This window comes from Lentzea sp. NPDC058450 (assembly GCF_042721395.1).
GTDB lineage: Bacteria > Actinomycetota > Actinomycetes > Mycobacteriales > Pseudonocardiaceae > Lentzea.
In genome coordinates, this window is sequence record NZ_JBHXLO010000017.1 from 1 (window position 1) to 55,970 (window position 55,970).

At 68.4% G+C, this 55,970-nt stretch carries 58 protein-coding genes and 1 tRNA gene; 21 read left to right on the top strand and 38 right to left on the bottom strand.

What is annotated here, in order from left to right; genetic code table 11:
* Positions 1-329 precede the first annotated feature (329 nt).
* From ACFWNN_RS25175 to metG, 3 genes are all read right to left on the bottom strand, one after another.
* Positions 330-1,739 carry a transglycosylase family protein gene (locus ACFWNN_RS25175; RefSeq protein WP_382442379.1) on the bottom strand — a complete coding sequence of 470 codons (1,410 nt, stop codon included), beginning with the start codon at positions 1,737-1,739 and terminating at the stop codon, positions 330-332.
* A gap of 304 nt (positions 1,740-2,043) precedes the next feature.
* The gene (locus ACFWNN_RS25180) at positions 2,044-2,865 is read right to left on the bottom strand and encodes a TatD family hydrolase (protein ID WP_382442380.1); all 822 of its coding nucleotides are present in this window, start codon (positions 2,863-2,865) and stop codon (positions 2,044-2,046) included.
* Positions 2,865-4,658: a methionine--tRNA ligase gene (metG, locus tag ACFWNN_RS25185; RefSeq protein ID WP_382442381.1), complete on the bottom strand. Its 1,794-nt coding sequence runs from the start codon at positions 4,656-4,658 to the stop codon at positions 2,865-2,867. Before metG ends, ACFWNN_RS25180 begins: the two co-directional genes overlap by 1 nt.
* Before the next feature lie 54 nt (positions 4,659-4,712).
* Here metG and ACFWNN_RS25190 point away from each other — a divergent pair, with 54 nt between their 5' ends.
* The 3 genes from ACFWNN_RS25190 to ACFWNN_RS25200 are packed head-to-tail and all read left to right on the top strand — an operon-like array spanning position 4,713 to position 6,958.
* Positions 4,713-5,264 (top strand): PadR family transcriptional regulator, encoded by a 552-nt coding sequence (locus tag ACFWNN_RS25190; RefSeq protein WP_382442382.1) that lies wholly within the window; start codon positions 4,713-4,715, stop codon positions 5,262-5,264.
* Positions 5,265-5,322: 58 nt separating this feature from the next.
* Positions 5,323-6,255, top strand: coding sequence for an ATP-binding cassette domain-containing protein (locus ACFWNN_RS25195; RefSeq protein WP_382442383.1), 933 nt, complete (start codon positions 5,323-5,325; stop codon positions 6,253-6,255).
* Positions 6,245-6,958, top strand: coding sequence for an ABC transporter permease (locus tag ACFWNN_RS25200; protein WP_382442384.1), 714 nt, complete (start codon positions 6,245-6,247; stop codon positions 6,956-6,958). Before ACFWNN_RS25195 ends, ACFWNN_RS25200 begins: the two co-directional genes overlap by 11 nt.
* Here the strand turns inward: ACFWNN_RS25200 and rsmI are convergent.
* A complete protein-coding gene (rsmI, locus tag ACFWNN_RS25205) occupies positions 6,950-7,795 on the bottom strand; it encodes a 16S rRNA (cytidine(1402)-2'-O)-methyltransferase (RefSeq protein ID WP_382442385.1) in 846 nt (281 codons plus the stop codon). The genes ACFWNN_RS25200 and rsmI overlap by 9 nt on opposite strands.
* 24 nt (positions 7,796-7,819) lie before the next feature.
* Here rsmI and ACFWNN_RS25210 point away from each other — a divergent pair, with 24 nt between their 5' ends.
* Positions 7,820-9,358, top strand: coding sequence for a dolichyl-phosphate-mannose--protein mannosyltransferase (locus ACFWNN_RS25210; protein WP_382442386.1), 1,539 nt, complete (start codon positions 7,820-7,822; stop codon positions 9,356-9,358).
* A 10-nt stretch (positions 9,359-9,368) separates the two neighbouring features.
* On the opposite strand, the gene ACFWNN_RS25215 is transcribed toward ACFWNN_RS25210, so the two are convergent.
* Positions 9,369-9,968: an SMI1/KNR4 family protein gene (locus ACFWNN_RS25215; RefSeq protein ID WP_382442387.1), complete on the bottom strand. Its 600-nt coding sequence runs from the start codon at positions 9,966-9,968 to the stop codon at positions 9,369-9,371.
* A 210-nt stretch (positions 9,969-10,178) separates the two neighbouring features.
* Between ACFWNN_RS25215 and ACFWNN_RS25220 the strand changes: the two genes are divergently transcribed.
* Complete coding sequence (locus ACFWNN_RS25220; RefSeq protein ID WP_382442388.1) at positions 10,179-12,296, top strand: acyltransferase family protein; 2,118 nt, start codon at positions 10,179-10,181, stop codon at positions 12,294-12,296.
* On the opposite strand, the gene ACFWNN_RS25225 is transcribed toward ACFWNN_RS25220, so the two are convergent.
* Positions 12,283-12,936 carry a hypothetical protein gene (locus ACFWNN_RS25225; RefSeq protein ID WP_382442389.1) on the bottom strand — a complete coding sequence of 218 codons (654 nt, stop codon included), beginning with the start codon at positions 12,934-12,936 and terminating at the stop codon, positions 12,283-12,285. The genes ACFWNN_RS25220 and ACFWNN_RS25225 overlap by 14 nt on opposite strands.
* The gene (locus ACFWNN_RS25230; protein WP_382442390.1) at positions 12,926-13,447 is read right to left on the bottom strand and encodes an RNA polymerase sigma factor; all 522 of its coding nucleotides are present in this window, start codon (positions 13,445-13,447) and stop codon (positions 12,926-12,928) included. Before ACFWNN_RS25230 ends, ACFWNN_RS25225 begins: the two co-directional genes overlap by 11 nt.
* 64 nt (positions 13,448-13,511) lie before the next feature.
* Between ACFWNN_RS25230 and ACFWNN_RS25235 the strand changes: the two genes are divergently transcribed.
* On the top strand, positions 13,512-14,105 hold the full coding sequence (locus tag ACFWNN_RS25235) for a hypothetical protein (protein WP_382442391.1): 594 nt from the start codon (positions 13,512-13,514) through the stop codon (positions 14,103-14,105).
* A gap of 142 nt (positions 14,106-14,247) precedes the next feature.
* On the opposite strand, the gene ACFWNN_RS25240 is transcribed toward ACFWNN_RS25235, so the two are convergent.
* The 10 genes from ACFWNN_RS25240 to ACFWNN_RS25285 form a co-directional block, all read right to left on the bottom strand.
* Positions 14,248-15,537 carry a hypothetical protein gene (locus tag ACFWNN_RS25240; RefSeq protein WP_382442392.1) on the bottom strand — a complete coding sequence of 430 codons (1,290 nt, stop codon included), beginning with the start codon at positions 15,535-15,537 and terminating at the stop codon, positions 14,248-14,250.
* 203 nt (positions 15,538-15,740) lie between these two features.
* Positions 15,741-17,726, bottom strand: coding sequence for a protein kinase (locus ACFWNN_RS25245; RefSeq protein WP_382442393.1), 1,986 nt, complete (start codon positions 17,724-17,726; stop codon positions 15,741-15,743).
* Positions 17,727-17,971: 245 nt separating this feature from the next.
* Positions 17,972-18,514: a hypothetical protein gene (locus tag ACFWNN_RS25250; protein ID WP_382442394.1), complete on the bottom strand. Its 543-nt coding sequence runs from the start codon at positions 18,512-18,514 to the stop codon at positions 17,972-17,974.
* Positions 18,515-18,649: 135 nt separating this feature from the next.
* Positions 18,650-19,024: a cupin domain-containing protein gene (locus tag ACFWNN_RS25255; protein ID WP_382442395.1), complete on the bottom strand. Its 375-nt coding sequence runs from the start codon at positions 19,022-19,024 to the stop codon at positions 18,650-18,652.
* Between the two features lie 92 nt (positions 19,025-19,116).
* Positions 19,117-19,833: a hypothetical protein gene (locus ACFWNN_RS25260; RefSeq protein ID WP_382442396.1), complete on the bottom strand. Its 717-nt coding sequence runs from the start codon at positions 19,831-19,833 to the stop codon at positions 19,117-19,119.
* A 183-nt stretch (positions 19,834-20,016) separates the two neighbouring features.
* A tRNA-Ala gene (locus tag ACFWNN_RS25265) sits at positions 20,017-20,089 on the bottom strand.
* Between the two features lie 59 nt (positions 20,090-20,148).
* Positions 20,149-20,871 (bottom strand): gephyrin-like molybdotransferase receptor GlpR, encoded by a 723-nt coding sequence (glpR, locus tag ACFWNN_RS25270; protein WP_382442397.1) that lies wholly within the window; start codon positions 20,869-20,871, stop codon positions 20,149-20,151.
* A gap of 156 nt (positions 20,872-21,027) precedes the next feature.
* The gene (locus tag ACFWNN_RS25275) at positions 21,028-21,681 is read right to left on the bottom strand and encodes a GNAT family N-acetyltransferase (RefSeq protein WP_382442398.1); all 654 of its coding nucleotides are present in this window, start codon (positions 21,679-21,681) and stop codon (positions 21,028-21,030) included.
* A complete protein-coding gene (gene glp / locus ACFWNN_RS25280; RefSeq protein ID WP_382442399.1) occupies positions 21,678-22,901 on the bottom strand; it encodes a gephyrin-like molybdotransferase Glp in 1,224 nt (407 codons plus the stop codon). Before glp ends, ACFWNN_RS25275 begins: the two co-directional genes overlap by 4 nt.
* A gap of 17 nt (positions 22,902-22,918) precedes the next feature.
* The gene (locus tag ACFWNN_RS25285) at positions 22,919-23,806 is read right to left on the bottom strand and encodes a UTP--glucose-1-phosphate uridylyltransferase (protein WP_382442400.1); all 888 of its coding nucleotides are present in this window, start codon (positions 23,804-23,806) and stop codon (positions 22,919-22,921) included.
* A 38-nt stretch (positions 23,807-23,844) separates the two neighbouring features.
* Here ACFWNN_RS25285 and ACFWNN_RS25290 point away from each other — a divergent pair, with 38 nt between their 5' ends.
* From ACFWNN_RS25290 to mscL, 4 genes are all read left to right on the top strand, one after another.
* Positions 23,845-24,411, top strand: a complete 567-nt coding sequence (locus tag ACFWNN_RS25290; RefSeq protein ID WP_382442401.1) for a 5-formyltetrahydrofolate cyclo-ligase — start codon at positions 23,845-23,847, stop codon at positions 24,409-24,411.
* Between the two features lie 94 nt (positions 24,412-24,505).
* Entirely contained in the window at positions 24,506-24,835 is a 330-nt protein-coding gene (locus ACFWNN_RS25295) for an FmdB family zinc ribbon protein (protein WP_382442402.1), read from the top strand.
* A gap of 72 nt (positions 24,836-24,907) precedes the next feature.
* Positions 24,908-25,462 carry an SAF domain-containing protein gene (locus tag ACFWNN_RS25300; RefSeq protein WP_382442403.1) on the top strand — a complete coding sequence of 185 codons (555 nt, stop codon included), beginning with the start codon at positions 24,908-24,910 and terminating at the stop codon, positions 25,460-25,462.
* Positions 25,462-25,905, top strand: a complete 444-nt coding sequence (gene mscL, locus ACFWNN_RS25305) for a large-conductance mechanosensitive channel protein MscL (RefSeq protein WP_382442404.1) — start codon at positions 25,462-25,464, stop codon at positions 25,903-25,905. Before ACFWNN_RS25300 ends, mscL begins: the two co-directional genes overlap by 1 nt.
* Positions 25,906-26,776: 871 nt before the next feature.
* On the opposite strand, the gene ACFWNN_RS25310 is transcribed toward mscL, so the two are convergent.
* From ACFWNN_RS25310 to ACFWNN_RS25340, 7 genes are all read right to left on the bottom strand, one after another.
* A complete protein-coding gene (locus ACFWNN_RS25310) occupies positions 26,777-27,277 on the bottom strand; it encodes a molybdenum cofactor biosynthesis protein B (protein ID WP_045311897.1) in 501 nt (166 codons plus the stop codon).
* 5 nt (positions 27,278-27,282) lie between these two features.
* Entirely contained in the window at positions 27,283-28,143 is an 861-nt protein-coding gene (locus ACFWNN_RS25315) for a sensor histidine kinase (protein ID WP_382442552.1), read from the bottom strand.
* Between the two features lie 23 nt (positions 28,144-28,166).
* The gene (locus ACFWNN_RS25320) at positions 28,167-28,853 is read right to left on the bottom strand and encodes a response regulator transcription factor (RefSeq protein ID WP_382442405.1); all 687 of its coding nucleotides are present in this window, start codon (positions 28,851-28,853) and stop codon (positions 28,167-28,169) included.
* Positions 28,854-29,025: 172 nt separating this feature from the next.
* Entirely contained in the window at positions 29,026-30,381 is a 1,356-nt protein-coding gene (locus ACFWNN_RS25325; protein WP_382442406.1) for a trypsin-like peptidase domain-containing protein, read from the bottom strand.
* A 303-nt stretch (positions 30,382-30,684) separates the two neighbouring features.
* Positions 30,685-31,773, bottom strand: a complete 1,089-nt coding sequence (galT, locus tag ACFWNN_RS25330; protein WP_382442407.1) for a galactose-1-phosphate uridylyltransferase — start codon at positions 31,771-31,773, stop codon at positions 30,685-30,687.
* Positions 31,770-32,567: a DeoR/GlpR family DNA-binding transcription regulator gene (locus ACFWNN_RS25335; protein WP_065914902.1), complete on the bottom strand. Its 798-nt coding sequence runs from the start codon at positions 32,565-32,567 to the stop codon at positions 31,770-31,772. Before ACFWNN_RS25335 ends, galT begins: the two co-directional genes overlap by 4 nt.
* Before the next feature lies 1 nt (position 32,568).
* Positions 32,569-34,551 (bottom strand): beta-galactosidase, encoded by a 1,983-nt coding sequence (locus tag ACFWNN_RS25340; protein WP_382442408.1) that lies wholly within the window; start codon positions 34,549-34,551, stop codon positions 32,569-32,571.
* Between the two features lie 293 nt (positions 34,552-34,844).
* Between ACFWNN_RS25340 and ACFWNN_RS25345 the strand changes: the two genes are divergently transcribed.
* From ACFWNN_RS25345 to ACFWNN_RS25355, 3 genes are read left to right on the top strand one after another with little or no spacing between them, the layout of a single operon-like run.
* Positions 34,845-36,101 (top strand): ABC transporter substrate-binding protein, encoded by a 1,257-nt coding sequence (locus tag ACFWNN_RS25345; RefSeq protein WP_382442409.1) that lies wholly within the window; start codon positions 34,845-34,847, stop codon positions 36,099-36,101.
* The gene (locus ACFWNN_RS25350) at positions 36,098-37,054 is read left to right on the top strand and encodes a carbohydrate ABC transporter permease (protein ID WP_382442410.1); all 957 of its coding nucleotides are present in this window, start codon (positions 36,098-36,100) and stop codon (positions 37,052-37,054) included. The genes ACFWNN_RS25345 and ACFWNN_RS25350 overlap by 4 nt, the downstream gene beginning before the upstream one ends.
* Positions 37,051-37,950, top strand: a complete 900-nt coding sequence (locus tag ACFWNN_RS25355) for a carbohydrate ABC transporter permease (RefSeq protein WP_382442411.1) — start codon at positions 37,051-37,053, stop codon at positions 37,948-37,950. Before ACFWNN_RS25350 ends, ACFWNN_RS25355 begins: the two co-directional genes overlap by 4 nt.
* A 372-nt stretch (positions 37,951-38,322) precedes the next feature.
* On the opposite strand, the gene lepB is transcribed toward ACFWNN_RS25355, so the two are convergent.
* The 9 genes from lepB to ACFWNN_RS25400 all read right to left on the bottom strand — a co-directional run bounded on the left by lepB (position 38,323) and on the right by ACFWNN_RS25400 (position 46,086).
* A complete protein-coding gene (gene lepB, locus ACFWNN_RS25360; protein WP_382442412.1) occupies positions 38,323-39,177 on the bottom strand; it encodes a signal peptidase I in 855 nt (284 codons plus the stop codon).
* Positions 39,178-39,187: 10 nt separating this feature from the next.
* Complete coding sequence (locus ACFWNN_RS25365) at positions 39,188-40,573, bottom strand: sensor histidine kinase (protein ID WP_382442413.1); 1,386 nt, start codon at positions 40,571-40,573, stop codon at positions 39,188-39,190.
* Entirely contained in the window at positions 40,570-41,265 is a 696-nt protein-coding gene (locus ACFWNN_RS25370) for a response regulator transcription factor (RefSeq protein WP_285642478.1), read from the bottom strand. Before ACFWNN_RS25370 ends, ACFWNN_RS25365 begins: the two co-directional genes overlap by 4 nt.
* Positions 41,266-41,334: 69 nt before the next feature.
* Complete coding sequence (locus ACFWNN_RS25375; protein WP_382442414.1) at positions 41,335-41,946, bottom strand: trimeric intracellular cation channel family protein; 612 nt, start codon at positions 41,944-41,946, stop codon at positions 41,335-41,337.
* A 53-nt stretch (positions 41,947-41,999) separates the two neighbouring features.
* Entirely contained in the window at positions 42,000-42,983 is a 984-nt protein-coding gene (locus ACFWNN_RS25380) for a nucleotidyltransferase domain-containing protein (RefSeq protein WP_382442415.1), read from the bottom strand.
* An 11-nt stretch (positions 42,984-42,994) separates the two neighbouring features.
* Positions 42,995-43,780: a class I SAM-dependent methyltransferase gene (locus ACFWNN_RS25385; protein WP_382442416.1), complete on the bottom strand. Its 786-nt coding sequence runs from the start codon at positions 43,778-43,780 to the stop codon at positions 42,995-42,997.
* Positions 43,780-44,937, bottom strand: coding sequence for an enhanced intracellular survival protein Eis (eis, locus tag ACFWNN_RS25390; RefSeq protein ID WP_382442417.1), 1,158 nt, complete (start codon positions 44,935-44,937; stop codon positions 43,780-43,782). The genes ACFWNN_RS25385 and eis overlap by 1 nt, the downstream gene beginning before the upstream one ends.
* A 10-nt stretch (positions 44,938-44,947) precedes the next feature.
* On the bottom strand, positions 44,948-45,769 hold the full coding sequence (locus ACFWNN_RS25395; RefSeq protein WP_382442418.1) for a 3-hydroxyacyl-CoA dehydrogenase family protein: 822 nt from the start codon (positions 45,767-45,769) through the stop codon (positions 44,948-44,950).
* Complete coding sequence (locus ACFWNN_RS25400; RefSeq protein ID WP_382442419.1) at positions 45,766-46,086, bottom strand: EthD family reductase; 321 nt, start codon at positions 46,084-46,086, stop codon at positions 45,766-45,768. Before ACFWNN_RS25400 ends, ACFWNN_RS25395 begins: the two co-directional genes overlap by 4 nt.
* Positions 46,087-46,160: 74 nt before the next feature.
* On the opposite strand from ACFWNN_RS25400, the gene ACFWNN_RS25405 reads away from it, so the two are divergent.
* Positions 46,161-46,808 (top strand): histidine phosphatase family protein, encoded by a 648-nt coding sequence (locus tag ACFWNN_RS25405; RefSeq protein WP_382442420.1) that lies wholly within the window; start codon positions 46,161-46,163, stop codon positions 46,806-46,808.
* On the opposite strand, the gene rpmF is transcribed toward ACFWNN_RS25405, so the two are convergent.
* From rpmF to ACFWNN_RS25420, 3 genes are read right to left on the bottom strand one after another with little or no spacing between them, the layout of a single operon-like run.
* A complete protein-coding gene (rpmF, locus tag ACFWNN_RS25410; RefSeq protein WP_086666238.1) occupies positions 46,805-46,966 on the bottom strand; it encodes a 50S ribosomal protein L32 in 162 nt (53 codons plus the stop codon). The genes ACFWNN_RS25405 and rpmF overlap by 4 nt on opposite strands.
* Positions 46,966-47,217 (bottom strand): type B 50S ribosomal protein L31, encoded by a 252-nt coding sequence (locus ACFWNN_RS25415; protein WP_089909110.1) that lies wholly within the window; start codon positions 47,215-47,217, stop codon positions 46,966-46,968. The genes rpmF and ACFWNN_RS25415 overlap by 1 nt, the downstream gene beginning before the upstream one ends.
* Positions 47,214-48,098, bottom strand: a complete 885-nt coding sequence (locus ACFWNN_RS25420) for a GTP-binding protein (RefSeq protein ID WP_382442421.1) — start codon at positions 48,096-48,098, stop codon at positions 47,214-47,216. Before ACFWNN_RS25420 ends, ACFWNN_RS25415 begins: the two co-directional genes overlap by 4 nt.
* Before the next feature lie 49 nt (positions 48,099-48,147).
* Between ACFWNN_RS25420 and rpmB the strand changes: the two genes are divergently transcribed.
* From rpmB to rpsR, 4 genes are read left to right on the top strand one after another with little or no spacing between them, the layout of a single operon-like run.
* On the top strand, positions 48,148-48,378 hold the full coding sequence (rpmB, locus tag ACFWNN_RS25425) for a 50S ribosomal protein L28 (protein WP_382442422.1): 231 nt from the start codon (positions 48,148-48,150) through the stop codon (positions 48,376-48,378).
* Complete coding sequence (gene rpmG, locus ACFWNN_RS25430; protein WP_191303664.1) at positions 48,378-48,545, top strand: 50S ribosomal protein L33; 168 nt, start codon at positions 48,378-48,380, stop codon at positions 48,543-48,545. Before rpmB ends, rpmG begins: the two co-directional genes overlap by 1 nt.
* Positions 48,545-48,838 carry a 30S ribosomal protein S14 gene (gene rpsN / locus ACFWNN_RS25435; protein WP_285642515.1) on the top strand — a complete coding sequence of 98 codons (294 nt, stop codon included), beginning with the start codon at positions 48,545-48,547 and terminating at the stop codon, positions 48,836-48,838. The genes rpmG and rpsN overlap by 1 nt, the downstream gene beginning before the upstream one ends.
* Positions 48,838-49,068 (top strand): 30S ribosomal protein S18, encoded by a 231-nt coding sequence (rpsR, locus tag ACFWNN_RS25440; RefSeq protein ID WP_360046925.1) that lies wholly within the window; start codon positions 48,838-48,840, stop codon positions 49,066-49,068. The genes rpsN and rpsR overlap by 1 nt, the downstream gene beginning before the upstream one ends.
* On the opposite strand, the gene ACFWNN_RS25445 is transcribed toward rpsR, so the two are convergent.
* Entirely contained in the window at positions 49,016-49,315 is a 300-nt protein-coding gene (locus ACFWNN_RS25445; protein ID WP_382442423.1) for a hypothetical protein, read from the bottom strand. The genes rpsR and ACFWNN_RS25445 overlap by 53 nt on opposite strands.
* Before the next feature lie 141 nt (positions 49,316-49,456).
* Here ACFWNN_RS25445 and bluB point away from each other — a divergent pair, with 141 nt between their 5' ends.
* Together bluB and ACFWNN_RS25455 are read left to right on the top strand one after the other, a co-directional pair.
* The gene (gene bluB / locus ACFWNN_RS25450) at positions 49,457-50,089 is read left to right on the top strand and encodes a 5,6-dimethylbenzimidazole synthase (RefSeq protein WP_382442424.1); all 633 of its coding nucleotides are present in this window, start codon (positions 49,457-49,459) and stop codon (positions 50,087-50,089) included.
* Positions 50,090-50,125: 36 nt separating this feature from the next.
* Positions 50,126-51,625: a diguanylate cyclase gene (locus ACFWNN_RS25455; RefSeq protein ID WP_382442425.1), complete on the top strand. Its 1,500-nt coding sequence runs from the start codon at positions 50,126-50,128 to the stop codon at positions 51,623-51,625.
* A 34-nt stretch (positions 51,626-51,659) separates the two neighbouring features.
* Here ACFWNN_RS25455 and ACFWNN_RS25460 read toward each other — a convergent pair whose 3' ends face one another.
* The gene (locus ACFWNN_RS25460) at positions 51,660-52,307 is read right to left on the bottom strand and encodes a response regulator transcription factor (RefSeq protein WP_030481367.1); all 648 of its coding nucleotides are present in this window, start codon (positions 52,305-52,307) and stop codon (positions 51,660-51,662) included.
* A 451-nt stretch (positions 52,308-52,758) separates the two neighbouring features.
* Between ACFWNN_RS25460 and ACFWNN_RS25465 the strand changes: the two genes are divergently transcribed.
* A complete protein-coding gene (locus ACFWNN_RS25465) occupies positions 52,759-55,959 on the top strand; it encodes a penicillin acylase family protein (protein WP_382442426.1) in 3,201 nt (1,066 codons plus the stop codon).
* Positions 55,960-55,970: the final 11 nt, after the last annotated feature.

The following is a 55,970-nucleotide window of genomic DNA, read 5'->3' on the forward strand; positions in this document are numbered from 1 at the left end:
CCACGCTCGGCAACCTCAGTCCAGCCGACTACCGAGCCCGCGCCCTCACTACCTAACCTTCACACCCCAGTCCAACTTTCGGACAGCAGTTCAATCCGAGGGGACCCTTGCGCGAGCCTGCACCGCCGCCCGCCTCGCCCCTGCCGTGCCCCGCCCTCGCCTTGCCCCGGCCCTTCCCCCCTCCGCGCGCCTCCCCACCGCCGTCAACCACCTCCCCAAGGCCCGGCACACCCCGCCTGCGGCCCGTCCCTGCGTGCCAGCCTGACCCGGACACGGCGAAGGCCGCCCAGGCGAGCCTGGGCGGCCTTCTGCGGGGGACGGAGAGGGGTTTACGGCAGGCCGAGCTTCGCGCGGCAGCCCGGCCATGCGCCGTACGTGCCGCCTGCGCGGTCGCGCAGCTTGGTGGCGATGGCGATCTGCTGCTCGCGGGTGGCCTGGTGCGGGAGCTGGGCGTAGGCGGTGCCGCCGTTGGAGGCCCAGGTGCTGGCCGAGAACTGGAGGCCGCCGTAGTAGCCGTTGCCGGTGTTGATGGCCCAGTTGCCGCCTGCCTCGCACTTGGCGAGCTTGTCCCAGACGTCGCTGTCGGGGAGGGGCTTGGTGCCTACGGTGATCTTCTTCGGCTTCGGTTCCTTGGTGACCTTGGAGCTCAGCTTTTCCTTGCTGACCTCCTTGCCGTTCTTGATGGTCACCTTGTACTGCGAGATCTGCTCGCCGGCCTCGCCCGGGTCGGTGACCTTCTGCTCGCCCGCGTTCATGTTCGGGTCGTTGGTCTTCTCGACCGGCGGGGCGACCGGCTCGTTCACGTTGATGACCGTGACGCCGGTGCGGGAGATGTAGACCTCGGCGCCGGTGGCCAGCTTCACGTCCGCGCCGGACGTGATGGCGTCTTCCGCGCCCAGGGTGATGTTCTCGCCCTTGAGGAGTTCCTCGACGGACAGGGCGGTGGTCTGGATCTCGCGGACCGGGTTGGCGCCGTCGAACAGCTTGATGTTCTTGCGGGTCTTGACCTCGAGGTTCATGCCTTCGAGGGGGATGTCGTGGTTGCCCTGGGCGGACATCCACGCGCCTTCGAGGTTCACGCCGAGCTGCTTGGCGGCTTCCTCGACGGTGATGGAGCGGACCCAGTCCTCGCGGGCCTGGCCGTCGACGCTCATCTTCAGCAGGCGGCCGCGGTCGAGGCTGATCTTGCCGCCGTCGGAGATCGGGGCGTTCAGCGACGGGGACAGGGCGTCGTGCTCACCGACGACGATGCCTTCCTCCGCCAGGACGTCGCCGACCGTGCCCTCGTACGAGTGGACGGTCTGCATCGCGCCGTCGATCTCGACGGTCAGCGACTTGTCCATCGCCATGGCGGTCACGCCGCCGCCGGAGATCGACACGAGGATCGCGGCGACCGTGCCCTTGAGGAAGCGGCGCTTCCAGTTGGTGACGGTCTTGACCAGGAGCTGCGGGTCCTGCTTCTCCTCTTCCTCCGACGGGAGGACGAGGGGCGGCATGATCGTCGTCTCGGCGTTGATGAGACGGATCAGCTCGTCGACGTCGACGTTCGCCGAGGCGAGGAGGTCGTCCGCGTCCGGGCCGAGCACCTCGAGCACGTCCGCGGGCGTGATGGTCAACGCGCCGGGCGGGAAGCTCGGGTGGGGGTCAGCGACGCTCACCGACGTCTGGCCGACCGGCGTGAACCAGTCGGTGTCGTCGTTGAAGTCGTAAGGCGCGGCAGTTCTGTCGCTACCGGACATCAGGGTCGATACCTCCATTGCGGAAGCTTTGAGGCCACCGCACAGTTGGCGTTGACAAGATCATTCGAGTTGGAGCTCGAAGGTTCCCGGCAACTCCTCCTACGTGGTCTCGCTTCTTCGCGCTTCTGGCTTCGGTCCCGCCCCGACTGCGGGCGTGCACCGAACCGACAACGTCGGCTCTGGTGGCACGGTCACGGGACAGTAACGGGGCAACCGACGTTGCGCAAACACCCCCACCGATGTTGTGACGTCAGTCACCTCGTGGGGGTAGGAACCGCCTACTCCGTTCGCTCTAAGTCGCATTTCAGTCCCCGAGTCCGAACACTCGTTGAGCAGTACGGGTGACGGCGGAGCAAAGTTCAGAGAGATCTTCGCCACGGAGAGTAGCGAGATCCCGAATTGTGTAATTCACACAATAGGGTTCGTTTGGGCGTCCGCGGAACGGATGCGGCGTCAGGAACGGCGCATCGGTCTCGACGAGAAGCTGATCCTGCGGTACGAGCTGGGCCGCCTCCCGCAGCGCGCGGGCGTTCTTGAACGTCACCGGGCCCGCGAACGACAGCACGTACCCCGCGTCGACGCACCGCCGGGCGAAGTCCGCGTCGCCCGAGAAGCAGTGGAACACCACAGTGGACGGTGCACCTTCCGAGGACAAGATCTTGAGGATGTCCTCGTGCGCGTCCCGGTCGTGGATCATCAACGGCTTCCCGACGCGCTTGGAAAGGTCGATGTGCCAACGGAAAGCCTCGTGCTGGGCGGCCGGCGGCGAGTAGTCCCAGTAGTAGTCGAGACCCGTCTCGCCGATCGCCACGACCCGCGGCAGCACCGCGAGCCTCTCCAGCTCGGCCTTCTCGACCTCACCGAAGGTGGAGGTTCGCGTCGGGTGCACGGCCACCGCCGCGTAGACCCGCGGGTCCCAAGTGGACGCTTCGGCGGCCCAGGTGGCGGCGGCCAGGTCGTCCGCCACGGTGATCACGTGCGAGACCCCGGCGGCCTCCGCGCGATCGAGCAGAAGAGCCACGCCGGCCGCATCAGTGGCACCACACGCGTCCAGATGCGTGTGGGCGTCGATCACCGGTGCCGGAAGAGCTTCCGGCACCGGCGGTCGTTCGCGCTTGTCCGTCACTACGAGGTGACGATCGGGGCCCACTCGGGCCCGGTGTCGCCCAGTTCCTTCTCCAGCCGCGCGAACAGCGGGGTCGGCTTCTGCAACGGCCGGCCCACCTCCAGCGGCGTGGACTCCCACTTCGCCTGTTCCGAGGCGTAGTCACCGGTCAGCACCGGGTACGAGCGCTCCGGGATGTCGAGGTCGGTGACCTCGTTCATCTGCGGCTGTGCGGCCCACACGCCCGTGCCGCCCAACGCCTCGTGCACCTTCTGCGCCGAGTGCGGCAGGAACGGAGTCATCAGCGTGTTCGCGTCCTGCACGACCTGCAACGCCGTGTGCAGCACCGAGTCACGCCGCTCCAGGTCGTCCTTGAGCTTCCACGGCTCCTGGTCCGACAGGTACTTGTTCGCGGCCGAGATGACGCGCATGGCCTCGCCCGTGGCCTGCTTGAACCGCGAGCGGCGCAGGTGCGCGCCGACCGTCTCGAACGCCGCCTTCGACTGAGCCAGCAGCTCGTGGTCGGCAGGCGTCAGCGCGACGGCCTTCGGGATCGCGCCCACGTTCTTGTGCGCCATCGAGATCGAGCGGTTGACCAGGTTGCCCCACTCGTTCGCCAGCTCGAAGTTCGTCCGCCGGACGAACTCCTCCCAGGTGAAGTCCGTGTCCTGGTTCTCCGGACCGGCGACGGAGATGAAGTACCGCAGCGCGTCCGGGCCGAACTCCTTCAGGAAGTCGCCGACGTAGATCACGGTGCCGCGCGACGTCGAGAACTTGGAGCCGCTCATCGTCAGGTACTCCGACGACACGACCTCGGTCGGCAGGTTCAGCGTGCCGAACCGGCCGGGCTCGCCGCCCTTGTCGCCCGCGCCGTTCTGCCCGAGCAGCAGCGACGGCCAGATCAGCGAGTGGAAGACGATGTTGTCCTTGCCCATGAAGTAGTAGCCCTGGGCGTCACCCGTCCAGAACTCCTTCCAGGCGTCGGGGTCGCCCGTGCGGCGCGCCCACTCGACGGACGCCGAGAGGTACCCGATGACCGCGTCGAACCACACGTAGAACCGCTTCATCGGCTGGTCGCTCCACCCGTCGAGCGGGATCGGCACACCCCAGTCGAGGTCGCGGGTGATGGCGCGCGGCCGCAGGTCCTTGATCAGGTTCTGCGAGAACTTGAGCACGTTCGGGCGCCAGTCGGCCCGCGTGCCCATCCAGCCCGACAGCGAGTTGATGAACGCCGACAGGTCGAGGAACAGGTGCTCGGTCTCGACGAACTTCGGCGTCTCGCCGTTGATCTTCGAACGCGGGTTGATCAGTTCCGACGGGTCGAGCTGGTTGCCGCAGTTGTCGCACTGGTCGCCACGCGCGCCCTCGTACCCGCAGATCGGGCAGGTGCCCTCGATGTAGCGGTCGGGCAGCGTGCGGCCGGTCGACGGGCTGATGGCGCCCATCTCCGTCTTGGGGACGACGTAGCCGTTCTTCCACAGCGCGGAGAACAGGTCCTGCACCACCTGGTAGTGGTTGCCGGTGGTGGTGCGGGTGAAGAGGTCGTAGGAGAGGCCGAGGCCCTGCAGGTCACCGGCGATGACGCGGTTGTACTTGTCGGCGAGCTCGCGGGCCGTCAGGCCCTCCTTCTCGGCCTGCACCTGGATGGGTGTGCCGTGCTCGTCCGTGCCGCTGACCATGAGCACCCGGTGTCCGGACATTCGCATGTAGCGGGAGAAGACGTCGGACGGGACACCGAAACCGGAGACGTGACCGATGTGCCTGGGGCCGTTGGCATAAGGCCAGGCCACCGCGGTCAGTACGGAGGCACTCATGCACATAGCCTACGGAGGCGGTGCCAGGCGGTTTTCACCGAGTGGGAGGTCTGATTGTCCGCGACCAGAATGCTGGTGCTCGGGATCGTCAAGCTGGTCGGCGAGGCCCACGGCTACGTGGTGCGCCGCGAGCTCAAGTCGTGGTCCGCCGACTCGTGGGCGAACGTGCAGCCGGGGTCGATCTACCACGCGCTGAAGTCGCTGGCCAAGGACGGACTGCTGGAGCCGGTCGGCGTCGAGTCCGGAGAGGGACCCGCGCGCACCACGTACAAGATCACGCCGTCCGGTGAGCACGAGCTGACCGACCGCCTCGCGCACGCGCTGGCGAACCCGGCGGCGGGCAACGACGAGGTCTCCGCGGCCGTGGCGATGCTCAACCTCGTCCCCCGCAAGCAGGCCCTCGTGCTGCTCAAGCAACGGCTCGCGGGCCTCGAAGGCCAGCTCACCCCCACCCGGCACGGCATCGGCTCGATGCCGGAGATGGGCAAGCCCGCGCACGTCAGCGAGCTCTTTCGACTGTGGCTCGTCCATCTCGAAGGCCAGGTCCGGTGGACTCAGGAGCTGATCGCACGCCTAGAGGCCGGCGAGTACGAACTTGAGGACTAGTCAAACTTGATTAGTCGGAGCTAGCCTCTAGTCAAAGTTGACTAGAGGGGGTTTCGTCATGATCGAGGCACGCGGTCTCGCGCGCCGGTTCACGACCAAGACCGGTCCGGTGGACGCGGTGCGGGGCGTGGACATCGACGTCGCGGAGGGCGAGCTCGTCGGGTTCCTCGGCCCGAACGGCGCCGGCAAGTCCACGACGTTGCGCATGCTCACGACGCTGCTGCAGCCCACGGCGGGCGAGGCGACGATCGCCGGGCACGACCTGCTGAAGGACCCGGCGGGCGTGCGCCGCAACATCGGCTACGTCGGCCAGAAGGGCGGCGGTGGCCTCGACCAGCGCGTCGCCGACGAGCTGGAGTTCCAGGCCCGCTTCTACGGGCTGTCCAAGCACGACGCGCGCCGGAAGGTCGCCGGCCTGCTCGAACGGTTCGACCTGACCGGCCTGGAGAAGCGCGGCGTCGTGACGTTGTCAGGCGGCCAGCAGCGCCGGCTCGACATCGCGATGGGGATGCTGCACGAACCGCGGTTGCTGTTCCTGGACGAGCCGTCGACCGCGCTCGACCCGCAGAGCCGCCGCAACCTGTGGGACCACATCCGCCGGCTCAAGGCCGACGGCACCACGATCTTCCTGACCACGCACTACCTGGACGAGGCCGACTTCCTGAGCGACCGGCTGCTGGTCATCGACCACGGCGCGATCGTCGGCGAGGGCTCGCCGGACGACCTCAAGCACCGCGTCTCCGGCGACCTGGTCGAGCTGGGCACGCCCCAGGCGTCGCTGGTCGCCTCGAAGTTCGAGGACGCCGTGGTCGACGGCGAGAAGGTCAGCTTCCGGATCCCGAACGGCGACCGCGCGCTGCCGGGCCTGGTGCGCGACCTCGACAACATCGGCGTCGAGCTGCACTCCGTCCAGGTGCACCGGCCGACGCTCGACGACGTGTTCCTGACCATGACCGGTCGTTCCCTGAGGGAGGACGCCAATGCTGCGTGACACCTGGCTCGTGTTCTCCCGCGTGATGCTGCCGGTGCTGCGCAACCCGGTCGCGGTCGTGTTCGGCATCGCCCAGCCGTTGCTCTACCTGGGGCTCTTCGGGCCGTTGCTGGGCGACACCGGCTGGCAGTGGTTCGTGCCGGGCCTGCTGGTGCAGATGGCGTTGTTCGGCACGGCCTACGCGGGCTTCTCGCTGCTGCCGGAGGTCCGCACGGGCGTGATGGAACGGCTGCGGGTCACCCCGGTCAGCCGGGTCGCGCTGCTGGTCGGGCGGGTCGGCAAGGACGTGGTGCTGCTGGTCGTGCAGAGCCTGCTGATCATGCTGGCCGCGATGCTGTTCGGCTTCCGCGCCTCGGCCGGGCAGATGGTGCTCGGGCTCGGGCTGGTGGCGTTGCTGGGCATCGCGATCGGCTCGGTCTCGTACGCGATCGCGTTGAAGGTGAAGCTGGAGTACGTCTTCGCGTCGGTGCTGTCGGCGTCCATCGTGCCGTTGATGCTGTTGAGCGGCGTGCTGCTGCCGATGACCAACGGCCCGCAGTGGCTCTACTGGCTGTCGCGGATCAACCCGCTGGCGCACGTCGTGGACGCCGAACGCTCGATCTTCAACCCCGGCACGATCACGTACGGGCTGATCTCGGTCGCGGTGCTCGTGCTGGTCGGCGTCTTCTACGGCGTGCGCACGTTCAACAAGGAGTCAGCTTGACTTGATGGCCGCGTCGTAGAGGGTCTTCTTGCTGATCCCGGCCGCCTCCGCGACCTCGGCGGCGGCCGACTTCATCCGCTCCCCGTCCGCGACGCGCTGCTTGACCTCGGCAACGAGCGTGTCGAGGTCCGGCGTGTCCCGCACGGGCGCCGGACCGAGCACCACGGTGATCTCGCCGCGTGCGCCTTCCACGGCCCATGCGGCGAGTTCTCCGAGGGTTCCGCGCACGACCTCTTCGTACTTCTTCGTCAGTTCGCGGCACACGGCGACACGGCGGTCCGGTCCGAGCACCTCGACGGCGTCCTGCAGGGTGTCCGCGAGCCGATGGGGCGCCTCGAAGAACACGACCGTGCGTTGCTCGGTGGCCAAGGGCGCGAACCAGCGCTTGCGCTCACCGGACTTGCGCGGCGGGAAGCCGTCGAACGCGAACCTGTCGCTCGGCAGGCCGGACAACGCGAGCGCCGTCGTCACCGCGGACGGCCCCGGCAGGCACGTGACGGTGATGTCCTGCTCGACGCACGCGGCGACCAGCCGGTAACCCGGATCCGACACGGACGGCATTCCGGCGTCCGTCACGAGCAGCACGGTCTCGCCGTTGTGCAGCGCCTCGAGCAACTGCGGTACGCGCCCGACCTCGTTCTGGTCGTAGAAGCTGAGCACCCGGCCGGACGGCTTGACCTGCAACGCGGCCGCGAGGCTGTGCGTTCTCCTGGTGTCCTCGGCGGCGATGACGTCGGCGGTCTCGAGCGCCTCGATCAGGCGCGCGGAGGCGTCGCGGATGTCGCCGAGAGGGGTGGCTGCCAGGACCAGACGGCCTGAACCGGATACAGGACTCACAAGCTTCACCCTACGATCGGCGGCGTGACAGTCCTCGTGCAGCCAGGAGTGGCGCCCGTAGTCGTCGAGGAGCCGCGCTCGGATCGTGCGGCCGCACTCGACCCGCCTCCTTTCGGAGACCGGATGCGCGGGTGGCTCATGACGGCCGTCGTGACGCTGATCGGTGCCGTCGTGCGCTTCTGGAACGTCGGTTATCCGACGGACAAGGGCACGCCGATCTTCGACGAGAAGCACTACGTGCCGCAGACCGCGCAGGTGCTGCGCAACGGCGGCTACGAGGACAACCCCGGCTACGAGCTGATCGTCCACCCGCCGCTCGCCAAGCAGCTCATGGCGATCGGCCAGGACCTCTTCGGCTACGACGGCCTCGGCTGGCGCTTCGCCTCCGCACTGGCCGGCGCGATCACGATCCTGCTGATCGTCCGCATCGCGCGTCGCCTGACCCGTTCCGACCTGCTCGGGGCTCTCGCGGGCGTGTTGCTCATCGCGGACGGCGTCTCGCACGTCCAGTCGCGAATGGGCATGCTCGACATCTTCCTGGCGTTGTTCGTCGTCGCCGCGTTCGGCTGCCTGGTGGTCGACCGCGAGCAAGTGCGCGAACGACTGGCCGTCGCCGTGCGCGAGGGGTTCATCAACAACTCGGCCTTCGGCCCGTGGCTGGGCTTCCGCTGGTGGCGCTTCGGCGCGGGCGTGATGCTCGGCGCCGCGTGCGGCATCAAGTGGTCGGGCATCTGGTACATCGCCGCGTTCGGCCTCTTGTCGGTCGTGTGGAGCGCTTTGGCCCGTCGTGCGGCCGGCGTCGAGGAGCCGTGGCTGGGCTCGCTGGTGAAGGACGTCCTGCCGTCGCTGGGCGGCCTGGTCGCCATCCCGGTGCTCGTCTACATCGTCACCTGGTTCCCGTGGATGGCCAGCGAGACCGGCATCGACCGGCACGTGGTCGGCGGCAAGGTCAAGGACGTCTCGTACATCCCCGACGTGCTGCAATCGCTCTGGTACAACGCCCAGAACGTCTACAAGTTCCACGTAGGCCTGGTCACCTCGGCGACCAACACGCACCCGTGGGAGTCGAAGCCGTGGACGTGGCCGATGGGCCTGCGTCCGATGCTCTACTACTACGACAACACCGTCACGGGCTGCGGCGCGGCGTCGTGCCTCGGCGCGATCATGCTCATCGGCACGCCCGCGATGTGGTGGCTCGCGTTCCCGGTGATCGGCTGGGCCCTGTACCGCACGATCGGCCGGATGGACTGGCGCTACGCCGCCGTCCTGGTCGCGTACGCCGCCGGGCTGCTGCCGTGGTTCCTGAACCTCGACCGGCAGATGTACTTCTTCTACGTCACCCCGATGGCGCCGTTCCTGGTGTTGCTGATCGTGCTGGCTTTGGGCGAGATCCTGGGGCGGTCTTCGGCGGGCTCCGAGCGGCGCGGCACCGGAATGCTCGTGGTGGCGTTGTACGTAGGGATCGTGGTGGCGAACTTCGTGTGGCTGTGGCCGATCTTGAACGGCGTGCCGATCACGCCTGAGCTGTGGCAGCAGCAACTGTGGCTGCCCAGCTGGCGCTGACCGAGCCGGCTCACTGACGGGTCGCGGGAACGAACCGCGACCCGACCCCGGCATCAGCGGACAGCAGTTCGATGCCGTCCAGCTCCCCTGTCGGCGACCTGAGGTGGTCTGCGACGAAGGTGCTGGCTGATCGGCACGGCTGGTACCAGGCGAGCCAGCTCGGATCCGACACCACCACGGGCCTCGCGTCGGTGTCCTTCGTCGGCTTCCAGAAGAACGTGAAGCCGCCGTCCATCTCGCCCCACGGCACCAGGCCGCCCTCCTGTGGGTGGAACGGAGCGTTGAACGGCGGTTCTGTCGTCGGCCGGAACTCCTCGGCCTGCGCCTGGATGCGGTCGACGAGCGCGAACAGGTCGTACTCGGCAGCGAGAGCGTCGGGAGCGAAGACCCGGATCGAACCGAACTGGCCGGCGCCGAACCGGTCCACCAACCGCCGGTAGTCGCGGGGCAGGGTGGTGCCCAGACGCGCTTCGACCGCCTCCCAGTCCTGCAACGGTGGCGCCACCGCAGGTTCACCGACCATCTCCGCGAGCAGGTCGACGGAGTCCAGCGGGTAGTCCTTCATGAAGAAGGCCATGTGCGCCCGCACCCAGTAATCGGGATTGATCATCGCTGCGGTCTCCTGGTTCGGGCAGGCCGATCTTGAACGGCACATCCGATCACACCGCAGGTGTGGCACCGGCAACTGCGCAGCTCAGCAAGGCGTGAAAACCGTTCGCGTTGAGTTAGTATCCCCCGTCCTCAGCACGATCGGGTGACCCCTGATCAGGGCATAAATCACTGAAAGTGGTCGTGCTGATCAATCCTGGGGGATTCAGCCATGAGCACGACCGCGCAACTGAGCGAGAAGCAGGACACAGAGAGACCCGCCAGCGGCAAACCGGCCGGTGCCGGGTTCCGCACCGACATCCAGGCACTGCGGGCGATCGCGGTGCTGGCCGTGGTGGTCAACCACTTCTGGCCGAACGGTCTGACCGGCGGTTACGTCGGCGTCGACGTCTTCTTCGTGATCTCCGGCTTCCTGATCACGTCGCACCTCGACAAGGAGATCGTCCACACCAGCCGGGTGCGGCTCGGCAGGTTCTACGCGCGGCGCGTCCGGCGGCTGCTGCCCGCCGCGTTCCTGGTGCTCGGCTTCAGCATCGTCGCCGCCTACTTCCTGCTGCCGTACCCGCGCTGGACGGCCAACGCCTGGGAGTCGTTCGCCGCCGCCTCCTACTGGGAGAACTGGCTGCTCGCGGGCAAGTCGGTGAACTACTCGGCGCAGAACGAGGCCGCGAGCCTCGTGCAGCACTACTGGTCGCTGTCGGTGGAGGAGCAGTTCTACCTGTTCTGGCCGCTGCTGCTGATCGGGTTCTTCAAGATCGGCAGGCGCCGCTGGGTGGTGCTCGGCGTCGCGATCCTCGGCGCCGTGTCGTTCGCGCTGAGCGTCTACTACACGATCGTCTCGCCCAGCCAGGCGTACTTCATCACGCCGGTGCGGGTGTGGGAGTTCGCGATCGGCGCCGGGGTGGCGCTGGCCGCCGTGAAGCTGGTGCTGCCGCGGGTGGCGGCCGAGGTCGCGGCGCTGGCCGGGTTCGCGATGATCATCGCGTCCGCCTTCCTCTACGACCACCACACGGCGTTCCCCGGCTACCTGGCCCTGGTGCCGTCGGTCGGCACCGGCCTGGTGATCATGTCCGGCCTGCGGTCCGGCAAGCAGTGGCACACGGTGGTGACCGCGTCGAGGCCTGTGCAGTTCGTCGGCAACGTCAGCTACTCGCTCTATTTGTGGCACTGGCCGTTCCTGCTGCTCGCGCCGTTCGCGCTGAGCGGCCTGCTGGACCAGGGCAAGCTCGGCACGCCGTGGCTGCTGGGGCTGCTCGCGCTGTCGATCGTCGTCGCGTGGGTGTCGAAGGTGGTCGTCGAGGACCACGGCATGTCGTGGGGTCCCGTCACGCGCAGCAGGGGCCTGACGTTCTCCAGCATGATCCTCGGCATCGCCGTCGTGGCGATCATGGCGGGCGGGCTCCAGTGGACCTACCACCGGCACGTCGCCCAGGCGGACCGGGACATCGCGGCGGGCCTCAACGGTCCGTGCCACGGCGCGAACGCCATGATCGGCGTCAACGGCTGCCCCACCCCGTTCGGCCCGGCCCGCGTGCCCGCGATGGGTCCGGCCAACGAGTACTGGCCGATCGCGCCCGAGTGCCGTCGCGTGCCGGACCACAGGGCGGAGGACCGGGACACCACGTCCGTCTGCGACTTCTCCGGTGGCAAGGGCGGCGAGAAGGTCTGGCTCGTGGGCGACTCGCACGCCCAGCAGTGGCAGCCGCCGATCTTCGACATCGCCCGCGAACGCAAGTGGAACCTCACGGTCAGCTTCCTCGGCGCGTGCCCGTTCGCGGACGTGCGCAACACCGAGTTCCGCGGTGAGAAGCACCCGGAGCAGCAGGTCAAGCGCTGCGCGGACTGGACGAGGCAGATGACCGACGTGATCGCCGCCGACAAGCCGTCGATGGTCCTGACGTCGTTCTACGCCCGCGAGGAACCGGCGGAGCCCAAGAGCGGCAACCAGACCGAGCAGTACCGCAACGGCCTGGAACCGCGGTGGCGCAAGTGGACGGACGCGGGCGCCCGTGTCGTCGTGCTCGCCGACCCGCCGTACAACGGCAAGGTCCGCTCGCCCGACTGCGTGACGCTGAACGCGTCGAAGCCCGAGGCCTGCGTGGTGCCGCGGCCCGTCGCGCTGCCCGCCGACCCGTTGACCGAGGTCGCGAAGACCACCGGGAACCCCGGGGTGTCGACGGTCGACCTGAGCGAGTACTTCTGCGACGACAAGCAGTGCTACGCCGTCGTCGGGAACGTGGCCGTGTACTACGACTCCGACCACCTCAACAGCCAGTACTCCCGCAGCCTCAAGCCGATGATCGAGAAGGCGCTGGCTAGCTCTCGCTGATCTGGAGAGCCCGCTCCCTGGTCAGGTCGCCCTCGAGCCTGAGGGTGACCTGATCTCGTTGCCAGAGCAGGGTTTGGCCCGCCAGCTGCGGTTCCTCGGTGTGCCACTGGCCGGCGCGGTCGATGTAGAAGAACACGTGCGGGTAAGGGATCCAGATCCGGTCGTTGATCTGCTCGACGCCGTCCTGGTGGACGAGCTTGCCGACGGTCGAGCTTATGGTGCCGTCGAACTGGTCCAGCCTCAGCTCCCCGTAGTGCAGGGTGACGAACCGTCCTTCGTGGACGGTGACCTGGTCCGGGGTGCCGAGTTCCGCCGGCAGGTGGATCTCGAACGGCATCTGCTTCCTGGCTTCCTCCAGCGACACGTCCTGGCTCGGCAGCGGTGGAGCGACGCTCTGCGGAGCCTCCGTGCGGAACTCGACACCGGCGAACTCCAGCAGTTGCTGGACGCCCGCCCTCACCGCCGGCGACACCGCGAACGCGATGGCGAACGCCGTCACCGCCGCGGCCAGCGCCTGCAGCCAGCGGTTTCTCTTCGGCTTGTCGATCCTGGCGAGCACCTGTTGCGTGACGTCCGGCGGTTCGGGCACGTGGAGGTGGCGGCCGAGGTCGCGCAGGGCTTCCTCCTGGTCATCGATCACGGGCCACCTCCTCCAGCATCGGGCGCAGTTTGTGCAGCGCTCGGGACAGCCGCGACTTCACGGTTCCCCTGGCGAGGCCGAGGGTCTGCGCGGTCTCGGCCTCGCTCAGGTCGAGCAGGTACCGGCACGTGACGACCTGCCGGTCCGCGTCGTTCAGGCTCTGCACGGCTTTCAGCAGCTTGGCGCGCGAGTCGTCCACCAGCGTGCCGGGGTCGTCGTGGTCGACGGTCTCGGTGATGGTGGCGAGCCGGAGCTCCATCAGGTTGCGCCGCCTTCTGCCGCGGTGCAGGTTCTTCGTCTCGTTGGCGACGATCTTGAGCAGCCACGGCTTGAAGTCGGCGTCGGTCCTGAACGTGTGGAGCTTCCGGTACGCCTTCACGAACGCCTCCTGCACCACGTCACCGGCGTCCGCACCAGCCCCGAGCAGGTACGCCGTCCGGTGCGCGAGCACGGTGTACCGGACGACCAGCTCGCCGTAGGCCGCCTGGTCGCCTGCGATCGCCCGTGCCACCGCTTCGTCCGTGATGCCTCCTCTACACCGGGAACCGCTCGGTGGTTCCCGGTGTAGTCGCGTCATGAGGATTCTGGCCTTGATTTGCGCTTTTCTGCTTCTCGGCGCACCTGCAGCGCACGCGGGCGGCTGGGCGGTCACGTACGTCGACCCGGTGCCGTCGATCCAGCCGTCCACGACCCACACGGTCGGCTACTGGGTGCTCCAGCACGGCACCCACCCGTTCTCCGGCGACCTGGGCAAGACCGGACTGCGCTTCCAGTCCGGCACCGACTCGCGCTCGTTCACCGGCGTGGCGCTGGCCGAACCCGCGCACTACGCCGTGACGTTCGCGCTGCCCGCCGGCACCTACGAGGTGTTTGGCCTGCAAGGGATGTTCGCCGAGCACCCGCTCGGGACGTTGACGGTGCCGGGCACGTTGCTGGTGAAACCCGTGGACCCGCAGATGGTCCAGGGCGCGGGCAACACCTGGCCGTGGCAGGAGATCGCGCCACCGCTGAAGAAGGCGGCGGACGTCTCGGCCTCGCCGGCGCCCGCGGCCGCCGTGGAGCCGACCGGAAAGCCCTTGCCCGTGTGGGTCGTGGGGTTGGTGGTGCTCGGCGCGGCCGGGCTGTTCTTGCTGCTGCGCAAGAGGTTGCGGCCGTCCGGCCGAAGGTGAGTGGTGAGGCGATCGGCGGAAACCGCCTCACCACTCTTCGCGTGGCATCCCGTGAGATGCCGAGGCTTCCGGGTGAACCACGACCTAGGTCGTTGAAGGCTGAACCACTGTTACGGACCGGTCCAACGTTCACCCGGTTCGCCTAAGCGTCGACCGTGACGTCGGACGATTCGGGCACCGCGAGCGGCGGGTGGAGTTCAGGCCCGTCCTGCGACGACGGCGCCGTCGACACGAGCGCCACCGGTACCTCCGCGGGCGGCACGAACGCGGCCTCCGCCCGGATCTTCGGTGGTGTGGCGGACCACGGCTTGAGGTTCTGCACGATGTCCTCGTAGAACGACGAGACCGCGGTCAGCACCGAGTCGATGAACGAGTTGCGCCCGGTGCCGCGCTTCGAGCCCATCGGCACCGAGATCTCCACCCGGAATCCTCGGATCTCCTTCTGCGGGTCCGCGATGAGCAGCGCGGGGTTCGCCCGGACCGCCCCGAGCAGTTCCGACGCACCGGCTCCCCTGCCGTGCGCGACGAACGCCTCCAGCCGCACCGAGTCGGGTGCGTTCTTCAGCTGCCGCAGGAGCCAGTTGATCCGCGTCGCCGGACGCCCTTCCCTCGGGCCTTCCACGTCGACGCCACAGATCACCCGGCCGGCCCGCAGATCGGCGGTGACGTGCAACGTCCCGACCGTGTCGGGAATGCGGATCCCGCCGGAGAGCCTGCCGTCCGCCACCAACTGCGCGAGCTGCCGGGTCAGGCGGACCTGGGGCTCGGCGAGATCCTTGCGGGACAACGCGGGCGTGACGTCCGTGCCGAGGCGGCGGCCGAGCTGGAGTCCGGCGAACCGCAGCAGGGCCTCGAACCGGAGCACCACGTCGGGCGCGATCTTGTCGTTCGCCCGCAACGTGCGCGCCTCGACCGCGTCGCGCAGCGGCACCCACGACTGCCCCATGTCCTCGAACGCCATCGCGCCGGACCGCGGGTGTTCGAGGTACCTGATCAGCTCACCGAGCACCCACGCCTGGTCGGGGTCGGCCACCCCGCGGTGTTCCTTCTGCATCACGGCTTCGCAGAGCACCTCGCTCCACGACCAGTGGTGCAGCGCGACCTTCTTGAGCTTCTTCCTGTCCACGGGCGTGGGGTGCTGGCCGGGCAACGGCGAGATCTCGTTCGAGATCGTGATGACCGCGTCGAACCCGAACCTCTGCGCGACGTCGAGGTAGTTCTCCAACTGCTGCACCTGGAGCTCGTTGGAGCCGGTCTTCACCTCGACCAGCGCGGTCCACGACTTCTGCCCTCGGGTCACCCGGATCAGGCCGTCCGGGATGAGCTTGCGCTCGTCGAGCTCGAACGGGACCTCGATGAACGTCTGCACGGCGGCGGCAGGCGCTCCCAGCGGCTGGGTCAGCGCCCGCCCGAACTCACGCACCGCTGACATGACGGCCAGCAATGCCGAAGTCGCTCGTCTTTCTTGTTCCTCAGCACCGTTGATGCCCGAAGTCGGAATCAGACGTGCGGCATGCCAACTCTCTTCAGCGGTCATGGTTCCCTCGCATGGCGGCTTTGCGGTCAGGAAACAACGCGGTTGTCGTTATGCCCTTTATGACCGTTACCGCCGTGCGAGGTGTTCACCCGGTTCGCCTACATCGGCATGTGCCTCGTCGGCGGCGGACCCGGCTTGGTGATCATCTTGGTCACCGGGCCCTCCTTGCTCATCCCCTGCTGGTCGAGGAACTGCGACAGCTGCCCCCGCACCTGCGCGAGCGACGGACGACGGCCCGGTTCCGGGTCCATCGCCGCCAGCAGCAGCCGCGCGTGCGCGCTCTTCTGCGGCAGCTTGGTGATCGGTTCGCCCTGGGCGGCGGCCATCAGCGAGGAGATCGGGTTCTCGCGGGAGCCGCGCGGCGGGTGGCCGGTCAGCGCGTACGACACGGTCGCGGCCAGCTGCCACGAGTCCGAGGCGGGCGACGCCGTCTCGCCCCGCGCCGTCTCGGGCGCGAGGAAGTCCGGGGTGCCGACCATCATGCCCGTGGCGGTGAGGGTGCTGTCGCCCTTGGAGCGGGCGATGCCGAAGTCGATCAGGTGCGCGGTGCCCTGGCCGTCGACGATCACGTTGGACGGCTTCACGTCGCGGTGCAGGACGCCCCGGTCGTGCGCCGCCGCCAGGGCGTCGGCCATGTTCAGCCAGAGGCGGGCGGCGAGCTTGTCGTCGATCAGGCCGTTCTTCAGGACCGTCTCGGACAGCGAGGCGCCCTCGATGTACTCCATCACCAGGGCGAGGCCGTCCGGGTCCTGGACGATGTCGAACACGCGCACGCAGTTCGGGTGGCGGACGGCGGCCAGCGCACGCGCCTCGCGGAGCATGCGGGCCTCGGTGTCGTTGTCCGGGGCGTGCGCGAGCTTCACGGCGACGGTGCGGTCGAGCTGCTCGTCGACGGCGAGCCAGACCGTGCCGAAGCCGCCGGAGCCGAGCTGGCGGACGCGGCGGAACCGGCCGTTGCCCGGGTTCCAGACCTTGCCCGACTTCTGCACGGGTGCGGGCGACTCGGCGTTCGCCGCGCCCGGACCGAACGGCAGAGGCCCCGGCGTGTCCGCGAGCACCGCCGGGTTCGACGGCTGGGGCGGGCCCGGTTGCGGCATGACCTCGGCGACGCGGGTCGGCGGGTACTGGCGCGGCGGCTGGTTCTGCGGCGGCTGCTGCTGGGACGGCTGCGGCTGCGGCTGCGTGACCGGGCGCATCGGGCGGTTCATCGGTGCCGGCTGGTACTTCGGCACCTGCGCCGGCTGGTACGGCGGCGGGTTCTGGCCGGGCGGCGGCTGGTGCTGCGCGGCCGTGATCGGCTTGGTGGGCGCCTTCTGCTTCGGCTGACCCTGCGGCAGCTGGTTGTTCTGGGGCTGCGGCGTGCGCGCCACCGGCTGCGGTGGCTGGTTCTGCGAGTTCCGGTCCTGGGACCGGTCGCGGCCGGGGCGGTTGAGCATGGCGGTAGTCAACCCGAAAATCCGCACGACGATTGACCCGATTACAGCAATTGGCAGAAACCCGAGCAGCACATGGCCCACCAGCGTCACGGGAAACGCAGAGGTGGTCACCAGCAGTACCAGGAACATCGGCCAGAACACGCGGCGCGGCCAGTTCGGCCCGAGCCGGAACGCCGACCCCGACTGCAGCATGACGAACAGCAGGCAGAGCAGCGCGAGCACGATCGTGATGCCCGCGGCGACCAGGAACACGACCGACTGGCCGGGCCGCTGGATCACGCCGATGATCGACGGAGCCCCGTCGACCAGGTAGTTGCCCTGCGAGAACTGGCCGAAGCAGGTGGCCTCGTCGAGCGAGTCGGCGCCGGTGATGCTGCGCCCCGCGAGCCCCTGGACGGTTCCGCGCATGATCAGCCACGGCAGCACCAGACAGCTGGCGACGCCGAGCACGGTGAAGATGGCACCGGTCACGGGTCCGTAGGAGTTGCCGACGACCCGGCGCACCGCGATGGACAGCAACGCACCTATGGTCGGGAACAACCCGAGCACCGCACCGAGCGCCGTGGTGGTCCACACCCAGTCACCGGGGCAGACACTCGCACCCACGAAGCCGTGCAGCCACGTGAGCAAGGACTCAGCGAGCCCCACGACTCACACCACCCCTTCCGAGATCACCCCCAGCCTAGGCGCCCTGTCAGCTTACTGTGCGTAATTGGTCTGCGGTTGACGCCACAGCAACCCTTTCCTTGATCACCGCGTTGCACCTCCGCCCATCGCACGTTCGGCCTGTTGGCTCTTACACGTTGCGATGGACGGCTCCGTTGACAGGAGTCGCCCTTTTTGCGCGATTCGTTATCGAAGACACGCCGGAGGACGGGGTGGCGAACGGGTGATCAGGAACGGGCCTGGTGATCGATCCTGGTGAGGGAGCTCCCCTGCCCCGCCGACGCGCTGGAGGTCCGCACAGCCGGGTCGGGTGGCGCGGGCAGGTCGCTGAGGCCGGCGACGAACTCGACGGTCCACAGGTGGGAGGCGGCCTTCTCCGCGTAGGAGTCGGAGAGGACGTAGGAGGCGACGCGGGTGTTCCGCTGGTCGTACATCTCGACCGTGGCCTGGGAGCCTGCGTGGCCCTTCTCGCCCGGGGCGCAGCTCAGTTCCAGGCGGGCGCGGATCCACTGCGGCTCGGTGGCCGGGTCCGCTTCGAGCTCCTGGGAGATCGCGGTGCAGGCGGTGCCGTGGGCGCGGAAGGTCAGGGCGGCCCGGAAGACGACGAGCTCACCGGCCGTGCAGCCGGTGAGAACGCGTGCTTCTACAGCTGTCTCCGTGCTGGAGACGACAGGACGGGCGGCCGCGCACCTGGCGGCAGGGGCCTCGGAGGCCGCTGCACCGCTGGAGGTGACGGCCACGAGTAATAACGCGGCGACGACGGATCTCATGAGAGAAAACTATTTGCCGACGCCGCGTTGTTCATCCAACTTCACCCCATAGATGGGTGGCGCGCGCGAAAGCCGTTCCAGGTCAGGTCGATGCGGCGAAACGCCGCAACCGCCCCGGTTTCTGGTGGGGACCTGTCAGTGGTCGTGATCGTGGTCGTGCTCGGCGGTCGGTTGGTAGATGTAGAACATCGTCACCGGCTCGTCGCCCGCGACCGTCTCGTGGTCCACGCCCGGCGGCACGAACGCGTACGAACCCGCGGTCGCCTCCACACCGCCGATGCTCACCGTGCCGTCGACGACCCACGTGTGCTGCGTGGCCGACGGGTGGTTGTGGCCGACGTCGCGCGCGCCCGGAGCCATCTGGAGCAGGCCGACGATCGTGTCGCCGTTGGGGGACTTCCACAGCAGCTTGTTCCGCAGTCGTTCGTCGCCGTGCAGCGGGAACGCCTTCATCTGCGCAAGGGCATCGGCGGACAGGACCGTGACTTTGTCCTGCGGCGCGTCGCTCATGGGTACAGCCTTTCGCGGGAGCGGAGCTTACGGCTCTTATATAGACGAAAGGGCCGCTCACATTACGGTGAGCGGCCCTTTCACAGGTCAGTTCAGCTGCACTTCGCCTCGCTGTTGAACAGCAGGAACGTCGTGAGCTTCCCGTCGGCGAAGTGGAAGCTCAGCACGACGTCGTTCTGGTCGGGCACCGACACCTCGAAGGTCTTGCCGGCCTCCTTCTCCACCGCGTTCGGGTAGGCGGCCTTGAGCTGCTCGACCGTCGCACCCTTGGCGATGTCCTTCGCGGCCGTGACACCCGGCGGCGGCACGATCATGCGGATCTCGTCGCCCGCGAACAGCACCCCGCCGTTGGCCTCACGCGCCTCCGCCCGCGCCACGATCCGCTTCGTGGACTCCGAGATGAGCTCGGTCGCCTTGGCGCTGGCCTCGGCCGACGCGGCGGCCTTCTCGGCGTAGGCGGCGTACTCGGCGGCACCCGCGTTCGCACCCGGCGCCGGGCCGATCGCCGCCTCCGCGTCGTCGGCGGCCTTCTGCGCGGCCTCGTACTTCTTCTCGAACTCGGCCTCTTCTTCGAGCTGCTTCGCGTCGGGTGCCGGCGCGCCCGTGTACCGGTGGTCCTCGCACTTGCCGGTCCGGCCCGCGACGGCCGGGGCGAGCTCACCGGTCGCGAGAGCGTCCTGCTTGGACATTCCGGGCTTGAGCTTCCCGAACCCGCTGACGTCCAGCACCTTCTTCTCCGGTGCGGCCGGAGCCTGGTCCCCCGACCCCGTACCCGCGCTCGGCGAACAACTGACGACGGTGATGGCCACCGCCGCAACGCACACTGCTTTGAATCCCCCAAGGATGTTCACGCGCCAGAAGATATCCGGCGCGACGCAATGAGCCGAACGGATTCACGAGGTCTCCACAACCCCTGCACCACTCGTCCACAGTGGACGTACGCGCAAAAGAAGCAGGGCCGGTGGTCGTGACCACCGGCCCTGCTTCTTAAGTGGAGCTGAGGGGAATCGAACCCCTGACCTTCTCGATGCGAACGAGACGCGCTACCAACTGTGCTACAGCCCCTTGCTTCCTTACGAAGAGAACTATAGCAGTCCCTGGAGGGGTGTTTTCACCACCCCTCGTTAAGCCCCGACAGCACCTCGGTACCGCAGCGACTCCAGTCCCTCTAACTCGACGAAGACCGGGTCCTCGTCGTCGGAGTCGACCGGGATCGTGCCGGGACGGACGTGGTGTTCGAAGCGCGGCAACGGCGGCAGCGCCGGACGTTCCTCGACGACCTCGACCTGCGTGGTCTCCTGCTCGTCGGGACCGGCCTGCTTCGGCAGGTCCGCGACGACCGGGGCCGGCGCCTCCTGCTGCTGCGGACCCGTCGCACGACGGCGGCGGACCTGCTGCAGCCGGGCGAGCCGGCGGCCGCGGATCTCCTCCTCGATCCGCACCTGCCGGCGCAGGTACGTCAGGTACCCGACGAGCAGCAGGTCGATCGCGGCGTGGCCGTACCAGAGCTTCGTGAAGAACACTCCGGCGACGATGGCCGATGCCACCGCGGCGACGAACAGCAGAGCCACCACTCTGCGGCGGAACGCGTACTTGGCCTGGGCGACCAGCGCTGCGGTCTCCGGGTCGTAGCCACCACGGCCACGCCGGAACGGGCGCTCGACGTACTCCTCCTCGTCGAAGTAGTCGTCGTCGATGTCGTGGATGTCGTCGTACTCGGCGTCTGGCATGGCGTCGTACTCCTCCCCCACGCTGCGCGCACTCTCCTGGCGCTTGCGGGCCATCATGGGGACGAGGACCACGAGCCAGGCGACGACCAGTGCAACGATGATCAGCGAACTCGGCATTCCCCGTTCACCTCCCCCGGCCCACGCGTGGTGCTGCCAACCACGTTAGTCACAACAGTCACACCTGTGTCGGAGGCACGCCGACCCCAGTGCGTACCAAAGTGTGGTGTATCACCCACTTTTGGGTGAAGTGATTACGACGAACGGAAGCGAAGATCAGGGAAGACGGGCCTCTCCGCGTGCGACCAAACGGCGCACTAGGCCATCCGGGACCTCTTCGGACGTGAGCGCGAAGCAGAGGTGGTCGCGCCACTGCCCGGCAACATCCAGATAACGCTTGAAGAGGCCTTCCTCGCGGAAGCCGGACTTCGTGAGCACCCGAATCGAGGGACCGTTCTCGGGTCGCACGGTCGCTTCGAGCCGGTGCAGACCAGCGTCGCGGAAAGCGTGGTCCGCGAGCAACGCGACGGCCGCCGTTGCGACGCCGCCTCCCGCCCGATCAGCGGCTACCCAATAGCCGATCCACGCGGACAGCAGCGAGCCGCGCACGATGTTGCCGACGGTGATCTGACCGGCCACCTCGCCGTCCACGAGGATCATGAACGGCAGCGTGGATCCGCGCCGGGCCATGCCGCGCAGCGACGACCACTGCGCGGGCCAGGAGAGCGTCGCGTTGCGCTCGTCCCAGCCCTCCTGCGCCGTGGGCTCCCACTGTTCGAGGTAGGCGCGGTCACGCAGGCGCAGCCTCGACCACTTCGAGCCGTCGAAGAACCTCGGCCCGCGCAGCTCGACGACGCCCGCGCGCACCTGGAGAGGCCCCAGCCGGGCGGGCCAGCCGGGGTGTCTGCCCAGATCGGCGAAAGCGCTCATCCACGCTGCGCTAGGAAGCTGACCAGCACCTCTTCACCGACGGAGATCTCGGTGACGTCCTCGTCGACCATGATCAGGCAGTTGGCCTCCGCCAGTGACGCGAGCAGGTGCGACCCGGACGTGCCGAGCGGCTGCACCAGGTACTCGCCGTTGTCCGCGTCGCGCAGCAGCTGGCCGCGCAGGAAGCCCCGGCGGCCCTTCGCGGACTGCAACGGCGACAGCAGCCTCGCGCTGACGGCCCGGCGGTACGGGTTCTTCTTGCCCAGCGCGGCCCTGATCAGGGGCCTGACCAGCACCTCGAACACGACGAGCGCGCTCATCGGGTTCGCGGGCAGCAGGAACGTCGGCACGGCGTCGGGGCCGAGCCTGCCGAAGCCCTGCGCGGAGCCGGGGTGCATGGCGACGCGGTTGACGTCCATGTCGCCGAGGTCCGTGAGCGCGGCCTTGACCTCGTCACCGACCGTGCCGCCGACGCCGCCCGCGATCACGACGATCTCCGAGAGCAGCAGCCTGCCCTCGACGACCTCGCGCAGGCGGCGCGGGTCGGCGGACATGATGCCGACCCTGCTGACCTCGGCGCCCGCGTCGCGTGCGGCGGCGGCCAGCGCGTACGAGTTCACGTCGTAGACCTGGCCCTGACCGGGCGTGCGGTCCACGTCGACGAGCTCCTCGCCGAGAGAGATGACGGACACGCGCGGGCGTGGGTGCACGAGCACCTTGTTGCGTCCGACGGCGGCCAGCAGACCCACCTGGGCGGCGCCGATGGACGCGCCACGGCGGACCGCGACGTCACCGGTCTGCACGTCCTCGCCGGTGCGGCGGACGAACCCGGCGGACGGCACGCTGCGGTTGACGGTCACCTTGGCCTGGTGGCCGTCGGTGTAGCCGAGCGGCACGACGGCGTCCGCGAGCGTCGGCAGTGGCGCGCCCGTGGCGATCCGCACCGCCTGGCCGGGCTGCAGCCGGCGCGGCTGCCGGGAGCCGGCCGGGATCTCGCCCACGACCGGCAGCTGCACCGGGCTCGCGTTCGCGCCGGACACGTCGACGCTGCGCACCGCGTAGCCGTCCACGGCGGCCTGGTCGAAGCCGGGCAACGCGCGTTCCGCGACGACCTCTTCGGCGCAGAGCAGACCCTGCGACTCCGAGATCGCCACGCGTACGGGTGCGGGCCGCACGGCGGCCGCGATCACCCGAGCGAGCTGCTCGTCCACTGACCTCATGTGATTGGTCCTCGCGCTCAGGAGTTGTCGTCGAGGCGTTCCCGCAACCACTCGCGCAGATCGGGTCCGTACTCCGGGGTGTTGAGTGCGAAGTCAACCGCAGCCCGCAGGAATCCTGCGGGATTGCCGAGGTCGTGTCGCCCGCCGCGGTGCACGACGACGTGCACGGGGTGACCCTCGTTGATCAGCAGCGCGATGGCGTCGGTGAGCTGCAGCTCGCCGCCCGCGCCGGGGGTGATGCGCTTGAGCGCGTCGAAGATCGCCCGGTCGAGGAGGTAGCGGCCGGCCGCGGCGAACGTCGAGGGCGCGTCCTCGGGCTTCGGCTTCTCGACCATGCCGACGACCTGCTTGACGTCGTCGTTGCCGGTGTCGCGGACGTCGAACACGCCGTACGCGGAGATCTGCTCGCGCGGGATGTCGAACGCCAGCAGGACGCTGCCGCCCTTCTCCTCGCGGACCTTCGCCATCTTCTGGAGGGCGTCGTTCGGCAGGATGATGTCGTCCGGCAGCAGCACCGCGACGGCCTCGTCCTCACCGGTCAGGTTGCCCTCGGCGCACCCGACGGCGTGCCCGAGCCCGAGCGCCTGCTCCTGGATCGCGGTCTCGGCCTTGATCAGCTTCGGGGCGCGCTGGATCTTCTCGACCAGGTCGGTCTTGCCCTTGGCGGTCAGCGACTCCTCGAGGTCGGGGTTCTCGTCGAAGTAGTTCGCGACCGACGCCTTGGTCGGCGACGTGACGATGACCAGCTTCTTCGCACCGGCCTCGGCCGCCTCGCGCGCCACGTACTCGATGGCGGGGGTGTCGACCAGGGGCAGCAGTTCCTTCGGCACGGCTTTGGTCGTGGGGAGGAAACGGGTGCCCAGACCGGCCGCGGGCACGATAGCGGTGTGGAAGGCGCTGCTCATGGGCTGCGATGCTAACGACATACCGAGGGGTACCCGACATGACGTCCGATCTTCGTGACCGGAAGGCCACGTTGCGTTCACAGTTGCTGGCCGCCCGGCGTTCTCTTTCTCCCGAGGTTCGCTCATCTGAATCCCGCGCTTTGGCCGCGCACGTCGCTTCGCTGGACGTTTCCGCTGATCAGACGCTCTGCGCGTTCATCCCGGTCGGCTCGGAGCCCGGTGACGCCTCCTGGCTGGACGGGCTGCGGTGCCGCGTGTTGCTACCGATCGTGACGGGTGACGCCCCGCTGGACTGGGCGGTGTACTCCGGGCCCTCGTCGCTGGCGCCCGCCGGGTTCAAGCTGCTGGAGCCGACCGGTGAGCGGCTCGGCGCCTCGGCGATCGCTGGAGCCTCGCTGGTGCTCGTGCCCGCCCTCGCCGTGTCGGTGACCGGGGTGCGGCTGGGCAAGGGTCAAGGTCACTACGACCGGTCGTTGCCGCTGGTCAACGCGCCGCTGGTGGGCGTCGTGCGGGATTCCGAGGTGCTCGCCGACGTGCCCGGCGAGCCTCACGACGTGCTGATGAACGGCGTGGTGACGCCCTCGGTGGGCCTGCGATGGCTGTGACATTGACCTGGTGTGTTTGCGCTCCGGGAAGGTCCTGAGCGAAAATCGTGTTGGCACTCACAACGGTCGAGTGCCAGAGCTAGGAGCAGACCCAGTGCCTACGTACCAGTACGCCTGCACCGCGTGTGAGCACCGGTTCGAGGCTGTGCAGTCGTTCAGCGACGCCTCCCTCACCGAGTGCCCGGAGTGCTCGGGCAAGCTGCGCAAGCTCTTCGGCGCCGTCGGCGTCGTGTTCAAGGGCAGCGGTTTCTACCGCACGGACAGCCGTTCGGGCTCGTCCAAGAGCACGTCTTCGTCGTCCTCCACTTCGGACTCGAAGTCGTCGACGACGACCTCCACGTCGTCTTCGTCCTCTTCGTCCTCTTCGGACAAGAAGTCGTCTTCGTCCTCTTCTTCGAGCGCGCCGGCGGCCGCCGCGTCCTGAAGATCGCGAGTTGTCCACAACTTGCGGCTCAACCCGACTTGACCTGCCTCCGACCGCCCTACGGTCGGAGGCATGACCTTTTCCACGACGCTGCCCGACCGAGTCCGCTCGCTCCTCCGCCGCCCGCTTTCCGTTGCGTGGCGCCGATTCCTGGCTTTGGGCCTCACCTTGTCGGCGTTGGTGACCTTCTTCTGGCCCGACGTAGGCCACCCGACCCTGGTCGCGTCGCGCGACCTCCCGGCAGGCGCCTCGCTGACGGCCGCCGACCTCCGCCTGGTGTCCCTGCCCTCACCCGTACCGGGGACCTTCCGGAATTCCACCGATCTGGTGGGCAGACCGCTCGCGTCCCCGACGCGCGCAGGAATCCCGCTGACCGACGTGGACCTGGCGACCACCGCACCCGACCAAGCCTCCACAGCCGTACAACTGGCTGACCAGGCCTTGGCCGCCGTGGTCCGCCCAGGCGCCCGCGTGGACGTGATCTCCTCGTCCGGCGAGGTACTCGCCGAGAACGCCACAGTGCGCGAAACCCAGGGCCAGGTGGTCGTCCTGACGTTGCCGAGACTTAATGCAACTCGTGTGGCCGCGATGTCACTGGATCAAGCATTAGCCGTTACTCTCCGCTGATGCTGAAGGGATTCAAAGACTTTCTGATGCGCGGAAACGTCGTCGACCTGGCCGTGGCCGTGGTCATCGGCGCCGCGTTCGGTGCGATCGTCACCGCGTTCACCACGAACATCATCAACCCGCTGGTGGCGCTGTTCGGCGGCAACAACGTCGAAGGTCTCGCGTTCAGGCTCATCGAGGCGAACGAGAAGACGAAGATCGACCTCGGCGCCCTGATCACGGCGATCATCAACTTCGCGATCGTCGCGGCAGTCGTCTACTTCATCTTCGTGCTGCCGATGAACAAGATCAAGGAACGCCGCGAGAAGGGCGTGGAGCCGGGCCCGTCCGAGCCCACCGACGTCGAACTCCTGAAGGAGATCCGCGACCTCCTCCAGGCCCAGGCAGCGTCAACGCAGCAGACGACGCCCCAGCCCCCGGACCGCCGCGGCCCGGCAATCTAAACCACCCACCCCCTCCCCGCCGAGACGAAGCGCGCAGCCCCCAGCCCGCGCGCTCCGTCAAGGCACGCCTGCACGCCAAAGCGGCGAGCCAGGCCAAGAACGAGGCACGCGAGGCAGCCGAGTTGCGGAGCGGCGCGAGGTGCGAGCGAGGCACAGGCGCACAGGGTGGCTGCGGAATGCAGCGAACTGCGCTGAGACGAGGGGCACGGCGACAGCCGAGTACGCGATGAAGCCAAAGGCGAAACCGCAGTCGTCAACGCAAGGCGACCACCGTCTCAGCCCGGCGCACGCACCCAACCGCAGTCGTCAAAGCAAAACGACCACGCACGCAAGCCCGGCGCGCGGTGCCAGCCGGACAGCCGTCGACGCAAGCCGCCCACCTACGAGGCCTGGCACGCGATGCCGAAGGCGAGCCCGAACGGGCCAATGCCCGCCACAGAGCCGGTTCCACCCGCGCATGGCGATTGGGGCTTGACTTTGGGTGCGAGGTGCTAGCTTCTCGAGCTCGGCCGGGCGCTTTTCAGCCCGGCCTTTTCCGGCCGATGAGCGCCTCGCAAGGGCCCCGAAGTCAAGCCCCAATCGCACACCCCAGGTCTTTCGTCGAGACCTGCGCGACCAACTCTCGCAACCGCAGCCCAACCAACAAACCGCGACCAACCCGCTGGAACAGGAACCGGCCTACGAACCGGCACCCGCACCTCAACCACCGTGATGCGGCGGCCGATTCTCCCGGTACCAAGCCTCACGATCGTCAGAACCGGCACCAGGCGCCCGCTCATCCGACGAGGTCTCCGGCAGCACCTCACCGAAAACCTCAGCCAACCGGCGACGCCGCGCAACCGCGTCAGCGTCGCCGGCCGGCCCAGGCGAATCACTCTTCGTCAAGACCGCTCAACTGCTCGATCACATAAGGCACCAATGCCGACAACGTGGCCATCCCGTCCCGCACCGCGGAACGAGACCCGGCCAGGTTCACGACCAAGGTGCTACCGGACACGCCGACCAGCCCACGCGAGATCCCGGCGTCCACCGCCCCCGCGGCCAACCCGGACGCCCGCAGGGCCTCCGCGATGCCGTGGATGGGGCGGTCGAGCACGCCCTGTGTGGCGTCGGGCGTGACGTCGCGCGGGGACACGCCGGTGCCGCCCACGGTGACCACGAGGTCGACGCCACCGATGACGGCCGTGTTGAGGGCGGCCCGGATGTCGACCACCTCTCCCTCGACCGCGACGGTGCCGTCGACGATGAAGCCCGCTTCTTCGAGCAGTTCGGTGACGAGAGGCCCGGAGTTGTCGTCCTGCTCGCCGTGCGCCACCCGGTCGTCCACGATCACGACCAAAGCGCGGCCAAGGCGCTGCGCGCTGCGTTCCATACCGATCACCGTAGCGGGAGTCTGACTTCGAAGCGGCAGCCAGGACCGTGGTTCTCGACGCCGATCCGGCCGTGGTGGGCCTCGACGAGGCCACGCGCGATGGAAAGGCCCAGTCCGGCGCCTGAGGGGTTGCGCGCGAAAGTGCCTCGGAAGCCCACTTCGAAGACCTGTGGCAGCACGTCATCGGGTATGCCGCCGCACGTGTCGTCCACGCGCACCACGGCGTCGGGTCCGTCCACATCGACCTGGACGGACACCGTGCCGCCCTCCGGTGTGTAGCCGATGGCGTTGGACACAAGGTTGCGCACGACACGCATCAGTTCCGGATCGGAGCCGCGCACGACCGGCCACTCGCGAGCGTCCGCGCGCAGTTCGACGCCCTTCAGAGAAGCCACCGGGCGGGAGGCCGCGACGACGTCGGACACCACGTCGGCCAGTGCGACGTCGTGCATCGAGAGGTTCAGGGCGCCGGCGGTGATGCGGGAGAGCTGGAACAGGTCGTCGACCAGCTTGGCCAGGTGATCGGCTTCGAGGGCGATCTGCTTCGCGTAGACGGCCACCTCGCCCGGTTCCGAGACGACGCCGTCCTCCAGGGCCTCGGTCATGGCGCGGATGCCGGCCAGCGGCGTGCGCAGGTCGTGCGAGATCCACGCCACCAGCTGCCGCCGCGACGCCTCCGCCTCGCGCTCCCACATCGTCCGGCGGGCGATCGCACGGCCGAGCAGGATCGAGAACGGCACGGTCACCACGGCGACCACAGCGCACACCATCAGCGCCACACCGAGCATCGGCGTGAACATGAACCCGCTGACCACGAGCACACCGGCGATGGTCGCCACCACCGGCACGATGACCATCACGGTCATCACGGTGGTGAGCGAGACGCGGCTCAACCGATCGAACACGGGTCATACCTGTAGCCGACGCCCCACACGGTGCTCAGCCGACGCGGCTTCGCGGGGTCCTCCTCGATCTTCTCCCGCAACCGTCGCACGTGGACGGTGACGGTCGACTGGTCGCCGAACTGCCAGCCCCACACGCGCTCCAGCAGCTCGGCGCGGCCGAACGCCTTCCCGGCGTTGCCGATGAAGAACGCTAGCAGGTCGAACTCGCGGGTCGTGAGCTGCAACGGCTCCCCGGACAACGTCGCGGTGTGCGCGGCCACGTCCAGCACGAGGTTCCCGTCCCGCACCACCCGCGGTTCGAACGCCCGGTGGGCCCGCCGCAGCACCGACGAGACGCGCAACGCCAGCTCACGCGGGCTGAACGGCTTGGTGACGTAGTCGTCCGCCCCGATCTGCAGGCCGGCGATCCGGTCCTCTTCCTCGCCCAGCGCCGTCAGCATCACGACGGGCGTGCTGCCGCGCGCCCGGATCCGCCGGGCCACCTCGAGGCCGTCGATGCCGGGCAGCATCAGGTCCAGCACCACGATGTCCGGCTCCTGGGCCGCCATCAGCCGCAGCGCCTGCTCCCCGTCGCCGGCGAGCTCGACCTCGTACCCGGCGTGTTCGAGGTAGCGGCGCACCACGTCGCGCACCGTCGTGTCGTCATCGACGACCAACACCCGTTCCACCACGTCACCACGCTAAGCCACAAACGCCGCAACAGCGCGGAACCGTCACACGGACGTAAGAAGAGGCCCGGGCCTGTGTGCGGGGCAGGTGCGCACAGGTCCCGGGCCTCAGAGGGGGTCGTCAACGCCTCGGCTCGGACGGGCGGCGGTTGTCCGAGACGAGGCGTCCCCCGACCTATCCCACCTCGACGCCGTCGAGGGTGGCTTCCACGGTCTTGTTGTCGGCCAGCGTGATCGTCACCTTGTCGCCGGGTGCCTTGGACCGGACAGCGGCCACCAGCGTGTCCGACTCGTCGATGCGGCGGTCACCGAACTTGGTGATCACGTCACCGGCCTTGAGCCCGGCCTTCTCGGCGGCGCCACCGGTGGTGATCTCCGAGATGCGCGCGCCCTGCTCGGTCGACTCGACCTTCACACCCAGCACCGTCTGCTTCGGCTTGCCCGTCTTCACGATCTCGTCGATCGTGCGGCGCGCCTGGTCCATCGGGATCGCGAAGCCGATGCCCACGGAACCGGCCTGGCCCTGCCCCTGGCTGGGGCTGTAGATCGCCGAGTTGATGCCGATGACCTGGCCCTGCATGTTCACCAGCGGGCCACCCGAGTTGCCGGGGTTGATCGCGGCGTCGGTCTGGATGGCGTTGAGGACGGTGGCCTGCGAGTTGCTGTCGCCGCCCGCCGAGACCGGGCGGTCGAGCGAGCTGACGATGCCGGAGGTGACGGTCCCGGCCAGGTCGAACGGCGACCCGACCGCGACGACGTTCTGGCCGATCTTCATGTCACCGGAGTTGCCGAGGTTCACGACCGGGAGGCCCGAGACGCCGTCGGCCTGGATGACGGCGATGTCGGAGCTCGGGTCGCGGCCGAGGATCTTGCCGGACACGGTCTTGCCGTCCGCGAAGACCACCTTGATGTCACCACCGGTCGCGGCACCCTCGATGACGTGGTTGTTCGTCACGATCTGGCCGTTGCTGGAGATGATGAAGCCCGAACCCTCACCGGCGCCGGACCGCGTGGTGACGCGGATCTGCACGACGGACGGCAGCAGCTTGTTCGCCACGTCCTCGACCGACCCGGCGGGCGCGTTGGACGTCTGCGAGGCCGGGCGCGGCGAGTCGAGCGAGCTCACCGACGACGAGTCGTTGGCGAAGGTGTAGCCCAGGTAGCCGCCGATGCCCCCGGAGAGGCCTCCGACGAGCAGCACGAGAGCGGCGACACCGGCCACGACCTTGCCGCGGCCCTTGGGACGAGCAGGGGCGGGCGGCAGCTGGCCGGGCGGGAGGTAGTACTGGCCCGTCTGCGGTCCGGGCTGCTGGCCGGGCGCGGCGAACGGGTTGTGCTGCTCGCCGAACGGACCGGTGTGCGGTCCCGCCTGCTGTTCCGCGAACGGACCGGAGTGCGGTCCCGCGCCGAACTGCGCCGTCGTGGCGCCGAGGCCGAGCGGGTGAGGTTGGCCGGACCCTGAGGGTGGAGGGAGCTGCTGGCCGGGTCCGGACCCGCCGAGCTGCGTCTGACCCGCGTCAGGTGAGGGCACCTGCGGCTGGGTCGAAGTGAAGGAGGCAGGAACGTCGCCCAGCCCGGCCGGCGCGGACGGTGCCGCTGCCTGGTGCGCTGCTGGTGCGGAAGTTGTCCCAGCCTGGCCGGATCCCCCCTGCAAAGGATCCGGCTGGCCGGGTTCCGGCTGCGACGGGCCCTGCACCCGCGCGCCGGAGTCTGTCTGACCGGCGCTCGTCGGCACGGAGTCGGTGTCTTCCGGCTGCGGCGCTGGCTGGTTGCTCTCGGTCATGGCCATAGTCTCGCGGGCCGTCCTGAGAGAACCCTTAAACCAGCCTGGGAGCTACTTGTGTGTTCCCCGGAGGCGCTCGGCGATCTGCTCCGGCGTCACGTCGTTGATCCACACGGCCTCGCCCGACTCGGACCCGGCGAGGTACTTGAGCTTGTCCTTCGTCCTCAGCACCGAGAAGACCTGCAGGTGGAGCCACATCTCCTCGCGGCCCGCCTGCACCGGCGCCTGGTGCCACGCGGCGATGTAGGGCAACGGCCGGTCGTACAACGCGTCCAGCCGGTGCAGCACCTTCAGGTAGAGCGACGCGAAGTCGTCACGCTCCACAGAGGACAAAGCGGCGATGTCGGGCACCTGCCGCCGAGGCGCCAGCACGACCTCGACCGGCCACCGGGCCGCAGCGGGCACGAACGCGACCCAGTGCTCGGACGTCTCCACCACGCGCGCACCCGCGCGAAGCTCGGCCTCCAGGACGTCACCGAACAACGGCCGCCCGTGCTCGGCGAAGTAGTCCAGTGCCGCGGAGAGCATCCGCTCGGTACGAGGCGTCACGAACGGATAGGCGTAGATCTGGCCGTGCGGGTGCGACAGAGTCACACCGATCTCTTCACCGCGGTTCTCGAACGGGAAGACCTGCGCGACCCCTGGCAACGTTGACAAGAAGGCGACGCGGTCCGCCCAAGCGTCCACGACCGTGCGCACGCGCTCCGGGGACAGCTCGCCAAAGGACTTGTTGTGGTCGGAGGTGAAGCACACGACCTCGCACCGGCCGCGCCCCGGCGCGCGCTCGAACACCGCCTCGCCGTCCACAGTGGACGGCACGTCGGGAACGTTCTGCGCCAGCGACGGGAAGCGGTTCTCGAACACCACGACGTCGTAGTCGGCCTCGGGGATCTCCGTCGGACGGCCGGGCGTCGACGGGCACAACGGGCAGAGGTCCGCCGGCGGCTTGTACGTGCGCGTCTGGCGGTGGGCCGCCATGACGACCCACTCGCGGGTCAACGGGTCCAGCCGTGCTTCGGACATCGGCTGAGTCTCGGGAAGATCCCGGGTGTCCACCGCGACTCTCGGTGGCGCCTCAGCGCTGTCGTCGAAGTAGATGATCTCCCGGCCGTCCGCCAGTTTGCCCGCGGTACGCCTCACGCCAACTCCTCGCCACTTCCCGGTACATGAGCCAACACCAACTCGCCGACCTGCTCGGAGAGGATCGCCCGCGCGTCGTCCGGCAAACCCTCGTCCGTCACCAGGACGTGCGCCTCGTCGAGGTCGGCGATCGTGGAAATGCCCACGGTGCCCCACTTCTCGTGGTCCGCCACCACGACCACGCGCCCGGCCGCGTCGACCAGCGCGCGGTCGGTCTCGCTCTCGTTGAGGTTCGGGGTGGTGAAGCCGGAGCGCTCGGCCATGCCGTGCACGCCCAGGAACACCACGTCCAGATGCAGTGATCGCAACGCCTGCACGGCCACGGGGCCCACCAGCGCGTCGGACGGCGTGCGCACGCCACCGGTCAGCACGACCGTGCGGTCCGTGCGCCCGCTCTGCTGCAACACGTCGGCGACGCGGATGGAGTTCGTGACGACCGTGAGGTCCGGGATGTCGTCCAGGAACCGCGCCAGCGTCCACGTCGTGGTGCCCGCGGACAGACCGATGGCGGTGCCGGGACGCACGAGGCCCGCGGCGGCGGCCGCGATCGCCTCCTTCTCCGGCAGCTGACGGACCGACTTGGCCTCGAACCCGGGCTCGTCGGTGGAGCGCCCGACGACGGACGTGGCGCCGCCGTAGACCTTCTCCACCAGGCCGCGCGCGGCGAGCACGTCGAGGTCGCGGCGCACGGTCATGTCCGAGACGCCGAGCCGCACCACGAGGTCGCTGACGCGCACCGCTCCCGTGCGACGGACCTCTTCGATGATCACGGCTTGCCGTTGACGTGCCAGCACCTCACACCTCTTCCCTGAGGACGACGACGTCCCCGGCTCGCACGGTGAGGCGTCCGGAGACCTGCGTGCCGGACAACACGTCGACACCGGTCGCTTCGATCTCCGCGTCGGCGTCCGTGTGGTTCACGGCGAAGAGAAACGATACGTCTCCCCTGCGCCGCACGAGCTCGATCGGCGAACGCGACACCGCCACGCCCGCACCGGAAAGCGCGTTTTCCACCGTTCGGCCGAGACCGCCCTCGTCAAGATCGCACGCCACGTACCAGGCGACACCGTTGCCGAACGCGTTGCGTGTCACCGCCGCCACGCCGGGCAACGGCCCGTCCGCATAGGAGACAACGACGTCAGCGGTGCGCGTGTGCAGGTGCTCCGTCCACAGCGAGGCGGTCGAGCCGTCGCTCAACGAGACCGTCTCGTTCTCCGTCAACGGGTGGAACTCCTCCGACCACACGCCGAGGACGTCCCGGAACGCGCCGGGGTACCCGCCGAGTCGCACCCGCGTGTACTGGTCGGCGACGCCGGACAGGTACGTGACGACGACGTGCCCGCCGCCCGCCACGTAGTCCGCGACGACGGCCGCGTGCGCGTCGGACACCGCGTAGAACGCGGGCACGACCACCAGCGAGTACTTCGAGAGGTTCGTGCCGGGCGCCACGAAGTCGACGGTGACACCGAGGTCCCACAGCGCCTTGTAGTACCCGAGAACGTGCTGCCAGTAGTCGAAGTCCTGGGTCGGGTGGGCGTCCTGGCGCAGCGCCCAGCCGGACTGGAAGTCGAACAGGACCGCGACCGAAGCGTCCACAGTGGAACCGACGACGTCCGCGAGCTTCGCGTACTCGGCGCCGACCTCGCAGACCTCCCGGTACACCTTGGTGTCCGTGCCGGCGTGCGGCACCATCGCCGAGTGGTAGCGCTCGCTGCCGCCGCGCGACTGCCGCCACTGGAAGAACAACGTGCCGTCCGCGCCGCGCGCGATGTTCTGGAACGAGTGCCTGCGCTGCTCGCCCGGCAGCTTGGCGATGTTGCGCCGCTGCCAGTTCACCGCGGACGTCGAGGCTTCCATGAGCAGCCAGGGTTTGCCGCCCGCGAGGCCGCGCACGAGGTCGGCGGACATCGCCAGCTCGACGTGCCGGTCCGGCGACTGCGCCAGCGTGTAGTGGTCGTTGGAGACGAAGTCGACCTCGCGCGCCCACTTCCAGTAGTCGAGGTCGCCGAACGTCCAGTTGACCATGAAGTTCGTGGTGATCGGCACGTCCGGCGTGACCATCCGGAGCACGTCCCGTTCTGCCTTGTACAGCTCCAGGATCGCGTCGTCGGAGAACCTGTCGTAGTCGAGCACGTGCGCCGGGTTCTGGAACGTCGGCGTGACGCGCGGCGGCAGGACCTGCGCGAAGTCGGTGTAGCCCTGGCTCCAGAACGCCGTGGACCACGCGTCGTTGAGCTGGTCGAGCGTGTAGCGGGCCGCCAGCCACTCGCGGAACGAGGCCGCGCACGTGTCGCAGTAGCAGCGCTTCACGTGACACGCGTACTCGTTGCCGACGTGCCAGGCGGCCAAAGCGGGGTGGTCCCGGTAGTGCGAGGCCATCTCGGCGGCCAGCGCCGTGGCCCGGTCGCGGTAGATGGGCGACGTCGGGCAGTACGCCTGCCGCGAGCCGTGCGAGAGCCGCACGCCGTCCGCACGGACGGGCAGCATCTCGGGGTACTCGCTGGTGAGCCACGGTGGAGGCGCGGCGGTGGCGGTCGCGAGGTCGACCCGGATGCCACCCTCGTGCAGCAGGTCCATCACGCGGTCGAGCCACTCGAACCGGTACTCGCCCTTGCTGACCTCGATCTTGGCCCAGCTGAAGATGCCCAGGCTGACCATGGTGACGCCGGCCCGTTGCATGAGCTCGACGTCCTCGGCCCAGACGTGCTCGGGCCACTGCTCGGGGTTGTAGTCAGCTCCCCAGCCGAGCCCTGGCAGGTCCGTTGGCCATGTCGTCACGGCCGCAAGCGTGGCCGACAACAACCCCCAACGTCAACACAAGCAAACAAAACTCGCGTTGAGGTCTGTGGGGCAGATTCCCGGTACAAGTCCCGGTCCAAGCCAGGATCGTGGCTGTGCCCAGGTTTAACAGCTGAGTAACGGGGCTTGACATGCTGTGTGCCTAGGACCACATTGTGCGCAACTTTGTTTGAGTCCTGTTCGGTTCGCCCGAGCGGTTGTCACCCGTAGGAGCGATGATGGTTCTGCACACGCCTGGTTCCACTCCGTTACCGCACTTCGGTCGGCGAACGATGCTGCGAGTCATGCTGGCCGGTGCCGGTGTCGCCGCGACCGGTGGTCTGCTGTCCGCGTGCGGCGGTGGATCGAGCGCGGGCGGCGACTCGAAGGTGGTCACCTTCGGCAACAACCTGTCCGACCAGGTGCCGAAGGACGCGATCACCGCTGCGGTGAAGGCCTTCGAGGCCCAGTCAGGCGGCCTGTCCGTCACGATCAACACCAAGCAGCACGAGCAGTACCAGGAGCAGATCAACAACTACCTGCAGGGCAAGCCGGACGACGTCCTCGCGTGGTTCGCCGGCTACCGCATGCGGTTCTTCGCGGACCAGGGCCTCACCGCAGACCTCAGCGACCTGTGGGGCAAGGTCGGCGGCAACTACTCCGACGCGCTCAAGCAGGCCTCCACGGGCACGGACGGCAAGCAGTACTTCGTGCCGTTCACCCAGTACGCGTGGGGCATGTTCTACCGCAAGAGCGTGTGGCAGGAGAAGGGCTACGCGGTCCCGAAGACGCTCGACGAACTGGTCGCGCTCGCCACGAAGATGAAGGCCGACGGCCTGATCCCGATCGCCTTCGCGCAGAAGCAGGGCTGGCCGGGCATGGGCACGTTCGACCAGCTGAACTTCCGCACGAACGGCTACCAGTTCCACGTCGACCTGCTGGCGGGCAAGGAGGACTGGCAGGACAAGCGCGTCAAGGACGTCTTCGATACCTGGAAGCGCCTGCTGCCGTTCCACCAGGAGAACGCGCTCGGCCGCGAGTGGCAGGAAGCCGCGCAGTCGTTGCAGCAGAAGAAGTCCGGCATGTACCTGCTCGGCGCGTTCGTGGGCCAGCAGTTCCCCGACGCCGAGAAGGACGACCTCGACTTCTTCCCGTTCCCGGAGATCAACCCGACGCACGGCACCGACACGGTCGAGGCGCCGATCGACGGCTACATGATGGCGAAGAAGCCGTCCAATTCGGACGGTGGACTCAAGCTCCTGGAGTACCTCTCCAGCGCCGAACCGCAGCTCGCCTACCTGAAGGCCGACCCGACCGCGGTCGCCACGAACCAGAAGGCGGACCAGGCCGGCTACAGCCCGCTGCAGAAGAAGGTGGCGGACACCATCAAGAACGCCAAGCACATCACGCAGTTCCTCGACCGCGACACCGACCCGGGCTTCGCGAGCGAGGCCGCCACCAACGGCCTGATCGAGTTCATCAAGGACCCGAACAGCGTCGACTCCGTGCTCAAGGGCATGGCTGACCAGGCGAAGAACATCTTCAAGTGACCGCGGTTCAGGAGAAGCCGAAGGCGGTGGCCCCCTCCGGGCCGCCGCCTCGTCGGCGTGGAAAGCGTGCCACGGCCCTCGCCGGCACGGACAAGCTCGTGCTGGCCCTCATGCTCGGCATCCCCACGGTCGTGCACCTGCTGTTCGTGTGGATCCCGACCCTGGGCTCGGTCGCGTTGTCGTTCAGCAGGTGGAACGGCATCGGCGGCTTCGAGGACATCGAATGGATCGGCGTGGGCAACTACGTCGAGATCTTCACCGAGTACCCGCGCTTCTGGCCGGCAGTCCAGCACAACCTGATCTGGCTGCTGTTCCTGCTGATCGTTCCCACCTCGGCAGGCCTGCTGCTGGCCGTCCTGCTGGACCGGGAACTCAAGTTCAGCCGCATCTACCAGAGCGCCCTCTACATGCCGATGGTCCTGTCCCTGGCCCTGGTCGGCTTCATCTGGCAGCTGATCTACACCCCGGACGGCGGCCTGCTCAACTCGCTGCTGGGCCTGAGCGCCAACCCGGTCGACTGGATCGGCGACTCGGACATCAACCTCTACGCCGTCCTCGTGGCCGCAGCGTGGCGCCACACCGGCTACATCATGCTGCTGTACTTGGCGGGCCTGAAGTCCGTGGACCCGGCCCTGAAGGAAGCAGCGGCCCTGGACGGCGCGTCCGCGTCCCAGACGTTCTTCCGCGTGACGTTCCCGGTGATGAAGCCGGTCAACATCGTCGTCCTCGTCGTCACGGTCATCGAGGCGCTCCGGGCGTTCGACATCGTCTACGTCATCAACAAGGGCCGCAACGGCCTGGAACTGCTGTCCGTCCTGGTGACCGACAACATCATCGGTGAGGCCTCCCGAATCGGCCGGGGCTCGGCAGTGGCCGTGGTCCTCCTGACGATCTCGCTCGGCTTCATCATCACGTACCTGTACCAGGTGTTCAGCAAGGAGAACCGCGCATGACGGCCACCTTGGAACGCCCACCGGCAACAGCACGCCGCCGCCCCGTGACACCAGCACGCATCGCCCTGCACGTGTTCCTGATCCTGACGTGCCTGATGACGCTGGCCCCACTCCTGTGGGCGGTCTACGCGTCGCTGCGGACGTACGACGACACGTCGGTCAACGGCTACTTCTCGATCGCGAAGTCCCTCACCTTCGAGAACTTCGCCAAGGCGTGGGAGATCGGCGACCTGCCGCACTTCTACTGGAACACGCTGATCATCACGATCCCGGCGCTGATCCTGACCCTGCTCCTGAGCTCGATGGTGGCGTTCGGCGTCTCGCGGTTCAGCTTCAAGTTCAACATCGCCCTCCTGATGCTGTTCACCGCAGGCAACCTCCTGCCCCAGCAGGTGATCGTCACCCCGCTGTGGCGCCTCTACCGCCTGATCGTCGTACCCGAGTGGATGTCGGAGAGCGGCTCGCTGATCGACTCGCAGCTGGGCGTGATCCTGATCCACATCGCGTTCCAGATGGGCTTCTGCACGTTCGTCCTCTCCAACTACATGAAGACGATCCCGTACGAGCTCACCGAAGCCGCCAGGGTGGACGGCGCGTCCGTCTTCCGGCAGTACTGGCAGCTGACCCTGCCCCTCTGCCGTCCAGTGCTCGCCGCCCTGGCAACGCTGGAGTTCACCTGGATCTACAACGACTTCCTCTGGGCGTTGGTCCTGATCCAGGACGGCGACAAGATGCCGGTCACCTCGGCCCTGCAGAACCTGAAGGGCACCTTCTTCACCGACAACAACCTGATCGCAGCGGGCTCTCTCCTGGTCGCGCTGCCGACGCTGGTGGTGTTCTTCGTACTGCAACGGCAGTTCGTAGGCGGCCTGACCCTCGGCTCCACAAAGGGCTAGAGACGCAGCAAGCCCGCGCGAAGCCGAAGGCGAGCCCGTACGAGCTCAGCAGATCGGTGAAGCGGTGTGGTGACGTACAGACCCAACTCAGCCACGCACGCTTGAGATCGGGGCTTGACTTTGGGTGCGAGATGCTAGCCTCGCGGATCGGCCGGGCGCTTTTCAGCCCGGCTTTTAACGGCCGATGAGCATCTCGCAAGGGCCCCGAAGTCAAGCCCCGATCTCTATCGTCGCGAAGCGGCGATGAAATGACCCGGCTCGTCCGCAGTTGTCTTTGCACCCCAACGCAACCACCGCACTGGCGACGTAACACGCAAAAGGGGCGAGGGACCGCAAGGTCCCTCGCCCCTTTTGATGTCTCAGCTCGAAGAGCTACTTCCCACCAGTCTGCGGGTTGTAGTCGGAGATCGTCCCCCACCGCCCAACAGGGATCACGATCACCCGAGCCTTGCCCACCACGTTCGAAATCGGGATAGCACCATCGGCAGGCGTCGGATCCCCGTGCTTCCGCGAGTCCGACGAGTTGTTCCGGTTGTCCCCCATCACCCACAACTTCCCAGCGGGCACAGTCACCTTCTCGAAGGCTTCCTGCTGCTGAGGCCCCCCACCGAAGTTCAGGTACGGCTCGTCCAACGGCTTCCCGTCGACGAGAACCCGCCCCTGGTCATCACAGCACTCCACGGTCTGCCCACCCACGGCGATGACCCGCTTGATGAAGTCGGTGCCGGAAGGCTCGGACAGGTTCACCATCGACCCGAGATCCTGCAGGGTCCCGACCACGAAGTTCGGCGGCTCCTTGCCCCCGGTCCAGTTCGGCGGCCCGCGGAACACGATCACGTCGCCCGGCCGGGGGTCGTTGAACAGGTACGTGATCTTCTCGACCAGCACCTTGTCGTTCACACACCCGGTGCACCCGTGCAGCGTGGTCTCCATCGACGCCGACGGGATCACGAAGACGCGCGCGACGAACGTCTGGATGACGACGGTCAGCAGCAGCGCCACGCTGAAGATGACCAGCAGTTCCTTCCAGAACGGCTGTTTCTTCTTCTTCCTGCGGAACCGGGGTTCCGCATCTTCCTCGTAGGCGGAGGAACGCGACGAACGGTCCTCGTACGACGAAGCTCGCGAAGCGGACGTCGAGAAGCGTGACGTGGGCTCGGCGGGGCCGTCTCCGGAGGGAGGGGTGGTCTCCCAGGTCGACGAATCGTCGTTCACGCGATGACTCACACGCCCCACCTTACGGACGTCCGGGTAGGCGCAACGTGAACAGGGCCCCGCCTTCGGGGGCTCTGCCCGCCGTGGCCGTGCCGCCGTGCCGTTGTGCCACCTGCTTGACGATGGCGAGTCCCAGGCCCGAACCCGGCAGGGTCCGCGCCTCGGACGAACGGTAGAACCGCTCGAAAACGTGAGGTAGATCGGCGTCCGCGATGCCGGGGCCCGCGTCCGCGACCTCCACGATGGCGCTGCCGTCACCCATCTGCCGAAGGGTCAGCCGCACCGCCGAGCCCGACGGGCTGAACTTCACCGCGTTGTCGAGGAGGTTCAGCACGGCGCGCTCCAGAGCACTGGAATCACCCAGAAGTGTCCACGGTTGCAGCTGCACGTCGAACGTCACGGCGTTCGAGGCACGGCGGCGCGCGCGGTCCAGAGACCGTTCTACCACCTCGACGAGGTCGACCGGCTCGTGCACGACCTGCGGGGCGTCCTCGCGGGCGAGTTCGACCAGGTCACCGATCAACGTGGTCAGCTCGTCGATCTGCGCGCGCACGTCGGCCTGGATCTCCGATTTGTCCTCTTGCGACAACGTCGGGGAGTCCGGGCGTTCCGAGGCGAGCAGCAGCTCCAGGTTGGTGCGCATGGACGTCAACGGCGTGCGCAGCTCGTGGCCCGCGTCGGCGACCAGGCGGCGTTGTCGTTCCTGCGACTCGGCGACGGCGCCCAGCATCGCGTTGAAGCTGTGCGTCAACCGCGCGAGCTCGTCGTCGCCCGACACCGGGATCGGGGTCAGGTCGCCGGTGTTCGCGACGCGTTCGGTCGCCTCGGTCAGCCGTTGCACAGGTCTGAGACTCGTGCGCGCCACGGCCGTGCCCGCGATGGCCGCGAGCAGCACACCCGCGCCGCCTATCAGCAACAACACCACGCTGAGCTTCGCCAGCGTCGTCCGCTGCGGCACCATCGACTGGGCGATGATGATCGCCTGACCCGACTGGTACGGCACGGCGATGACGCGCGACTCGGTCTTGTGGTCGGTCCAGATGAACTCGGGGCGGTCGCCGTCCGCGACGTCCCAGGCCTCCTGCACGGTCGGCGGCGGGTCGGACTCCTTCGGGTAGGAGAGCTTCCCGGAGTCCGCCAGCAGCACGCCCATCTTCACGTCGCCGGCCGCGAGGAACGCGGCCGGGTAGTTGATGAGCTCGTTCGGGTCGTTGACCTTCTTGCCGTTGGCGACCGTGGCGGCACGCTGCCGCAGACCGTCGTCGAGTGCGTCGTAGGTGCTCTTCCGCACGACCATGTACGCGCCGAGGGACACCAACGCGACGGCGCCGGCGACGCAGAACGCCGCGAGCCAGGTGACCCGGGCCCGCAGCGACGCCCTCTGCAGGCGCCCCTGCGGTTCGATCACGGAGGGGTCTCCCGCAGGACGTAGCCCACCCCGCGCACCGTGTGGATCAGCCTCGGCTCGCCCTCCAGCTCCGTCTTGCGGCGCAGGTAGCCCACGTAGACCTCCAGGGCGTTGCCCGAGGTCGGGAAGTCGTATCCCCACACGTCCTCCAGGATGCGGCTGCGCGTGAGCACCTGGCGCGGGTGCGCCAGCAGCAGCTCGAGAAGCGCGAATTCGGTGCGGGTCAGGCTGATCGGACGCTCGCCCCGGCGGACGTCCCTGGTGGACGGGTCCAGCTCGAGGTCGGCGAACTTCAGCGCGGCCGCGGACTGCTGGGCGGCGTCGTCGTCGTGCGCGGCACGACGCAGCAACGCGCGCAACCGGGCCAGCAGCTCTTCCAGTGCGAACGGCTTGGGCAGGTAGTCGTCGGCACCGGCGTCCAGACCGGACACCCGGTCGCTCACGGCGTCCCGCGCGGTCAGCACGAGGATGGGCAGGTCGTCACCGGTGCTGCGCAGCCTGCGGCACACCTCGAGGCCGTCGAGGCGGGGCATCATCACGTCGAGCACCATCGCGTCCGGCCTGGCCGCGGTCACCGACTCCAGGGCCTGCATGCCGTCTCCGGCAGTCTCGACCTGGTAGCCGTTGAACTGGAGCGAGCGGCGGAGTGACTCCCGGACCGCCCGATCGTCATCGACAACGAGGATGCGCATAGGGGCAGTCTTGCCGAGCCATCTGAGAAGTGCCTGAGAAGCGCCCTAACAGCGGATGTGAGTTCGGCGTTAGCCTTCGAGGCCGCGCGCGACCGGCGCGTTCCACTTCCGCCAGAGCGCAATCAGCCTGATGGTGATGATTATTGACGCACCGGTCAACGCGACCAGGCCTTTCGGGAATCCGGCCCACTCGCCCACCGCCACCACCACCGCGCCGGACAGCGCGGCCACGGCGTAGATCTCTCTCCTCAGGACCAGAGGGATCTCACGAAGAAGAAGATCCCGCAGCGCACCCCCGCCGATTCCGGTCGTCATCCCGATGAGACACGCGGCATAAGGAGTCGCGCCAAGTGAGAGCGCAGTTGACGTGCCCGACGTCACGAACAGACCGAGCCCCACGGCGTCCAGCAGCAGCACCGAGCGGCGGAGCTTCGCGACCTGCGGGTGGAACCAGAAGACGATCAGGCCCGTACCACCGGCGACCAGCAGGTACGGCCAGTTCCGCAGCGACGTCGGCGGGTGCACGCCGAGCAGCACGTCGCGGATGATGCCGCCGCCCAGCGCGGTGGTGAGCGCCAGGATGATCACGCCGAACACGTCGAGGCGGGCCCGCACCGCGGCCACCGCTCCGGAGGCGGCGAAGACCGCGATACCGATCAGCTCCAGGACGATGAGCAGCACGAACGGAGAGAGTAGTGCCGTGACCGCCGGCCTTCGCCCCGTGGTCACCCACGTCAGCGGGGAGCGGCGTCCCGGCGGTACCCGGCGTCCAGCCGCCCGCCCGCGGCCAGCAGCACGCCCTCCACGGCGGCGATGAACCGCTCGGCGCCCGCACCCCGCACCAACGTCCGGTAGCCGTCCACGAGCTCGTTCTCGCCGGCGTCCCGCAGCCGCCGGGCCAGCCACTTGCCGTGCCCGAGCCACCGGTTCCGCACGACCAGCGCCAGCTCGCCCGCGCAGGTCAGCAGCCGTGCCGCGATGAACAGCCGCTCGTCCTCGTCCCGCGCGCCGATGAGGTCCTCCAGCAGGTCGGTGGTGCCGTACCGGCGGTCCTCCAGTTCGGACACGGACGCGGGCGCCGGACCGGCGGCGAGCAACGACCGCGCCTCGGCCCGCATGCGCTGCCCGGTGCCGTCGGCGTCGAGCATGAGGAACCCGTCGGCGCACATGTTCAGCAACGGCGGCCGGCGGCCCTCGGAGTCACGGGCCACGAACTCCCAGAAAGACTCGATCGTGTGACAGAACAGCTCGACCGGCCAGCCGCGGTGCCGCAGCGTCTCGCGGAACGCGCCGGGCAGGTCGTCCACGATCACGATCATGTCCAGGTCGGAGTTCGCGGTGTAGTTGCCCGCCGCGACGCTGCCGCCGAGGAACGCCGCCCTGGCCAGCGGGTAGTACGTGTCCAGCAGGTCACGGGCCACCTGGACCGGGTCCTTGTCCCAGTCCAGCGGGTGCCCGGTGACGTAGTAGTCCTCGTCGGGGCTGAGCGGGCCGAGCACGTGCTCCACGCACGGCCTGATGGCGGGCAGCACCTCGTTCAGATCGACGAGCCACGGGTTGTTCTCGACGTCGAAGAACGGCCTGATCATCAGGAACTCGGTGCGCGAGATCTCCCGCACGCTGACCGGGGCGCCGCTGAGGTGCTTGGCATAGCCCTTCAGGCGCCAACCCATGTTGTCGCCGTAGGCATGCCTGACCTCGTCCTGGTCCCCCGCCACGAAGCCATTGTTCACACGCGTGCAACCGCCAGCAAATACCCCAGCGACGGTTGGATGGCGAGCGGCGACAGGATCTCGTCCAAATAGCGGCGCGCTTCTTCTCCGTGCGCCGCAACGAGAGCGTCGTAATGCATGCGCGCGCCCTCCTGCATCCGCGGCACGGTCTTGCGCGTCTCGTTGCTCAGGTCGATCAGCTCCACGACCTGCAAACCCGCCGCAGCCAACAGCTTCGGGTAGCCGCCGAACGTCGGCAGCTCCTCGATGTCGTACGTGGTCAAAATGGACTCGATCTGGTCCAGCACCCCGTCCGCGACCGGCCTGCGCTGCACGAAGTCCGAGACCACCACCAGTCCGGACGGCTTCACGACACGGGCGAACTCGCGCAACACGCCGACCCGGTCGCCCAGGTGCGGCAACGTCTCCACGGCCCACGCCGCGTCGAACACGTCGTCGGGGAACGGCATCTCGTGCGGGTTCGCGTGCACGAACCGCACCTGGTCGTCCACGAACAACGCTTCGGCCCGGGAGTTCGCGCTCGAAACGTACTCGGCGAACGGCGACACCGAGACGATGTCCGCGTGCGAGGCCTCGGCCAGCCGGAACGCCGACGTGCCGACGCGGCGGCCCAGGTCCAGCACGCGCGAGCCGTGCCACGCGCCGAGCTTCTCGATGTGCAACGCCGTCATGCGTTCGGCGGCGATGCGGTTGGACGACTCGTCCTCTTCGGACGTCCACAGGCCGAAGTGGAGGTTGTGGTCCCAGATGGCCCGCATGACCTCGTGGTAGACGTCGGCCATCAGAAGAAGTCCGCGAGCCGGGGCACGCCGGACGTGCCGGTGAGCTGGTCGAGCACCACCGCGTCGGCCGGGTCGCCCTCCAGCAAACCCGCGCGCCGCAACGCATGCGTGTTCTGCGCGCCGGAGAACCACGGCCCCAGCGCCCGCGCGTGCACCCGCACCGCGCCGGTGCCGCCGGGTTCGACGCGCACCGCGCCGTCCTCGACCACGAGCCGGTGCAGGCCAGCGTGCCACGGCGCGTGCGCGTCGACGATCTCCAGATCGACCGAGGTGTCGGCCAGGCGGGGCCAGCCGCGGGCGGCCACGGCGGCGGGCAGGTCCACGACCCGTTGCATCCACGTCGAGCTCCACACCGAGTGGCGCATCGGGGTGCTGCCGAGGAAGTTCACGGTCGCCGGGTCGGTGATCCGCACGTCGATCGCCTCGAGCGTGCCCGCCCACGACGAGAGCGAGCGGAGCAGCGTGAGCTGGGCGTCCACGTCGACGGCGATGAGGTCGAACACCTTGAGCCGGCCCATGTCCCCGCCGGGCTCGCGCTTCGCCGTCAGGTAGCCGCGCAGGCCGTCCGGGCCGGGCAGCACCGTCATCAGGTCCATCTCCAGCACCTTCTCGACGTCGATGCGCGGTGGGCGGCGGTCCGCCATGCCGTCGATCGTCCTGGCCACTTCGAGATAGCAGTCGTGCAGCGCGGCGAGATCGCTCTCGGTCGCCGGGCGGGAGGCTACCGGTTCGGCGGGCCTCGGAACTGAGAGCAGCCTGTCCATCGGCAGCTCGACCCACTCGAAGACGCCGGCCTTCTCCCAGCCGCGGCCCCGGTACAGCGCAGGCACCGTCGGGTAGAGCGCCGAGATGGGCTGACCGTGCTCGCGCATGACGTGCAGCGCCGCGTCGAGCAACGCGTTCGCGACTCCCCTGCCGCGGAACGAGCCGTCGACGGCGACACCGCCGATCCCTCCCATGGGGACCGCGGCGCCGCCGTAGAACTGGGCGAACGCCCCGATGCCGAGCACACCCGCCGCCTGGCCGTCGATCTCGGCGAGGAGACCGTGCGTGCCCTCCCTCAGCAACCGTTCGGGCAGCTCGGTCGAGTTGAACGCGACGCGGCGGAGCCGGAACACGGCGTCGCGGTCGTCCTCGGTGTACTCACGGATGCGCACGGACAACTATCTACCAGGAAAAGAACCCCTGGCCCGTCTTCTTCCCCAGCTCGGCGCGCGCGACCTTGTCCCGCAACAACTGCGGCGGGTCGAACCGGGGCCCCAGCTGTGCGGCGAGGTGCTCGGCGATGGCCAGCCGGACGTCGAGTCCGACCAGGTCGGTGAGCTCCAGCGGGCCCATCGGCCAGCGGTAGCCGAGCTTCATCCCGGTGTCGATGTCGGCCGCCGACGCGACGCCCTCCTCGACCATCCGGATCGCTTCCATGCCAACGGCGACGCCCAACCGCGAGGTCGCGAACCCGGGAGAGTCACGCACTTCGATCACGGTTTTTCCCAGTTGTTCGGCCCAGGTTCGCACCTTGGCCACGTTCGCCGGGTCGACGCCGTCGTGGTGCACGAGCTCGACGAGCTGCTGCACGGGGACCGGGTTGAAGAAGTGCATGCCCAGCACGCGGTCGCCGGGCAGTCCCTCGGCGATGTCGGCGATCGAGAGCGACGACGTGTTGGAGGCGAGGATCGCCTGAGGGCACTTCGCGGCCGCGTCGCCCAGCACCTTCTGCTTGAGCGGCACGTTCTCCGGCACGGCCTCGACGACGAGCTCGGCGTCCGCCGGCGGTTCGCCCACCGTCAGGTTCGCCATCATCTGGTCGGCCTCGTCGACCTGGATCTTGCCCTTGTCCTCGGCCTTCTGCAGCGACGCCTTCACGGCGAGGAACGCGGCGGTCGACCGTTCGGCGTCGGCCTCGACCAGCCAGACCTGGTGCCAGCCGGAGAGCAGCAGGTGCGCGATGCCCGCGCCCATCGTGCCGCCGCCGATGACGACGGCCTTCACGACTCGACCACCTCGGCGCTGAACATCGCGACGAGCTCCATGCCGCCGATCTCGGCGAGGTTGGCGCCCGACGTGGCCCACTCGGGGGACTTCAGGGCAGCCTTCCAGGTCTCCTCGGACGTGAAGTACATCTCGGCGATCAGGTACGGCTCGGTCTCGCCGAGGAACCCGGCCAGGAACACCTGCTGCACCTTGGCGACCTCGGCGCGGACCAGGCCCGGGACCGATCCCACGATCGGCAGGTGCGACTCGAAGTACTTCTGGTCGAAGTCCTCGGGGTCGTCCGGCCGCCGGTACAGCGCGATGTACTTGATCATGTGACACCATCCTCCTCGACTCGCCGAGCACTGTAACGCCCGGAGCACCCGTCGAGCTGAGGCACGATGGTGGAGTGCGGATCATCCTGCTGCGCCACGGACAGAGCCTCGGCAACGTCGACGAGCTCGCCTACTGCCGCATCCCCGACCACGCCCTCCCGCTGACGGCGACCGGCGAGGACCAGGCGCGGGCGGCCGGACCGACGATCAAGGAGCTGATCGGCGACGGCCCGGTCGCGGCCTACGTCTCGCCCTACAAGCGGACCAAGCGGACGTTCGAGCTGCTCGGGATCGACGCGGAGCGGATCGTCACCGAGCCGAGGGTGCGCGAGCAGGACTGGGGCAACCTCCAGGACCCGGTGCAGCAGGAGGTGCTCAAGCACCAGCGGCACGCGTTCGGGCACTTCTTCTTCCGGCTGCCCAACGGCGAGTCGGGCGCGGACGTGGACGACCGGGTGGCGGCGTTCCTCGACGGCCTGACCGTGCGGATGCACAAGGACGAGCACCACCCGAAGACGGTGCTGATCGTGTCGCACGGGCTGACGATCAGGTTGCTGTGCCGCAGGTTCTTCGACTGGAGCATCGACCTGTTCGAGTCGCTGTCCAATCCGGACACCTGCGAGAACCGCGTGATCGACCACGTCGGCGACGGGTGGAGGCTGGACCGCCCCTTCGACCAGTGGCGCGACTCACCGGACGGAACGGCCCAGCACTCCGGTTAGAGCAGCCCGCGCTTGTAGGCAGCCACGAGACGGCGAGGCACGAGGAGTTCCTTGCCGTCCAACGTCCGCACGGTCACCAGGTCCGGCGCGGTCGCCTTCCACTGCGACCGGCGATGCCGCGTGTTCGAGCGGGAGGTCTTGCGCTTGGGAACGGCCATCAGCGCTCTCGCTTTCCGTAGCGGCGGTTGAACTTCTCGACCCGGCCCGCGGTGTCCATGACCCGTTGCGTGCCGGTCCAGAACGGGTGCGAGTCGGCGGTGATGTCGACGACCAGCAACGGGTAGGTGTTGCCGTCCTCCCACTCGATCGTCTTCGCCGACGTCGCGGTCGACCGGGTCAGGAAGGTCTTCCCGGTGGACGCGTCCTGGAAGACGACGGGGTGGTAGTCGGGGTGGATTCCTGGCTTCATACGTCCAGCTTTCGGATCGAGTCCACGAAGGACAGTTCGTCGTCGGTGAGCAGCGCCTGGGCGAACGCCGCCGTGATCGCGTCCGGTTCGCCCAAGGTGATCGCCACGATCTGAGTGGTCTTCCCGCCGCGCGGCCCGCCCTCGCCGACGTGCATCCCGCAGCCGGCGGACTCCAGGTGCAGCGCCACGTCCGGTTCGTCGGCGACCCAGAGCCGGCCGCGCGAGCGCACGACCGTTCCGTCCAGCAGCGAGTCGAGCGCCTGGTCGAGCCGGGCCGGGTGGAACGGCCGGTCCGCCGTGAAAACCGCTGTGGACACACCGCATTCGGGCGTCAACGGCACCAGCCGCGGCCGCGTGGACTTCCGGACGACGACCGTCTCGGGCGTGCAGCGGTGCGCGCCGGGAGCGAGCCGGTCGAGCACGGCGAGCGTGCGTTCGTCCGGTTCTCCTTGCAGCACCAGCACGTCCGCGGCCTCGGCCTGCGCGACGACGACCTGCGCCACCGTCCGCCGGTCGCTGGTCATCGACGCGTCGCTGAGCGCGTCGTCCAGCCAGCCGGCCGCGTCGAGCACGGTGATCACGCACTCGACGTCGACGCCGAGGTTGCGCCGCACCGCGTCCGGTTCCAGCAACGGGTCCAGGTGCAGCACGACCGTGTGCCCCTCGAAGCTCGCGAGCAACGAGCGCAGGTCCTCACGGACCGTGCAGGACACGCAGCCGTGCAGCAGTTCGACGTCGGTCGCGATGCCGTCGACCCACCGCCGCACGAGCGTGTCCGCGGCGACGTGCCGCACGAGCACCGAACCGGGCCGGTCGCGCCACACCCGCACGGCGACGTCGTGGTCCACCAGCCCCGCCACCATGACGACAACGGTTTCCATGTGAGGTACCGTAGATGAAAACGAAAGTCGTTTCAATCTGGAGGTACTCGTGCGCTGCCAGCTGACCGGCCGGGAGCCGGGCTTCGGCAACCGCGTCTCGCACTCACAGCGGAAGACCCGGCGCCGGTGGGACCCGAACATCCAGCGGAAGCGGTACTTCGTGCCGTCGCTGAACAGGTTCGTGACGCTCACGCTGTCCGCGAAGGGCATCAAGACCGTGGACAAGATCGGCGTCGAGGCGGCCGTCGCGAAGCTCAGGCAGCAGGGGGTGAAGGTCTGATGGCCAAGAGCACGGACGTCCGGCCGATCATCAAGATGAGGTCCACCGCCGGCACCGGGTACACGTACGTGACCCGCAAGAACCGCCGCAACGACCCGGACCGCCTGGTGCTGCGCAAGTACGACCCCGTCGCGCGCAGGCACGTCGAGTTCAAGGAAGAGCGCTGATGGCGAAGAAGTCGAAGATCGCCGCGGACCAGCGCCGCCGCGAGGTCGTGGCCCGGTACGCGGAGCGGCGGGCGGAGCTCAAGGAGAAGCTGCGGCACCCCGAGACGCGCGAGGAAGCGTTGCGGGGCCTGCAGAAGCTGCCGCGGGACGCGTCCCCGACGAGGTTGCGCAACCGCGACGTCGTCGACGGACGGCCGCGTGCCTACAACCGGAAGTTCGGACTGTCCCGCGTGCGGCTGCGGGAGATGGCCCACCGCGGCGAGCTGCCCGGCGTGTCGAAGGCGAGCTGGTGATGCGCGAACGGAAACCGCTCAAGCGCAGGGTGAACCTGCTCGCGAAGGAGGGCGTGACCGTCGTCGACTGGAAGGACGTCACGCTGCTGCGCAAGTTCATCTCGGACCGGGGCAAGATCCGGTCCCGCCGGGTGACCGGCCTGACGCCGCAACAGCAGCGTCAGGTCGCCACGGCCATCAAGAACGCACGGGAGATGGCCTTGCTGCCGTACCCGTCACAAGGGCGATGACGCGGATCGCCGCGCTGGCGAGGAACGCCAGCGCGGCGAGCTGCACCAGCAACGCGAGCGCCCAGGTCGTGTGTTCGTCGACCGTCAGATCGCCACGAACACCCACCAAGAAGGTCGCGTAGAGGCCCCAGCACTGCAGCGCGGCCAGGCCCGCCCCGACGATGGTGGTCTTCAACGAGACGACGACCACGACCGCGGCGAGCAGCACCAGAGCCACGAGCGGCCAGGCACCGGTGAACGTGGTCACGCCGACTCCGCCGCCGAATCCGAGCGCGGAGCCATAACCACCCCTCATTCTTCGCATCCGATCGGTGTAGCGCGTCAGGTGAGATCAGCGCCACCTCCCAAGCGTGAAGTTGGTGCTTTCGAGTGAGGCACGATCGGTCGAATGAACCTGTACGACGTGGTCCACCGCCGCAGGGACACCCGCGCCGAGTTCTCCGGTGAAGAAATCCCGGAGGACGTTCTCCGCCGCGTGCTGACGGCCGCGCACGCCGCCCCGAGCGTCGGGTTGTCGCAGCCGTGGGACTTCGTGCTGGTGCGAGATGAGACGACCCGGCGTGCGTTCCGCGACCACGTCCAGGCCGAACGCAGCGTCTTCGCGGCGCAGCTCGACGAGGAGCGCGCGGAGACGTTCTCGCGGATCAAGGTCGAGGGCGTCATGGAGTCGTCGCTCGGCATCGTCGTCACGTACGACCCCGATCGGGGCTCCCCGGCGGTGCTCGGCCGGCATGCGATTTCGGATGCGGGCTTGTACTCGGTGTGTCTGGCCATCCAGAATCTGTGGCTCGCCGCCACCGAAGAGGGCCTCGGTGTCGGCTGGGTGAGCTTCTACCGAGAAGATGTGCTGCGCCGCCTGCTGGACATCCCCGCCAGGGTCCGTCCGGTGGCGTGGCTGTGCGTGGGACCGGTTCGTTCGCTACCCGATACGCCCGATCTGGAACGTCACGGGTGGCGCAACCGCCTGCCTCTCGACGACGTCCTGCACCACGATCGGTACGGGGCGCGGCACACCCGGTAGCCTGTGCGGGCCGCTCGGCGAGTCGGAACGGAGTCGATGACCGAGGTGGAGCAGCGCGATCCGCTGGTAGCGGGCCAGATTCCGCGATCGGACCTCGAAGTCCGCGCGTTGTACAACGCTGGCCGCGTGCCGGAGGCGAACAGCCTCTTCGACGAGGTGGTCACGAAGGTGTCCCCCGGCGCTGACCGGTGGGCCCGGTCCGCCGTGCTGGTCAACCGGGCCGTGATGGCGTGGCGCCTCGGCCGCATCCCCCTGGCGCTGGAACTCGCCGCCGAGGGCTGGACCGACCTCGACGCCGAACGGTCGGACAGCCCGGCCGTGGCCCACACGATGGGCTCCCTCGGTTATCTGATGGAGGGAATCGGCAACCGGCGCGCCGCCCTGGACATGCTGCGGCTGTCCGTCCAGGTGGCACGGCGCGCGGGCAACACCGACGTGCTGGCCCAGTGCCTGCAACGCCTCGGCGGCTCCCTCAACTTCCGCGCCTGCTCCGGACCCGCCGCCGCGGCGCCCGCGATCTTCGAGGAGGCACTGGCCTATCTGGACGAGGGCCTGGGCATCGTCAAGGACGAGGGGCACCGGCGTGCCCTCCTCGGAGCCTGCGGGCGGTCGCTCGCCGGTGTCGGCCAGCTGGACAAGGCCGAGGAGATGGGCGAGGAGACCCTGCGGCTGTCGGTGGACGCCGAGGACCTGTGGGGCATCTCGGTCGGCAACTGGGTCCTCTCCGTCGTGCGCCGCGAGAAGGGCGACCTCGACGAGGCCCGCACACTCGCGTCCCGCGCGGTTTCACACGCCGAACGCATCAACGACACATCACTGCTGCTGCGGTTCTCCACGGAGCTCGCGGACATCTGCCACGGGCTCGACGACGCGCAGGGTGAGGCCGAGGCGCTGCGCCGGTCCATGCAGGCCTCCCGCACGGCCAGGGAGACGTTGCAGGAGGGCCTGGGGCAGGCGCTGGAACAGCGCCGGGTGGCCGTGCAGGCGCAACGACTGGCGGTGGCGGCGCAGGAGGCCGCGGCGCGCGATCCGTTGACGGGCCTGGCGAACCGGCTCGGGCTGGAACGGGCGGCCGCCGCGCTGCTGGAGTCGACGGCGGCGCGCGGGCGGGTGCCTTGGCTGGTGCTGGTCGACGTGGACTGGTTCAAGAACGTCAACGACGACGCCGGGCACGCGACGGGCGACGCGGCGTTGCGCGAGATCGCGACGCTGCTGCGGCGTGAGTGCCGCGCGGACGACCTGGTGGCGCGCTGGGCCGGTGACGAGTTCGTGGTGCTGCTGGGCGACACCGGGCCGAACATGGACGTCGGGCCGAACGTGGCGGAGCGGATCCGCGCGGCCGTCGACGGGCACGACTGGACGATGGTGCTGGGCGCGGTCCGCCGCCCGACCGTGAGCATCGGCGTGGCGGCGGGACCGGCCAAACTGGACCAGCTGTTCGCGGCCGCGGACATGGCGCTCTACCGCGCCAAGCGCCACGGCCGCAACAGGGTCGAGGTAGAGCCCTCGGTGGACGAGGTGGTGTCCGGGAACTGAGGTTCCCGGCTCTTCCGGCTCTCCGGGCTCCCGGCTAGGCGATCAGGCCGCCGCGGTAGGCCACCAGCGCGGCCTGCACGCGGTTGACCGCGCCGATCTTGCCGAGCACGGACGAGACGTAGCCCTTCACCGTCGCCTCCGACAGGTGCAGGGTGCCGCCGATCTCCGCGTTGGACATGCCCTGGCCGATCAGCACGAGCACCTCGCGCTCGCGTTCGGACAGGCTCTGGAGAAGCCGTCGCGCCGGCTCCGCCATTCGTTCGCCGTCGGCCACCGCCGCGAGAACTCTCGCCGCGACGCCGGGGTCGAGAACGGCTCCTCCGCGCGCGAGATCGCGCACGGCTTTGACGAGCTGTTCCGGTTCGGTGTCCTTGAGAAGGAAGCCGGCCGCGCCGAGACGCAGTGCTTCCGAAACGTATTCGTCGACGTCGAACGTGGTCAGGATGCAAACCCGGGGTGGGTCCGGCAGGGTCCGCAGCCTCCGCAAAGCCACGAGTCCGTCCGAGGTGCGCATCCGGATGTCGAGCAGAACAACGTGAGGACGGTGCTGGCGCGCCAGGTCGGCTACCAGGTGTCCGTCATCGGCCTCAGCAACAACTTCGATGTCTCCGACGCTGCTCAGGATCATGCGAAGGCCGGAACGGACGAGATCCTCGTCGTCGGCCAGCAGAACCTTGATCACGACGCCTCCCGCATTGGCGTTCCGTGCTCCCTCATGTTCGTGATCTTCGCGTACGCACGCCGAAGGTCACGTTAATTTTCAGTTATCTCATCATGTGGTAACGGATTTTCGAGATCACCGGCACCGTTCACAGTTACCGGAATTGACTTCTGACTTCGCTGCGTAGGCATGTCACCTGGTCTTTAGAGGGACCGTCGGAACTGTGCGTGACCAAAACCGTGAATCCCACTGAGTGGAATGCCGTACCAGAAACACGAGTCCACCCTCGGTAATCCGATTCAGATGTCTCGTTTGGTCTCGTTTCTGCCCATATGGCTTTTCGATGGGTTTCGGTATCGATACAGCGGTCTCGGCTTGGTTCCGGAAAACGCGAAGGTCTTTCGCAATAGCTCTACCGGAAAGTAACGTGCGTCACAACAGCCCTGCCCTGCACGGAGAGGAGCTTCGCGCGATGCGGAGAGCCAATCCGGTGACGTCCCTGCTGGCGATCGCCACCGTCACCGCCTCCCTTCTGATCGTTCCCGCCGCCGCTGCCGAGGAGCCGCCGCGCGCGGCCGCGTTCGCCGCCGACGACTACTGCCTCGGGCAGTGCGGCGACATCGTGCCGCCCGGTACCAACGGCAACGCGACGCTGGCCGAGATCCTGACGCACAAGGCGTTCGGCACCAGGCCCGCGCACTCGGCCGACCAGCTCGGCAAGTACGACGCGCTGGTGTCCGGCTATTCCGGCCTGACCAACTCCCAGCTGACGGACTTCTTCAACGACGCGTCGTTCGGGGTGCCGTCGGACCAGGTGGAGAGCACCCTGAAGCCGCGGTCGGACGTGACGATCGTGCGGGACAAGAAGATCGGCATGCCGCACATCACCGGCACCACGCGGTCCGGGACGATGTTCGGCGCCGGCTACGCGGCGGGCCAGGACCGGCTGTGGCTGATGGACATCTTCCGCCACCTGGGCCGCGGCCAGCTGACCGGTTTCGCCGGTGGGGCACCCGGCAACCGGGTGCTGGAGCAGAGCTTCTACAACCAGATCCCGTACACCGAGGAGGACCTGCAGCGGCAGATCGAGTCGGCCGCGGCGAACGGCGGTGAGCGCGGGCGGCAGGCGCTGGCCGACGTCAACGACTACACCGCCGGCATCAACGCGTACATCACGCAGTCCGTCTCGGCGCGGAACTTCCCCGGCGAGTACGTGCTGACCGGGCACGCCGACGCGATCACGAACTGGAACGACATCCAGCCGTTCAAGTCGACCGACATGGTGGCGATCGCTGCCGTGGTCGGCGGCCTGTTCGGCGCGGGCGGTGGCGGTGAGGTGCAGTCGGCGCTGGTGAAGCTGGCCGCGCAGAACCGGTACGGCGCCGCGGTCGGTGAGCAGGTGTGGCAGGCGTTCCGGGCGCAGAACGACCCCGAGGCCGTGCTGACCCTCCACGACGGACAGTCGTTCCCGTACTCGGCCTCGCCCGCTTCCCCTGCCGGGGTGGCGCTTCCGGACGGCGGGTCGGTGACGCCGGAGCGGATGGTCTACGACGAGGTGGGCGGGACGGGTGCCTCCGTCGCCGTTCCTGCCTCTGCCGAGGTGGCGAAGGCTCGCGGGATCTTCGAGGACGGCGTGCTGCCGCCCGACCTGCTGAACAAGAAGCACGGCATGTCGAACGCGCTGGCGGTGTCGGGTGCGGTGAGCGACACCGGCAACCCGATCGCCGTGTGGGGCCCGCAGACCGGGTACTTCGCCCCGCAGTTGCTGATGCTGCAGGAGCTCAACGGGCCGGGCATCCGTTCGCGCGGCGTCTCGTTCGCGGGCGTCTCGATGTACGTGCAACTGGGGCGTGGCGTCGACTACTCGTGGAGCGCCACTTCGTCGGCGCAGGACATCATCGACACCTACGCCGTCGAACTGTGCAACGCCGACGGGTCTCCCGCTTCCAAGGCTTCCACGTCCTACGTGTTCCACGGTGCCTGTTTGCCGATGGAGCGGTTGGAACGTCGCAACGCCTGGAAGCCGACGGTGGCGGACGGAACCCCCGCGGGTTCGTACACGCTGGTGATGTACCGGACCAAGTACGGGCTGGTGACGTCGCGGGCGACCGTGGGCGGGAAGGTCGTGGCGTACACGACGCTGCGGTCGACGTACATGCACGAGGTCGACTCGATCATCGGGTTCCAGGAGCTCAACGATCCTGGCGCCATCCGTTCGGCCGCGGACTTCCAGCGGGCGGCGAACAAGATCGGGTACGCGTTCAACTGGTTCTACGTGGACTCGCGGGACAGCGCGTACTTCAACTCCGGGCTCAACCCCCTCCGCCGGTCCACTGTGGATCCGAACCTGCCGGTGTGGGGCCGTGCCGAGTACGAGTGGGTGGACTGGAACGCCGACACGAACGTCAGCGCAGTGCTGCCGTTCGCCGGGCACCCGAACTCGATCAACCAGGACTACTACATCTCGTGGAACAACAAGCAGGCCAAGGACTTCACGTTCGGCGGGTTCGGCCACAGCGCCGTGCACCGCGGTGACCTGCTGGACCGCCGGGTGAAGGCGTTGCTCGCCACCGGGCAGAAGGTGACGCGGGCGTCGTTGACGCGCGTGATGGCCGAGGCGGCGGTGGCCGACCTGCGGGCTGAGCAAGTGTTGCCCGAGTTGCTCAGGGTCGTGGAGTCGGCACCGGTCGACGCGACGCTCGCTCCGGCCGTGGCCGCGTTGAAGGCCTGGCAGACCTCCGGCTCGCTGCGCAAGGAGACCGCGAAGGGCAGCAAGGCGTACTCGCACGCCGAAGCCATCCGGATTCTCGATGCCTGGTGGCCGTTGCTGGTCGAGGCGCAGTTCAAACCATCGTTGGGTGATGGGCTGTACAACGCCGTGGTGGCGGCCCAGCAGGTGGACGAGGCTCCGTCCGACGCGCACGGTGCCGCGCCGCACAAGGGTTCCTCGTTCCAGTACGGCTGGTGGGGTTACGTGGACAAGGACCTGCGCAAGGTCCTGGGCGACCCGGTGCAGGGCGCGTTCCCGCAGACGTACTGCGGTGGCGGCACCCTGGCGGGCTGCCGCACGGCCCTGGTCTCGTCGCTGGCCGCGGCCGTCGCCAAGCCGGCGAACGTCGTCTACCCGGGCGATGCCGACTGCGCCGCAGGCGACCAGTGGTGCGCGGACACGATCATCCACCGCGCGATGGGCGGCATCACCCAAGACAAGATCCACTGGCAGAACCGCCCGACGTACCAGCAGGTCGTGCAGTTCCCGTCCCGCCGCGGCCAGAACATCACCAACCTGGCGGCGGGCAGGACGGCCACCGCGTCGTCACACGAGTCGGGCTGGAACAACCTGCCGCCGTCCAATGCGGTGGACGGGAATCCGACTTCTCGGTGGGCGAGTGACTGGAACGACAACCAATGGATCCAGGTGGACCTTGGCTCTGTGCAACGCATCGGTCGCGCCGTGTTGCGCTGGGAGTCGGCGTTCGGCAAGGGGTACCGCATCGAGATTTCCAATGACGGCACGAACTGGCGGAACGTTTTCTCCACAAGTAGTGGCGATGGCGGCGAGGATGTCGTAGCGTTCACACCACAGGACGCGAGATACCTCCGGATGACCGGTACCCAACGAGCCGGGCAGTACGGATACTCCCTGTACGAGCTTGAGGTCTACAGCTTGTAGGCCTTCGAGAT

Excerpts from the sequence above, each read along its gene's own strand:
- bluB (WP_382442424.1), top strand. The coding sequence starts at position 49,457 with ATGAACCTGTACGACGTGGTCCACCGCCGCAGGGACACCCGCGCCGAG.
- metG (WP_382442381.1), bottom strand. The coding sequence starts at position 4,658 with ATGAGTGCCTCCGTACTGACCGCGGTGGCCTGGCCTTATGCCAACGGC.
- mscL (WP_382442404.1), top strand. The coding sequence starts at position 25,462 with ATGCTGAAGGGATTCAAAGACTTTCTGATGCGCGGAAACGTCGTCGAC.
- ACFWNN_RS25195 (WP_382442383.1), top strand. The coding sequence starts at position 5,323 with ATGATCGAGGCACGCGGTCTCGCGCGCCGGTTCACGACCAAGACCGGT.
- ACFWNN_RS25415 (WP_089909110.1), bottom strand. The coding sequence starts at position 47,217 with ATGAAGCCAGGAATCCACCCCGACTACCACCCCGTCGTCTTCCAGGAC.
- ACFWNN_RS25370 (WP_285642478.1), bottom strand. The coding sequence starts at position 41,265 with ATGCGCATCCTCGTTGTCGATGACGATCGGGCGGTCCGGGAGTCACTC.
- ACFWNN_RS25385 (WP_382442416.1), bottom strand. The coding sequence starts at position 43,780 with ATGGCCGACGTCTACCACGAGGTCATGCGGGCCATCTGGGACCACAAC.
- ACFWNN_RS25310 (WP_045311897.1), bottom strand. The coding sequence starts at position 27,277 with ATGGAACGCAGCGCGCAGCGCCTTGGCCGCGCTTTGGTCGTGATCGTG.
- ACFWNN_RS25175 (WP_382442379.1), bottom strand. The coding sequence starts at position 1,739 with ATGTCCGGTAGCGACAGAACTGCCGCGCCTTACGACTTCAACGACGAC.
- ACFWNN_RS25400 (WP_382442419.1), bottom strand. The coding sequence starts at position 46,086 with ATGATCAAGTACATCGCGCTGTACCGGCGGCCGGACGACCCCGAGGAC.
- ACFWNN_RS25300 (WP_382442403.1), top strand. The coding sequence starts at position 24,908 with ATGACCTTTTCCACGACGCTGCCCGACCGAGTCCGCTCGCTCCTCCGC.
- ACFWNN_RS25465 (WP_382442426.1), top strand. The coding sequence starts at position 52,759 with ATGCGGAGAGCCAATCCGGTGACGTCCCTGCTGGCGATCGCCACCGTC.
- ACFWNN_RS25455 (WP_382442425.1), top strand. The coding sequence starts at position 50,126 with ATGACCGAGGTGGAGCAGCGCGATCCGCTGGTAGCGGGCCAGATTCCG.
- ACFWNN_RS25250 (WP_382442394.1), bottom strand. The coding sequence starts at position 18,514 with ATGAGATCCGTCGTCGCCGCGTTATTACTCGTGGCCGTCACCTCCAGC.
- rpmF (WP_086666238.1), bottom strand. The coding sequence starts at position 46,966 with ATGGCCGTTCCCAAGCGCAAGACCTCCCGCTCGAACACGCGGCATCGC.
- ACFWNN_RS25290 (WP_382442401.1), top strand. The coding sequence starts at position 23,845 with ATGACGTCCGATCTTCGTGACCGGAAGGCCACGTTGCGTTCACAGTTG.
- ACFWNN_RS25345 (WP_382442409.1), top strand. The coding sequence starts at position 34,845 with ATGCTGCGAGTCATGCTGGCCGGTGCCGGTGTCGCCGCGACCGGTGGT.
- ACFWNN_RS25420 (WP_382442421.1), bottom strand. The coding sequence starts at position 48,098 with ATGGAAACCGTTGTCGTCATGGTGGCGGGGCTGGTGGACCACGACGTC.
- ACFWNN_RS25220 (WP_382442388.1), top strand. The coding sequence starts at position 10,179 with ATGAGCACGACCGCGCAACTGAGCGAGAAGCAGGACACAGAGAGACCC.
- glpR (WP_382442397.1), bottom strand. The coding sequence starts at position 20,871 with ATGCCGAGTTCGCTGATCATCGTTGCACTGGTCGTCGCCTGGCTCGTG.
- glp (WP_382442399.1), bottom strand. The coding sequence starts at position 22,901 with ATGAGGTCAGTGGACGAGCAGCTCGCTCGGGTGATCGCGGCCGCCGTG.
- ACFWNN_RS25275 (WP_382442398.1), bottom strand. The coding sequence starts at position 21,681 with ATGAGCGCTTTCGCCGATCTGGGCAGACACCCCGGCTGGCCCGCCCGG.
- ACFWNN_RS25215 (WP_382442387.1), bottom strand. The coding sequence starts at position 9,968 with ATGATCAATCCCGATTACTGGGTGCGGGCGCACATGGCCTTCTTCATG.
- ACFWNN_RS25315 (WP_382442552.1), bottom strand. The coding sequence starts at position 28,143 with ATGACCGTGATGGTCATCGTGCCGGTGGTGGCGACCATCGCCGGTGTG.
- ACFWNN_RS25255 (WP_382442395.1), bottom strand. The coding sequence starts at position 19,024 with ATGAGCGACGCGCCGCAGGACAAAGTCACGGTCCTGTCCGCCGATGCC.
- ACFWNN_RS25240 (WP_382442392.1), bottom strand. The coding sequence starts at position 15,537 with ATGTCAGCGGTGCGTGAGTTCGGGCGGGCGCTGACCCAGCCGCTGGGA.
- ACFWNN_RS25285 (WP_382442400.1), bottom strand. The coding sequence starts at position 23,806 with ATGAGCAGCGCCTTCCACACCGCTATCGTGCCCGCGGCCGGTCTGGGC.
- ACFWNN_RS25235 (WP_382442391.1), top strand. The coding sequence starts at position 13,512 with ATGAGGATTCTGGCCTTGATTTGCGCTTTTCTGCTTCTCGGCGCACCT.
- ACFWNN_RS25200 (WP_382442384.1), top strand. The coding sequence starts at position 6,245 with ATGCTGCGTGACACCTGGCTCGTGTTCTCCCGCGTGATGCTGCCGGTG.
- rpsR (WP_360046925.1), top strand. The coding sequence starts at position 48,838 with ATGCGCGAACGGAAACCGCTCAAGCGCAGGGTGAACCTGCTCGCGAAG.
- rpsN (WP_285642515.1), top strand. The coding sequence starts at position 48,545 with ATGGCGAAGAAGTCGAAGATCGCCGCGGACCAGCGCCGCCGCGAGGTC.
- rpmG (WP_191303664.1), top strand. The coding sequence starts at position 48,378 with ATGGCCAAGAGCACGGACGTCCGGCCGATCATCAAGATGAGGTCCACC.
- ACFWNN_RS25355 (WP_382442411.1), top strand. The coding sequence starts at position 37,051 with ATGACGGCCACCTTGGAACGCCCACCGGCAACAGCACGCCGCCGCCCC.